This is a genomic window from Streptomyces sp. NPDC001532 (genome assembly GCF_040298625.1).
GTDB lineage: Bacteria > Actinomycetota > Actinomycetes > Streptomycetales > Streptomycetaceae > Streptomyces.
Map to the genome: position 1 here is coordinate 1 of NZ_JBEPAL010000002.1, position 55,970 is coordinate 55,970.

Below are 55,970 nucleotides of genomic sequence, written 5' to 3' on the forward strand. Positions count from 1 at the left end.
GGCGGCGTGCGGCGCGATCTTCGCCTCGGCCAGGGAGCGGACGGCGTCGCGGAGCATGTCGTGCTCCTCGGACGGGCGGTACAGGTCGAAATCAGCCGATCCGGCCAAGGTCTCTCACGCTCCAAGGACGCTAACTACCGTTAAGTAACACAAATTTTAAGGGTCGGCCCACAGCAGGGATACGTGAGCTTGGCGACAGGGGGATGCCAGGGGGAAAGGTGCCCGCCGGGCAGCCCGACTATGCTCGGGCGCGCATCACTGCCGTACGCCCCAGGAGTACCCATGGCCCTCAAGATCACCGTGATCGGCACCGGCTATCTCGGCGCCACCCACGCCGCGGCCATGGCCGAGCTCGGGTTCGAGGTGCTGGGACTGGACGTCGTCCCCGAGAAGATCGAGATGCTGCGGCGCGGCGAGACCCCCATGTACGAGCCGGGCCTCGACGAGCTGCTGCGCAAGCACGTCGCCGGCATCGAGGGCGCCACCGGGCGGCTGCGCTTCACCACGGACTGGGCCGAGGTCGGCGCCTTCGGCGATGTGCACTTCGTCTGTGTGAACACGCCGCAGCGGCACGGCGAGTACGCCTGCGACATGTCCTACGTCGACTCCGCCTTCGCCTCGCTCGCCCCGCACCTGACCGGTCCCGCCCTGGTCGTCGGCAAGTCCACGGTGCCCGTCGGCTCCGCCGACCGCCTCGCCGCCTACCTCGCCGAGCACGCGCCGGCCGGCGGTGACGCCGAGCTGGCGTGGAACCCGGAGTTCCTGCGCGAGGGCTTCGCCGTCGACGACACCCTGCACCCCGACCGGATCGTGGTCGGCGTGCGCAGCGACCGGGCGGAGAAGCTGCTGCGCGAGGTGTACGCCACGCCGGTCTCCGAGGGCACGCCGTTCGTGGTCACCGACTTTCCGACCGCCGAGCTGGTGAAGACCTCCGCGAACTCCTTCCTCGCCACCAAGATCTCCTTCATCAACGCCATGGCGGAGGTCTGCGAGGCCGCCGGCGGCGATGTCGCCAAGCTGGCCGAGGCGATCGGCCACGACGACCGGATCGGCCGCAAGTTCCTGCGCGCGGGCATCGGCTTCGGCGGCGGCTGCCTGCCGAAGGACATCCGGGCGTTCATGGCGCGCGCCGGCGAACTGGGCGCCGACCAGGCGCTGACCTTCCTGCGCGAGATCGACTCGATCAACATGCGCCAGCGCGGTCAGATGGTGGAGCTGGCCCGGCAGGCGCTGGGCGGCGGGCCGTTCCTGGGCAAGCGGGTCGCGGTGCTCGGCGCGACCTTCAAGCCGGACTCGGACGACGTACGGGACTCGCCCGCGCTGAACGTGGCCGGGCAGATCCACCTCCAGGGCGGCCAGGTGACGGTGTACGACCCGAAGGGCATGGAGAACGCCCGCCGGATCTTCCCGACCCTCGGCTACGCCGACTCCGCCGTGGAGGCGGTGCGCGGCGCGGACGTCGTCCTGCATCTGACCGAGTGGCGGGAGTTCCGCGAGCTGGACCCGGAAGCCCTCGGCGAGGTGGCGACCGCCCGGCTCATCCTGGACGGGCGCAACGCCCTCGACCCGGAGCTGTGGCGGCGGGCGGGCTGGACGTACCGGGCGATGGGCCGCCCCACCGCGTAACCCTCACGACTCACCGGCGACGCCGGTTCGGCCGAGGCTCAGTCGGCCGAACCGGCGTCTTCGTGCATTCTGCCGCACCCCGCGCCCCGGCGGCCGGTGAACCGTCGGTGAATCAGGCCCCCTTCGCCCGGTACCGCCGCATCTTCGCCCGGGCCCCGCACACCGACATCGAGCACCAGCGGCCGCGGCCGGCCGGGCTGCGGTCGTAGTACGCCCAGTGGCACTCGGGCAGCAGGCAGGCCTTCAGCCGGTCCCAGGTGCCCTCGGCGAGCGCCTGGGCCACGGCCGCGGCGATCCGGGAGAGCAGCGGGCCGTCGTCGAGGGGCGCGAGGCGCGCGGAGCCGTCCCGGTCGTCGACGGCGACGTACAGCGGCGCCCGCGCCAGCAGCTCGCCCAGCGGGGTGACGGGGCGGTGCGGGGGGTGGCCGGCGTGGGCCAGGCAGGTGGCGCGCAGCGACTCGCGCAGCTCGCGTACGGCGTCCAGGTCCTCGTCCGTGATCCCGAGCCGTTCCCGGGTCGGAGCCGCGTCCAGGTCGTCCCGCCCGGATTCCAGGTCGACGGTGTTCACCAGGGCCTCGACCAGTGCCAGACCGCCGGGCGCGGCCTGTCTCTCACTCATGCTCGCGACGTTACCCGCTGGACGGGTGCATGCGGTAACCGTTACCGCTAGGCTGGCGCTACCGGTAACTCTCGACGAGGAGGAGGCCATGGCTCTCGCGAAACTGGGCGTCGTCGTCCTGGACTGTCCCGACCCGCGCGCACTCGCCGGTTTCTACGCCGACGTGCTGGGCGGCACCGTGGAGGCGGACGGCGACGGGGAGTGGGTCGACCTGAAGGTGCCCGGCGGACAGGACCTGGCGTTCCAGGCCGCCGCCGGATTCGTCCCGCCGAAGTGGCCCGCCCCGGACGCCTCGCAGCAGTTCCACCTGGACCTGGTCGTGCCGGACCTGGACGCGGCCGAGCAGGGCGTGCTGGCGCTCGGCGCCACCGTGCTGGACGCTGCGGACCGCTCGCGCGGCTGGCGTGTGTACGCCGACCCCGCTGGGCACCCGTTCTGCCTCTGTGCCTGCTGAGCCGCCGATCCCGGAGGTGCCCATGGTCCCCGCGGCCCGTTTCCGTTCCGTCGTCGTCGACTGCCCCGACCCGCGCGCTCTCGCCCGGTTCTACGCCGAGATCGTCGGCGGTGAGCCCGAGAGCACCGACCCCGACTGGGTGGTGCTCCAGGTGCCCGGCGGCCCGCGGCTGGCCTTCCAGTCGGCGCCCGGGCTGCGTCCGCCGGAGTGGCCGCGCGCCGACCGCAACGCACAGCAGTTCCATCTCGACCTCGACGCCGGATCCACCTGGGAGGAGATCGACGCGGCCGAGAAGCGGGTGCTGGCCCTCGGCGCGACCGTGCTGGACGCGGAGGACTCCGAGTCGAAGGACTTCCGGGTCTACGCCGACCCGGCGGGGCACCCGTTCTGCCTGTGCCGGATCGAGCACTCCTGAGCGGACATCTCCGAGCGGGACGTCCCGGGCGCGCCGGAGCCGGTGCCCGGGGTGTCCCGCTCAGCCGTCCAGATCCTCGATCCGGGCCGTCGACGGGTCCCGGCGTTCCTGCGCGGTCTTGGCCGTGAAGTCCGCGCGGCGCAGTACCCGCTGGATGTTCCCCCAGGTCAGCAGGGCCAGATCGGTCTCGCTCCAGCCGCGCCGCAGCAGCTCGGCGATCAGATGCGGGTAGCAGGAGGCGTCGCTCAGCTCCTGGGGATGCGCGCAGCCGGCGTCGTAGGTGCCGGAGAGGCCGACCGACTCGGGACCGGCCAGGGTGCGGACGTGGTCGAGGTGGTCGGCGACGCTGCGGACCGTCGGGCCGGTCTGCTCGGCGGTCAGCGGCACCATGCACAGGCCCTTGGCGGCGCCCAGCTCGACGAGCAGTTCGTCGGGGAGGTTGGCGGGATGCGGGCGCAGGGCGCGGGCGGCGGAGCGGGTGGCGAGGACGGGCGCGCGGGAGGTGTCGAGGACGCGGCGGACGGTCGCCTCTGAGGCACCGGAGAGGTCGGCGAGCACACCGAGCCGGTTCATCTCGCGGACCACCTCGTCGCCGAACCGGGTCAGCCCGGCCTCGCCGGCCCAGGAGGTGCCCGCGAGGGTGAGCACCCGCACCCCGAGGCCGTGCAGGACGCGCAGCAGGCCGAGGGAGTCGTCGAGGGCGACGGCGGTGGCCGGGCCGAGCAGCACAGCGGCGCGGCCGCAGTTGCGGGCGTCGATGACCTGTCCGGCGGTGCGGGCGAGCCGCAGACTCCCCGGGTGGCCGGCGACCACGGTGCGCACCAGGTCGATCTGTTCCAGCGTGGCGGCCACGGCCCGGTCGGCGGCCAGGCCCTCGGGCAGGTGCAGGGAGCAGAACAGCGCCCCCACATGGCCCTGCCGCAGCCGTGGCACATCGGTGTCGACGGCGTTCTCGCCGAGCTCCAGGTCGTACCAGGGCAGATGGCGCAGCGCCCACGGCAGCCCGCTGTAGCCGTCCGCGACGGGGTGCGCGCTCAGCAGGGCGTGGGCGCGCTCCAGCGGGGCCGCGTCGGGGTCGGTCTCGTACGGCTCGGGCGGGAAGGGTGCGCCCAGCGGCAGGTCGGCGAGCTCGCCGAGCTCGGGGTCGGTATGCAGGTCGTCCTGGAGTTCGGCCATGACGGGCTCCGTACGTGCGCGGCGATCGTCGTACGGCCACCGTCGCACGCCTGCGCGGCACTGACCCGGTGAACGGCGCGTTCGGGGGTCCCCCGCCCGGCTCAGGCGCCCTTGGCCGCCTCGATCACCTCGTCCAGGGTCTCCCGGGAGCGCAGCAGGTCGGCGATGGTCCTGTCGATGCGGGCCCGTTCCGCGGTGAGGTCGGCGACCAGGCGGGGCGTGGCGATCGCGGAGGGGCCGCCGTCGGTGTCCCGCATACAGGGCAGCAGCTGGGCGATCCGGGCGCTGTTGAGGCCGGCCGCGAACAGCTCCTGGATACGGATGACGCGGTCCACGGCCGCCTCCGGGTAGTCGCGGTGGCCGCCGGGCGTCCGGTCGGCCCGCAGCAGGCCCTGGGCCTCGTAGTAGCGCAGCGACCGTTCGCTCACACCGGTGAGCCGGGCCAGTTCGCCGATCCGCATGCCGTCTCCGTCCCTCGCCGGGCTTGATCCTGACATCTGTGGCAGGTTCCAGCGTACGGTCATGACGCGGAGTCGGGCGGACCTACCCGGCGCTCGCGGACGCCCCGTCCAGCGACTCGATGGTGGCGTTGGACGGCGCTCGGGTGGCCTGATGGTTGCGTGCCACGTCCTCGGCCGCGCCCAGCACCCGGACCGCGTTCTGCCAGGTCAGCTTGGCGAGGTCGGCCTTCGACCAGCCGCGGTCGAGCAGCTCGGCGATGAGGTTGGGGTAGCCGGAGACGTCGTCGAGGCCGTCGGGGGTGAAGGCGGTGCCGTCGTAGTCGCCGCCGATGCCGAGGTGGTCGATCCCGGCGACCTCGCGCATGTGGTCGAGGTGGTCGGCGACCGTGGCGACGGTCGCGACGGGACGCGGGCGGCGCTCCTCGAAGGCGCGGTGCACCTTCATCGCCTCGGGCGTGGTGTCGAGGTGGTGGAAGCCGTGGGCGCGCATGTTCTCGTCGGCCGCGACCGTCCAGTCGACGGCGGCCTGGAGCACGAACTTCGGGACGAACGTCACCATCGCGACGCCGCCGTTGGCGGGCAGGCGCTCCAGCACGTCGTCGGGGATGTTGCGGGGGTGGTCGCAGACCGCGCGGGCGGAGGAGTGGGAGAAGATCACCGGCGCGGAGCTGGTGTCCAGCGCGTCCCGCATGGTGGTGGCGGCCACGTGGGAGAGGTCGACCAGCATGCCGAGGCGGTTCATCTCCCGGACCACCTCGCGGCCGAAGGCCGACAGACCGCCGACGCCCGGCTCGTCGGTCGCGGAGTCCGCCCAGTCCACGTTGTCGTTGTGGGTGAGCGTCATGTAGCGCACGCCGAGCGCGTACAGGCCGCGCAGGGTGCCGAGGGAGTTGGCGATGGAGTGACCGCCCTCCGCGCCCATCAGGGAGGCGATCCGGCCCTCGCCGCGCGCCGCCTCCAGGTCCGCCGCGGTCAGCGCGGGGCGCAGCGCGTCGGGGTGACGGTCGATCAGCTGCCGTACGCAGTCGATCTGTTCCAGGGTCGCGGAGACGGGGTCCGGCGAGTCCGCGCGGACGTACACCGACCAGTACTGCGCACCGACCCCGCCGGCCCGCAGCCGGGGGATGTCGGTGTGCAGGTGGTCACCCTGGTGGGCGGCGATGTCCCGGGCGTCGAGGTCGTAGCGGACCTGCTCGCGCAGCGCCCAGGGCAGGTCGTTGTGCCCGTCGACCACGGGGAACGCGCGCAGCAGTTCCCGGGCGTCCTCCAGCGACGTCATCGCCGCCCCCTTCTCTCGCGTACGAAGGCCTGGCCTACTTGCCGAACCCGAAGCCGCCCGCGCCGCCGTCGACCTTGGCGCGCAGCCGCTTGCCCTTCTCGGTGGCCTGGTCGTTGAGGTCCTGCTGGAACTCCCGCATCCGGCCGAGCAGCTCCTCGTCGTGCGCGGCGAGGATGCGGGCCGCGAGCAGACCGGCGTTGCGGGCGCCGGCCACGGAGACGGTGGCGACCGGGACCCCGGCGGGCATCTGCACGATCGACAGCAGCGAGTCCATGCCGTCGAGGTACTTCAGCGGCACCGGCACGCCGATCACCGGCAGCGGGGTGACGGAGGCGAGCATGCCGGGCAGGTGGGCGGCACCGCCCGCGCCCGCGATGATCACCTTGAGCCCGCGGTCAGCGGCCTGCTCGCCGTAGGCGACCATCTCGCGCGGCATCCGGTGCGCGGAGACGACGTCGACCTCGTAGGCGATCTCGAACTCGTCGAGGGCCTTCGCGGCGGCCTCCATGACGGGCCAGTCGGAGTCCGACCCCATGACGATGCCAACAACGGGGCTCATTCGGTGATCGTGCCTCTCAGATAGCCGGCAGCGTGACGGGCGCGCTCCAGCACGTCGTCCAGGTCGTCGCCGTAGGTGTTCACGTGACCGACCTTACGGCCGGGCTTCACGTCCTTGCCGTACATGTGGATCTTCAGCTGGGGGTCGCGGGCCATGCAGTGCAGGTACGCGGAGTACATGTCGGGATAGTCGCCGCCGAGGACGTTGACCATGACCGTCCACTTCGCGCGCGGGCGCGGGTCGCCCAGCGGCAGGTCCAGGACGGCCCGGACGTGGTTGGCGAACTGCGAGGTGATCGCGCCGTCCATCGACCAGTGGCCCGAGTTGTGCGGGCGCATCGCCAGCTCGTTGACGAGGATGCGGCCGTCGCGGGTCTGGAACAGCTCCACCGCGAGATGGCCGACGACGCCGAGTTCCTTGGCGATGGTCAGGGCCATCTCCTCGGCCTTGAGCGCCAGCGCCTCGTCGAGGTCGGGCGCCGGGGCGATGACCGTGTCGCACACGCCGTTCACCTGGCGGGACTCCACCACCGGGTAGGCGACGGCCTGGCCGTGCGGGGAGCGGACCACGTTGGCGGCCAGCTCACGGACGAAGTCGACCTTCTCCTCGGCGAGCACCGGCACCCCGGCGCGGAAGGGCTCGGCGGCCTCCTCGGCGGAGTCCACCACCCACACGCCCTTGCCGTCGTAGCCGCCGCGGACGGTCTTGAGGACGACCGGGAAGCCGTCCCCCTCCGCCGCGAACGCGACCACGTCCTGGGGATCACTCACGATCCGGTGCCGTGGGCACGGCACCCCGATCGCGTCGAGCTTGGCCCGCATCACGCCCTTGTCCTGGGCGTGCACCAGCGCCTCGGGTCCGGGGCGGACGGGAATGCCGTCCGCCTCCAGGGCCCGCAGGTGCTCGGTGGGCACATGCTCGTGATCGAAAGTGATCACATCGCACCCGCGCGCGAAGTCGCGCAGCGTGTCCAGGTCGCGGTAGTCGCCGATGACGACTTCGCTCACGACCTGCGCCGCGGAATCCTGAGGGGTGTCACTGAGAAGCTTGAACCTGATGCCCAGCGGGATGCCCGACTCGTGTGTCATACGAGCGAGCTGGCCCCCGCCGATCATGCCGACTACCGGGAACGTCACGCACCCAGGGTATCCGGCGCGCCAGGACGGCCGGTTTCCGCTCCCTGATCCGGCCGTCCGGGGTCCCTCGAGCGGGCTCTTGCCGAACCCTCAGCCCGTCCACAGGCGATCACGGAAGAGGGATGGTTAGCATGACTGGGTTGACGAAAACCGACGGACGGAGCCTTCACGACCATGGGACGTGACTCCTCGGGGCTCCCTGCGGCGCCCGCCAGCGCGCTGCGGCAACGGCTTCGCGCTCTGGGGCGCGAGGCGGCGAAGTTCGGCGCCGTGGGCGGTGCGGGACTGCTCGTCAATCTCCTCGTGTTCAACCTGGTACGGCATGTGACCGACCTCCAGGTGGTGCGGGCGAGCGTGATCGCGACCATCGTGGCGATCGCCTTCAACTACGTCGGCTTCCGCTACTTCACCTACGGCGACCGCGACAAGAGCGGCCGCACCCGTGAGATGACGCTGTTCCTGGCGTTCAGCGCGGTCGGCCTGGTCATCGAGAACGGTGTGCTCTACACGGCCACCTACGGTTTCGGCTGGGACACCCCGCTGCAGAGCAACATCTTCAAGTTCCTCGGCATCGGCGTGGCCACCCTGTTCCGCTTCTGGTCCTACCGGACCTGGGTCTTCCGGGCGCTGCCCGCCCGCCACGACATCGCCGACGCCGAGTCGTTCCTGGAGACCGAGCGGCCCCGGGACCGCGAACGGGCCCGGCAGCGCACCCGCGTCTGACCGCGGCCCTGGCCACGGCTCTCCCCACGGCGACGGCCGCTCAGCGGACCGTGCGCTCCGCGTCCTCCGGCTTGCGCACCGCCGTACGCGACAGGAAGAGGCCGAACACCGGCGGCTGCGCCTGAAGCATCTCCAGCCGGCCGCCGTCGGCCTCGGCGAGGTCGCGGGCGACGGCCAGGCCGATGCCCGTGGAGTTGCGGCCGCTGATCGCCCGCTCGAAGATCCGGGCGCCCAGTTCGGCCGGCACGCCGGGTCCCTCGTCGGTGACCTCGATGACCGCCTGGTTCCCGGTGACCCGGGTGCGCAGCGCGACCGTGCCGCCACCGTGCATCAGGGAGTTCTCGATCAGCGCCGCCAGCACCTGGGCGACCGCGCCCGGTGTGCCCACCGCCTCGAGATGCCGCTTGCCGGAGCTGACGACGGCGCGTCCGGCGCTGCGGTAGGCGGGCCGCCACTCGGCGAGCTGCTGCTGGATGACCTCGTCGAGGTCGAAGGTGACGGCGGAGCCGGTGCGCGGGTCGCGGGAGTTCGTCAGCAGGCGCTCCACCACGTCCGTCAGGCGTTCCACCTGGGTGAGCGCGATGGTCGCCTCCTCCTTCACCGTCTCCAGCTCGTCCGTGAGGGTGATCTCCTCCAGCCGCATCGACAGCGCGGTCAGCGGGGTGCGCAGCTGGTGGGAGGCGTCCGCGGCCAGCCGGCGCTCGGCGGTGAGCATCCGGGCGATGCGCTCGGCGGAGGCGTCCAGCACATCGGCCACCCGGTCCAGCTCCGGGACGCCGTACCGCTTGCGGCGGGGCCGCGGGTCGCCGGAGCCGAGGCGTTCGGCGGTCTCGGCGAGGTCGGTGAGCGGGGAGGCCAGCCGGTCGGCCTGGCGCAGTGCCAGCAGGGCCGCGGCGATCACCGCGAGCAGCGCCACCGCGCCGATGATCAGCAGGGTCCGGCCGACCTCCCGGGTGACCGCGGAGCGCGGCTCCTGGACGGTGACCGTCTCGCGCTCCTCGCCGGTGCGGGTGGCCTCGATGACATCGCCGTCCGGCTTCTCGCCGATCTCGATGGGCGCCTGGCCGGGGATGCGGATGACGGCGTACTGGTCGCCGCCGACCTGGTCGCCGAGCAGATCGGCGGAGATCTTCTCGGCGGCGAGGATCCGGCTGTCCACGATGCTGGCCAGCCGGACCGCCTCGGACTCCACGCGCTCCTTGGCGCTGTCGCTGATGGTCCGGGTCTCGACGATGACGAGGGAGACGCCGAACACGGCGATCACGACGAGCACCACGGCGAGCGTGGACTGGATCAGACGGCGGCGCATGTCCTACTTCCCAAGGCCCGAGGGGGCGGGCTCAGCTCTTCTCGAAGCGGAAGCCGACGCCGCGGACCGTCGCGATGAACCGCGGGTTGGCGGCGTCGTCGCCGAGCTTCTTGCGCAGCCAGGAGATGTGCATGTCGAGGGTCTTGGTCGACGACCACCAGGTGGTGTCCCAGACCTCGCGCATCAACTGGTCGCGGGTGACGACCCGGCCGGCGTCCCGCACCAGCACCCGCAGCAGATCGAACTCCTTGGCGGTGAGCTGGAGCTCCTCCTCGCCCATCCAGGCGCGGTGCGACTCGACGTCGATGCGCACGCCGTGGGTGGCGGGCGGCTGCTGGGGTTCGGCGGAGCCGCGCCGCAGCAGGGCCCGGACCCGGGCCAGCAGCTCGGCGAGCCGGAAGGGCTTGGTGACGTAGTCGTCGGCGCCCGCGTCCAGGCCGACCACGGTGTCCACCTCGTCGGCGCGGGCGGTCAGGATCAGGATGGGCACGGCGTGGCCCTCGGCGCGCAGCCGGCGGGCCACCTCCAGGCCGTCCATGCCGGGCAGGCCGAGGTCCAGCACGACCAGGTCGACCCCGCCCTGCATTCCGGCGTCCAGCGCGGTGGGTCCGTCCTCACGCACCTCGACCTCGTAACCCTCCCGGCGCAGTGCGCGCGCCAGTGGCTCCGAGATGGACGCGTCGTCCTCGGCGAGCAGTACACGGGTCATGGGCTGATGGTAGTCCGCCCGTGACAAGAGCCGGGGTGCGATGGGGGGCTTGGTTCTTACCTTCTCCTGACGCGGTTCTTACCTGCCCGGCCGCGTGGTACAGACCTATGTCTGTGGGGTGCGATCCTGGGAGGGACCTTCGAAAGAGGGTGTGCGGTTCCGTCGACACCTGTGATCCGCGTCTCAAGCCCTTCCATATCCGACAGTGTCCTGACGTATGGTGATTCAACGCCTGTAGTACGCGGGGACCTTCGGTGAGTGCTTTGACGCTGAAGGTCTCTTTTGTGTGCGGGTCGGCTGCGGCCGGCCTCGAAAGGAATGACCTGTGGCCGGGCCTTGTGCGCAGTGACGCGCGCAAGGCGTGGATCCCGGTGGACGCCGTCCACCGCTCCGTGATCCGGAGCGGACACCCCCGTGGGCGTGGGGGCGGATACGCGCGATCCCGCCGGTGCCGGCCGTCCCCCACCGGGCGCGCAACGCTCCGACCGCGCGTCCCGACCAGCAAGGAACGACCATGGCGTCCAGCCTGACGAAGGACTCGGTCCGTCCGGGCACCCCCGGTTCCGAGAAGACCTTCTTCGGCCACCCCCGCGGACTGGCCACTCTCTTCATGACCGAGATGTGGGAGCGTTTCTCCTACTACGGCATGAGGGCTCTGCTTCCCCTCTACCTGGTCGCCCCCGCGGGGCTCGGCCTGGATGCCGGCACGGCGATCGCCATCTACTCCGTCTACGTCTCGACGGTGTACCTGCTCGCCATGCCGGGCGGCTGGTTCGGTGACCGCGTCTGGGGTCCCCGCAGGACCGTCGCGATCGCCGGCTCGGTCATCATGGCCGGCCACCTGGTCCTGGCACTGCCCACCGCGGGCACCTTCTACTTCGGTCTGCTGCTGGTGGCCATCGGCTCCGGTCTGCTGAAGTCCAACATCTCGACCATGGTGGGCCACCTCTACGACGGCCCGAACGACCCGCGCCGCGACGGCGGCTTCACGGTCTTCTACATGGGCATCAACCTCGGTGCCTTCGCCGCGCCGCTGATCATCGGCACCGTCGGCCAGAAGGTCGACTGGCACCTGGGCTTCGCGCTGGCAGCGCTCGGCATGGCGCTGGGCCTGGTCCAGTTCCTGCTCGGCAGCCGCCACCTGTCCGACCGCTCCAGCGTCGTCCCGAAGCCGCTGAGCACCGAGGAGCGCAACTCCACGCTGCGCAAGGCCATGATCTGGATGCTGATCGCGGCCGTCTTCTACACGATCGTCGTCGCCACCGGCCACTACACCCTGAACTGGGTGATGGTCCCGCTGATGATCATCGGTCTGGTCGTCCCGGTCACCGTCCTCGCGCGGATCAAGCGCGACAAGGAGCTCACCGGCGTCGAGCAGTCCCGCGTCTCCGGCTACATCTGGTTCTTCGTCGCCGCCGCCGTCTTCTGGATGATCTACGACCAGGGCGGTTCGACCCTGTCGATCTTCGCGGACGAGCACGTCGACAACCACGTCCTCGGCTGGGAGTTCCCGGTCTCCTGGTTCCAGTCGGTCAACCCGGTCCTGGTGATGGCGCTGGCCCCGATCTTCGCCACCGTCTGGCTGGCCCTCGCCCGCAGCGGCAAGGAGCCGAGCACGATCGTCAAGTTCTCCGGCGGTCTGGTCCTGGTCGGCATCTCCTTCTTCGTCTTCCTGCTGCCGCTGGTGGCCGCCGACGGCGGTGTCGTCTCGCCGTGGTGGATCGTGCTGATCTACTTCTGCCAGACGGCCGGTGAGCTGATGCTCTCCCCGGTCGGCCTGTCGGTGACCACGAAGATGGCCCCGGCCAAGTACGCCTCGCAGATGATGGGTGTCTGGTTCCTCGCGGTCACCGCGGGCGACGCCGTCACCGGTCTGCTGTCGACCTACGGCGTCGACCTCAACAAGACCGGCGTGGTCGCCGCGGAGGCCGCCCTGGCGGTGCTCGCGGGTGTCGCGATCTGGATGTACCGCAAGAACGTCAAGCAGCTCATGGGCGACGTCCACTGACGCGGCCCCGGAGCCTCGTGAGGGCCACCGCATCCTCGGATGCGGTGGCCCTCCGGCTTTTCGCGGGTGCGACGGCACGACGGCCGTGACGCGGTACGACGGCACGACGGCCGTGACGCGGTACGACGGCACGACGGCCGTGACGCGGTACGACGGCACGACGGCCGTGACGCGGTACGACGAGGCGGTGACGCGGGCGCGGAAGCTGTTCCGTGGGAGCGCGGGGGTGGGGTGCCGAGGTCTCGTGGTGTCGGTGTGACGGCACATCACGGCCGTCGGGATACGCGCGGGCGCCGCGAGAAGGGCGCCTGGCGGGGTGTCAGGCGTGTGCGGGCACGCCCGTGGCTACGCCGGAGCGCCCAGCTCCGCCCAGACCTTCTTGCCGGCGACGCCCGGGGTGCGTACGACGCCCCAGTCCAGGCAGAGCCGCTGCACGATGAACATGCCGTGTCCGCCGGGCCGTCCCGCGCGGTGCGGGGTGCGGGGAGCGGGCTGGCCGGTGCCGCGGTCGGAGACCTCGACGCGGATCACCTTGTTGTCGCAGGCGATCCACATCTCGTCGGGACCCTCGGCGTGCAGACAGGCGTTGGTGACCAGCTCGGAGACGACGAGGAGCACATCCTCCGCCGCGGCCCGCTGATCCGCGGTCGCGGCGGGCAGCCAGCCCCACGCGTACAGCGCCTGACGGGCGAAATCCCGAGCCATCGGCACGACACCGGTCGCGCCGTCCAGACTCAGCCTGCGAACCTGACGTCCCTGCGGCGAGACGGGCGCGCCCCCCTCGGACGCCCCGGAAGCGCCGCTGGGCTCCGGGCCGCGGTCGCCCGGCGGGTAGGGCCGGGTGGTGCTCATCAGCGCTTCACCTCACCGATTCACCAGTTCACGATTCAAAAGTTCCTTACGAGCGCCGAACCAGAAGGTCTCCTGCCCGACCGGACCGGCGGGACACCCCCCACTTTTCGGCACGATGCGGGCACCCATGCCGGGCGCACCTCAGCCGGCGTCCTTCCCGCTGGTGAGGGCCGCGTCCAGGGTGTCGTGGACGGTGAAGACCGCCTCGGCCCCGGTGATCTCGAAGACGCGCGCCACCACGGGCTGCATCGCGGCCAGGTGGACGGCACCGCCGGCGGCTTCCGCCTTCAGCCGGGCGCCGAGGAGGACGTTCAGACCGGTGGAGTCGCAGAACTCCAGGCGTGAGCAGTCCACCACCAGTCGGCTGAGGCCCTTGGCGAGGCATTCCTCAAGTGGCTCGCGCAACAGATCGGCGGTGTGGTGATCGAGCTCACCCGCCGGGGTCACGACGGCACTAGAGCCCGCTTCCCGCACCTCCACCAGAAGCCGGCCCGACTGTGCGCTGCCGACCGTCCCGTGGTCCATGCCGTCTCTCTCCCGAGGTCGTGGCTGCTGACTGTTCGCCCTCGAACACTACGCCTTCTCCGCGCCCTTCGACAGCCGAACTTCCAAGCAAAACGGACATTCTATCACAGATTGCACTTGCGGACAGTTCGGGGAACCGGATAGGGCTAGTAAGGACACGTACCCGACACGGCCGGCTTTGGAGGCGCCGCACACCGCAGTGCACGTACTGGCTTCGGCAGCCATATGCCGAGAACGATGGAGGACATCATGTCACCCCGGCTCGACGCCTCGCATACCCACGTGGCGACGTCGACACCCCTTCCGGAACATCTGGATCCCATCGCAACCGACGGCGTCCCCGCTGACGCCCTCACCGGACTCCCGGAGATCCCCCCGTTCGACGAAGTGGCCCCCGAGGACGCCAGGGCCCTGTCCAAGACCCTCTTCGCGCGACTGGAGTCGCTGGAGGAAGGGACGCACGAGTACTCGTACGTCCGCAACACGCTCGTCGAACTCAACCTCGCGCTGGTCAAGTTCGCCGCGTCCCGGTTCCGCTCGCGCAGCGAGCCGATGGAGGACATCGTCCAGGTCGGCACGATCGGTCTGATCAAGGCGATCGACCGCTTCGAGCTCAGCCGCGGCGTCGAGTTCCCCACCTTCGCGATGCCGACCATCATCGGCGAGATCAAGCGCTTCTTCCGCGACACCTCGTGGTCCGTGCGGGTGCCGCGCAGGCTTCAGGAGCTGCGGCTCGACCTGGCCAAGGCCGGTGACGAGCTGGCCCAGCGCCTGGACCGCGCACCGACCGTCGCCGAACTGGCCGAACGGCTCGGCATCTCGCCCGAAGAGGTCGTCGAGGGCATGGCGGCGTCCAACGCCTACACCGCCTCCTCGCTGGACGCCCAGCCGGACGAGGACGACAGCGAGGGCGCGCTCGCGGACCGCATCGGCTACGAGGACCACGGGCTCGAAGGCATCGAGTACGTCGAGTCGCTGAAGCCGCTGATCGCCGAACTCGCGCCGCGCGACCGCAAGATCCTCTCGCTGCGCTTCGTCGCGGGTATGACCCAGTCGGAGATCGGCGAGGAGCTCGGCATCTCCCAGATGCATGTCTCGCGGCTGCTGTCGCGGACGCTGGGCAAGCTCCGCAAGGCGCTGACGATCGAGGAGTGACCGCCGGCCGGTGAGCCGGGGTCCCACACCCGGTTACCCGCGGAAACTCTTTCCCCGCCGGTCCCCTTCCTCCACTATGAGCCGTCATACCCGCCGGTAGCCACAACACCGGCGGGTCGGACGGCTGCGAGGAGGCGGGGGATGGCACGGGGCGACGCGGACGCCGAGGACGCCGGCGACAGACCCGGCGGCCACGCCGAGATGGCGGACGCGCGGCTCCAGCAGTTGCTGCGCACCGACTCCGTCACCGCGTACCCGGCGCTGCGCGAACTACGCGCCCGGCACGGGGAATCGGCCCTCGCCTACGCCCGGCTCTGCACGGCCGGCGAGTCGGCGGCCCGCCAACTGGCCGCGGAGGCCTTCACCGTCGTAGCCCGGGAGGCGGCCCGCGGCGCCGAACCCGCCATGCCGTGGCGGCACCGGCTGCTGCTGCTCACGGCCCGGCTGGCCGCGGAACGGGCCGCGGACGACCGCTCCGCCGGACTCGACCCCGGCCTGCTGCTGGTGCTCAACTCGACGGGCCCCGGCGGTCCGGTGCCGCCGCTGCTCGCCGCGTTCCGGTCCCTGCCGAGGAGTACGCAGGGCGTGCTCTGGTACGCCGTCGTCGAGCGGGAGGACGACGCGCGGACCGCGACCCTGCTCGGCGTCTCCCCGGGCGAGGTCACCCACGGCGCGGACGCGGCCCTCCAGGCGCTGGGCCGCGCCTGTCTGCGCGCCCGCCTCGCCGCCTCCGACGACCCGCAGTGCCGGCGCTTCGGACGGCTCATCGAGGAGTCGGTACGGACGTTCACGGGGCGTCGCAGTCCCGATCTGGACGCCCACCGCGCGGTGTGCCCGCACTGCGCCACCGCGTACGAGGAGTTGGCGGCCCTGCGCGACGCGCCGGCCACCGCGCTGGCGGAGGGCCTGCTGCCGTGGGCGGGGACGGCGTACGCGCTGTCCGGGCGCCACGGTGACGCCGTGCCGGAGCGTCCCGCCTGGCCGCCGTCCCGGCGGCGCTACGCGCTGGCCTCGGCAGCCCTCGGCGTGGCGCTGGCACCGCTGCTGGCCTTCCTGCTGACGCCGGGCGCCGACGACACCCGGAACGCGGCGAGCGCGGCGGGCACCGCCTCGCTCCCGGCCGCTCCGCCGCCGGTGACGGTCACCGCGACGGCGACCGTGTCGGCGACGGCCGCCACCGCGACGCCGTCGCCCAGCCGGAGTCCGCGGCCCACCCGCACCCCGGTCCCGGCGCCGGAACCGACCCGGAGCCCGGCCCCGAGCAGCACGCCGGAGACCGCCCGTCCGCCGGGCGGCGCCTACGCGCAGGTCGTGAACGCCGGCTCCGGGCTCTGCCTGGACATCCGCGACGGCGTCCTGGAGAAGGGCACGGACGTCGTCACGGCGCCATGCGCCGCCTTCGCCCGCACCCAGCTCTGGCGGGTCGACGCGGACCGGGGCGTGCTCCAGTCGGCCGCCGATCCGGACTACTGCCTGGACAGCCGGGGCTCGGTGGACCGGGGCGTGGGGATCTGGACGTGCTCCTCGGTCGCCGGGCGCAACGGCCGGAACCTGCTGTTCGCGGTCGACGGCGACGGCGTGCTCCGCCCCGGGATCGCCCCGGACCACGCGGTGACCCCGGCCGGCGGCGCCGGTCTGGCGCTGCGGCCCGAGGACGGGCGGACGGACCAGCGGTGGCGGGCCGGTTCCGGCCCGCGTTCCGGTTCCTGACCGCTCAGACCACGCGGGTGCCGCGCCGCCAGACGCCGCTGACCAGCGGGACGCCCGGCCGGTAGGCCAGGTGCACATGGCTCGGCGCGTCCAGCAGCGTCAGGTCGGCGTACGCGCCCGGGACGAGGCGGCCGACGTCGGTGCGGCGCAGGGCCCGCGCGCCGCCCGCGGTGGCCGCCCACACCGCCTCGTCGGGGGTCATCCCCATGTCCCGCACCGCGAGCGCGACGCAGAACGGCATGGACGAGGTGAACGACGAGCCCGGGTTGCAGTCAGTGGACAGCGCGACGGTGACGCCCGCGTCCAGCAGCCGGCGGGCGTCGGGCCACTGGGCGCGGGTGGAGAACTCGGCGCCGGGCAGCAGCGTGGCGACGGTGTCGCCGTGCGCGAGCGCGTCGACGTCCGCGTCGGTCAGATGGGTGCAGTGGTCGGCGCTGGCGGCGTCCAGTTCGACCGCCAGCTGCACGCCGGGGCCGTGGGAGAGCTGGTTGGCGTGGACGCGCGGGTGCAGGCCCTTCGCCTTGCCGGCGGTGAGGATCGCGCGGGCCTGGTCGCCGTCGAAGGCGCCCTTCTCGCAGAAGACGTCGATCCAGCGGGCGTGCGGGGCGCAGGCGTCCAGCATCTCGCCGGTCACGAGGGCGACGTAGGCGGCCGGGTCGTCGGCGAAGTCCGGGGAGACGATGTGGGCGCCGAGGTAGGTGACCTCGTCGGTGTGGGCGGCGGCGATGCGCAGGGCGCGGGCCTCGTCCTCGACGGTCAGTCCGTAGCCGGACTTGGTCTCGAAGGTGGTGGTGCCCTGGCGCAGCGCCTCGGCGAGGTAGCGGGTGAGGTTGCGTTCGAGGTCCGCGTCGCTCGCCGCCCGGGTGGCCGCGACCGTGGTGCGGATGCCGCCGGCGCTGTAGGGCCGCCCCGACATCCGGGCGTTGAACTCCTCGGTCCGGTCGCCCGCGAAGACCAGGTGGGAGTGGGAGTCGACGAAGCCGGGGAGGACCGCCCGGCCACCGGCGTCGACCCGATTGTCAGTGGCGGGTGCTTTGCTTCGGTCACCGGTCCACGCGACGCGGTCGCCCTCGATGACGACGGCCGCGTCCTGGATCAGTCCGAGGGGGGAATTGTCACCGAGGGAGGGGTCGTTGGTGACCAAGGCGGCGATGTTGGTGATGAGCGTGCTCGCGCTGCTCGCGGAGTGGGCGGGGCTGTCGGTCGTCGCGTTGCTCATGGCGTCCTTGCTGGCCTGGTCGGCGGTGGGGTGGGGTTCGGGGGCGGAGGCGGGCCGCCGGGAGGGGCGGCCCGGGGTCATCCGCGCAGGGCTGCGACGGCGTCCGCGAGGGCCTTGGGCACATCGGGTACGAGGCGGTGGACCCCGTCCCGTACGACGTGCCGGCCGGCCACGACCGTATGCGACACGTCCGCTGCCGACGCGGCGAATACCGCGGTCTCGGCCCCCAGCCGCGGAAGCGGCCCTGCCGTCCTGACCGAGTCGAGCGCGATCGTCGTGAAGTCGGCGCGCGCGCCCGGCTCCAGGGTGCCCGCGTCGTCCCAGCCGAGGGCCGCGTGACCGTCGGCGGAGGCCGCGCGCAGCAGGGCCGCCGCCGTCCAGTGGCCTCGGGTGCGGGTGCGCAGCCGCTCGTTCAGCTCCATCGCGCGGGCCTCTTCGAGCAGGTCGATCACGGCGTGGCTGTCGGAGCCCAGGCAGAGCGGTGAGCCCTCGTTCTGGAGGGCGACGGCCGGGCCGATGCCGTCGGCGAGGTCCCGCTCGGTGGTCGGGCACATGCAGGTGCCGGTGCCGCTGCCGCCGATCAGGGAGATGTCCTCGGCGGTGAGGTGGGTGTTGTGGACGCCGGTGGTGCGCGGTCCGAGGACGCCGTGCAGGGCGAGGAGCTGGGTCGGGGTGCACCCGTGGGTCTCCTGGCAGGCGTCGTTCTCGGCGGTCTGCTCGGAGAGGTGGACGTGCAGCGGTGCCCCGCGCTCCTCGGCCCAGCGCGCCACGGTCGCCAACTGGTCGGCGGGCACCGCCCGTACGGAGTGGATCGCCGCCCCGATCCGCGCGTGGTCCCGTTCCTGGAGAAGTGCGCAGCGTGCGGCCCAGGCGTCCGCGTCGCCGTCGGAGAAGCGGAGCTGGTGGGAGGTGGGCGGCCGGCCGAAGCCGGAGGACAGGTAGGCGGTGTCGAGGAGGGTGATGCGGATGCCGGCCTCGGCGGCGGCCTCGATCAGGGCCTCGCCCATGGCGTTGGGGTCGGCGTAGGGGGTGCCGGCGGGGGCGTGGTGCACGTAGTGGAACTCGCCGACGGCCGTGATGCCGGCCAGGGCCATCTCGGCGTACACCGCGCGGGCGAGGGCGTGGTAGCTGTCGGGCGTGAGCCGGTCGGCGACGGCGTACATGACCTCGCGCCAGGTCCAGAAGGTGCCGGAGCCGACCTGGACGGTGGAGCGCAGGGCGCGGTGGAAGGCGTGGCTGTGGGCGTTGGCCAGGCCGGGGAGGGTGAGGCCGCGCAGCACCTCGGCGCCGGGCGGCGGGGCGGGGGTCTCCGTGCGGACGGCGGTGATCCGGCCGTCGGTGACGTCCAGGGCCACGCCCGGCTCGACGTGGGTGCCGAGCCAGACGTGTTCCAGCCAGTACGTCCGGGTCCGCTGCGTGGGGGTCACGTGCAGGCCAGTCCTTCCAGTACGTCGGCGAGGGCGAGCACTCCGGCGACGCAGTCGTCCTCGGCCGCGAACTCGGCCGGGGAGTGCGAGACGCCGGTGGGGTTGCGCACGAACAGCATGGCGGTCGGGATGCTGCCGGAGAGGATTCCGGCGTCGTGTCCGGCTCCGGTGCCGAGGACGGGGACCTTGAGGTCGGTCTCCTTGCCCAGGATGCGGGCGAGTTCGTCGCGCAGGGCGTGGTCGAACTCGACGACCGGTGTGAAGGACTCGCGGACCACGTCCAGTTCGACGCCGTGCGCGGCGGCGTACTCGCGGGCGGCCCGCTCGACACCGTCCACCACGGTGTCGAGGCCGGCCTGGTCGGCGGCGCGGGAGTCGAGCCAGCCGCGCACCAGGGAGGGGATCGCGTTGACGCCGTTGGGCTCCACGGAAATCTTCCCGAAGGTGGCGACGGCGCCGGCGAGCCGTGCCTCGCGCCGGGCGGCCAGCACGGTCTCGGCGTACGGCAGCATCGGGTCGCGGCGGTCGGTGAGCCGGGTGGTGCCGGCGTGGTTGGCCTCGCCGCGGAAGTCGAACCGCCAGCGGCCGTGCGGCCAGATGGCGCTGGCGATGCCGACCCGGTCCCCGGACAGGTCCAGGGCGCGGCCCTGTTCGACGTGCAGTTCGACGAAGGCGCCGATGCGGGCCAGCCGCTCGGGGTCGGGGCCGAGGGCGTCGGGGTCGTGGCCGGCGGCCTCCATGGCGCGCGGCAGGGTGATGCCGTCGCCGTCGGTCAGCCGGTGCGCCTGCTCGACGGTGAGCGCTCCGGCGGTGAGGCGGGAGCCGACGCAGGCGAGGCCGAAGCGGGCGCCTTCCTCGTCGCCGAAGTTGACGACGGCGAGCGGCTTGGTGAGGGTCACCGCGCGGGCGCGCAGTTCGTCGAGGGCGGCGAAGGAGGACACGACGCCGAGCGGTCCGTCGAAGGCGCCGCCGTCGGGCACGGAGTCGAGGTGCGATCCGGTGACGACGGCGTCCCCGGCGGCGGGGTCGCCGAGCCAGGCCCACTGGTTGCCGTTGCGGTCCACCTCGTAGACGAGCCCGCGGGTCTCGGCCTGGGCCCGGAACCAGGCCCGGCAGTCGGCGTCGGCGGGTGTCCAGGCGTGCCGGCGGTAGCCGCCGGAGGCGGAGCTGCGGCCGATCGGCAGCAGCTCCGCCCACATGCTGTGGAACGTCACGCGTCGTCACCCTCACGCATGGGCACCCGTACTCCGCGCTCGTCGGCGACGGACTCCGCGATGTCGTAGCCGGCGTCGACGTGCCGGATGACGCCCATGCCGGGGTCGTTGGTCAGCACGCGGCGGATCTTCTCGCCGGCGAGCGGGGTGCCGTCGGCGACGGTGACCTGGCCGGCGTGGATGGAGCGGCCCATGCCGACTCCGCCGCCGTGGTGCAGGGAGACCCAGGACGCGCCGGAGGCCACGTTGACCATGGCGTTCAGCAGCGGCCAGTCGGCGATCGCGTCGGAGCCGTCGAGCATGGCCTCGGTCTCGCGGTACGGCGAGGCGACGGAGCCGCAGTCGAGGTGGTCGCGGCCGATGACGACCGGCGCGGACAGCTCGCCGCTCGCCACCATGTCGTTGAACCGCTCGCCGGCCTTGTCCCGCTCGCCGTAGCCGAGCCAGCAGATCCGGGCGGGCAGGCCCTGGAAGTGGACGCGCTCGCCGGCCATCTTGATCCAGCGGGCCAGGGACTCGTTCTCGGGGAACAGGTCGAGGATCGCCCGGTCGGTGCGGGCGATGTCGGCCGGGTCGCCGGAGAGCGCGGCCCACCGGAAGGGGCCCTTGCCCTCGCAGAAGAGCGGGCGGATGTAGGCGGGGACGAAGCCGGGGAAGGCGAACGCCCGGTCGTACCCGGCGAGCTGGGCCTCGCCGCGGATGGAGTTGCCGTAGTCGAACACCTCGGCGCCGGCGTCCTGGAAGCCGACCATGGCCTCGACGTGCCGGGCCATGGACTCGCGGGCGCGGGTGGTGAAGCCGGCCGGGTCCTTGGCGGCGTACGACGCCATGTCGTCGAAGTCCACGCCGGTCGGCAGGTAGGCCAGCGGGTCGTGGGCGGAGGTCTGGTCGGTGACGATGTCGATGGGCGCGCCCATGGCGAGCAGCTGCGGGACGAGGTCGGCCGCGTTGCCGAGCACGCCGATGGAGAGCGGGCGGCGGGCGTCGCGGGCCTCGACGGCGAGCCGGAGGGCGTGGTCGAGGGAGTCGGCCCTGACGTCGAGGTAGCGGTGCTCGATGCGGCGGTCGATGGCGCGCGGGTCGCAGTCGACGCACAGGGCGACGCCGTCGTTCATGGTCACGGCGAGCGGCTGGGCGCCGCCCATGCCGCCGAGGCCGGCGGTGAGGGTGATCGTCCCGGCGAGGGTGCCGCCGAACTTCTTCGCGGCGACCGCGGCGAAGGTCTCGTAGGTGCCCTGGAGGATGCCCTGGGTGCCGATGTAGATCCAGGAGCCGGCGGTCATCTGGCCGTACATGGTCAGGCCGAGCTGCTCCAGGCGGCGGAACTCCTCCCAGTTGGCCCAGTCGCCGACGAGGTTGGAGTTGGCGATGAGCACGCGCGGTGCCCATTCGTGGGTCTGCATGACGCCGACGGGGCGGCCGGACTGGACCAGCATGGTCTCGTCCTGCTTCAGCCCCTGGAGCGTGCGCACCATCGCGTCGAAGGAGCGCCAGTCGCGGGCGGCCTTGCCGGTGCCGCCGTAGACGACGAGTTTGTCGGGGTGCTCGGCGACCTCGGGGTCGAGGTTGTTCTGGAGCATGCGCAGGGCGGCTTCCTGCTGCCATCCCAGGGCGCTCAGTTCCGTGCCGCGCGGTGCTCGGACGGGGCGGGGTCCTGACATGGCATGCCTCCTGACGCTGACGTTTCTGCGGTTATTCACATCCTGGACTTCTGAATAGAACTAGTCAATACGCCGGGAGGCCAGCGCGCTCGCGCCGCGGGTGTTTGGCTGGATGCGGGGCCCGGCGCAGGGCCGGGCGACGGTGTGACGGGGGATGCCGTGATCGACGGAAGTGACGACAGGGCCCAGCAGGACGGCGTCCGGCGGGCCGCCCGCCGTGACGAGGCGGTCCGCGCGGCCGTGGAGCAGGGCCTGCTGGGGCCCGCCGCGCCGATCGTCGGGCTGCTCGACGTCACCGGGATCCGGGAGGCGGCGGCCGGGCTGCGGGCGGCGTTCGACGCGGTGGTGGCACCCGGCACCCCGGTGCTGCACGCCTTCGCGGTGAAGGCGACCCCGCTGGTGCCCGTGCTGCGGCTGCTGCGCGCGGAGGGGATCGGCGCGGAGGTGGCGAGCCCCGGTGAGCTGGCGCTGGCCCGGGCGGCCGGTGTGCCCCCGGAGCGCACGGTGCTGGACTCCCCCGCCAAGACCCCGGCGGAGCTGCGGGAGGCGCTGGCGCTGGGTATCGCCGTGAACGCCGACAACCCGCAGGAGCTGGGCCGCCTCGATGTCCTGATGCGGTCGGCGCCCAGCCGCTCACCGCTGGGCCTGCGGGTGAATCCGCAGGTGGGCGGCGGTTCCATCGAGGCGCTGTCGACGGCGACCAGCACCTCGAAGTTCGGCGTGGCGCTGCGCGACGAGGGGGCGCGCGCCTGGGTGATCGAGGCGTACGCCGCCCGGCCGTGGCTCACCCGGCTGCACGCCCACACCGGCTCGCAGGGCATCCCGCTGTCGCTGATGGCCCGGGGCGTCGCCGAGACCCACGCGCTCGCCGAGGAGATCAACCGGCGGATCGGGCGCCACCAGATCGACACCATCGACATCGGCGGCGGCCTGCCGGTGAACTTCGCCGCGGAGGCGGCCACCCCGACCTACGCGCAGTACGCGCGGCTGCTGCGGGAGGCGGTCCCGGCCCTCTTCGACGGCCGCTACGGACTGGTCACCGAGTTCGGCCGCTCCCTGCTCGCCAAGCACGGCACGGTGGTGGCGCGGGTCGAGTACACCAAGTCGGCGGGCGGGCGCCCGGTGGCGGTCACGCACGCGGGCGTGCAGGTGGCCACCCGCACGGTCTACGCCCCGTCCGCCTGGCCGCTGCGGATCGCCGCCTACGACGCGAAGGGCCGGCCGAAGACGGGCCAGGAGACGGTGCAGGACATCGCGGGCCCGGCCTGCTTCGCCGGTGACCTGCTCGCCGAGGCGCGCACCCTGCCGCTGCTGGAACCCGGGGACCACGCGGCGGCCCTGGACACCGGCGCGTACTACTTCGCGCACCACTACGCCTACAACTCGCTGGCCCGCCCCGGCATCTACGGCTTCCTGCCGGACGGCGCCGGTGGCGTGGCCTTCGCGACCGTCCGCGAACCGCAGACGGTACGGGAGATCGTGGCCGAGTCCGGAGGGGCGCACGCCGACGCGCTCACCACTTTGCGCACCCCCGAACGCCGTTGACGTACGCGGACGGAGCCGCTGTTCAACTGTCTTGAACATGTGGTCAGTTGACCCACCCTAGTACGCCGGACGCACGTTCCAACGGAAAATGCCAGAACCCTCACCCGCCATCCACACAGAGCGTAGCTTCGGCGTCACTCAGCCGAACGCCAGGCGGGAGGGGAGCCACTGTGCCCGGAATCGACGAGTGCTTGCTGGAAGCGATGCGGTTGCCCGGTGCGCGGGGAGCCGCGCTGGTGGACTGGACGAGCGGACTGGCGCTCGGCGTCGTCGGGGAGTTCCCCGGTGGCGACGCCGAGGCGGCCGCCGCCGAAGCCGCGGAGCTGGCCCGGCTGGCTGCGGAACACCGGACGTTCGCGCCGCTCGACAGCCCAGGTGAGGCCGATCCGCCGGTCGAGGACCTGCTGGTCGGCAACCGCGACTCGTACCACGTGCTGTGGTTCGTGCCGACGTCGTTCGACAGCACGGTCTTCCTGCACGTGTGGCTCGGCCGCGCGGACGGCAACCTCGCCCTGGCCCGCATCCGGCTCGGCGAGCTGGCCGGACGGCTGGTCCTGGTATGACCGCCGTCCGCACCACTCCGCCGCCCCCGCTGCCGGTCCGGGACAGAGCGGAGGCCGCCCTCCGGGAGCGCACGGCCGCCGGGCTGTCGCCGATGCTGTCCCGGCTGGCCGCCGAACGGGCCACCGGGATGCTGGTCCGCGAACGCGGCACGCTGCACCTCGCCGAGGGCCGCGTGGTGCACGCCGAGAGCCCGGCCGCGCCCGGTCTCGACGTGCTCCTGACGGCCCACGGCACCCTGGACGCCGCCTCCTGGCGGGACGCCGTGGACCGTGCCGGAGGACGGCAGGACGCCGGACGCCTGCTGGTCGACCGTGGCCGGCTCGCCGCCGGCGCGCTGGAACTGTGCCACCTGGGCGCGCTGTTCGACGCGGCGTACTTCGCGCTCGCCCCGAGCAGCGCCCCGGGCCGGTTCCGCTACGGCGCCCCCCGCCCGCCGGCCGTGTTCGACCCGGTGCCGGTGGCCGAGGTCGAGCGGGCCACCCTGCGCCGCCGGGAACTGCTGCACCGCATCTGGCCCGACCCGCACATCGACACCGCCCCGCTCACCCGGCCGGACCCCGCCGCCGCCCCGGACCTCGAGGACCCTCCGGACCACCGGACCCCCGCGGCCCGACCGGCACGCGCGGTCCTCCCGCCCCGGCAGCAGGCGGTGCTGGCCCTGGTGGACGGCGTCCGCACGGCCGCGGACATCGCCCGCGAGCTGGGCCGGCCCGGCTTCCACACCCTGGTGGACATCCGCCGCCTGGCAGCCGCCGGCCAGGTGGCCGCGCGTCCGCCGCTCGCCGCGGACACCCCGCCCTGGACACCCCCCGCCGGGGTGGCCCCGCCGCCCCCGCCGCCCGCCGCCACACCCGCGGTGCCGCCCCCGGGAGCAGCCCCGTCACTCGCCCCGGGCTGCTTTCCGCCCGAGGTCACCGATCCCGACATCACCCTGCTGAAGAGGCTCAGGGATGCGCTGGAGGCCCTTTGAACGGCATCGAACACACGCCGAGAGGAGAGAACCGATGGCGGCCGAGCCCGACATCCTCGACGAACTGCACCGGCTGAGGGCGCGTATGCCCCAGCTGACCGGGGCCGTGGCCGCCAGCGTGGACGGTCTCGTCCTCGCCCATGACACCCCCGGTGTCGAACCCGAAGGCCTCGCGGCGCTCACCGCGGCCGCGCTCGGCGTCGCAATGCGCCTGACGGACGCCACCGGCCGGGGCGGGCTGCGCGAGCTGCTGGTCCGTGGCGACCAGGGCTATGTGGCGACGTACGCGGCGGGTCGTGCCGCCGTGCTGACGCTGCTCGCGCAGGACCGGGTGAACGTCGGCCGCCTCCACCTGGAGGGCCGCCGGGCCGGTGCGCGGATCGGGGAGCTGGTCGACGCCGAGCTCGCCGCGCGCGCCCGGGCCGTCGGCGGCCCGGTGGCCGAGGCCGAACCGGCCCCGGCCACCGCCATGCCCGTCAGGGTCCCGCGCACACCACGCACCACCACCGACATGCGCACCACCAACGTGCGCACCACCACCGAAAGTTGAGAGGACACGCCACCATGGCCAACACCGAGACCGCCCTCAAGGAAGCTCTCGCCTCCATCGAGGGCGCCACGGGGGTCGCACTCGTCGACTACACCAGCGGCATGGCGCTGGGCACGCTGGGCGGCAGCAAGACCTTCGATCTGAACGTCGCCGCGGCGGGCAATACGGACGTGGTGCGCGCCAAGATGCGCACCATGGAACACCTCGGCCTCAAGAGCGAGATCGAGGACATCCTGATCACCCTGAGCGACCAGTTCCACCTGATCCGGCTGCTCAAGGGCCGCGGCGGCAACGGGCTGTTCCTCTACCTCGCCCTCGACTCCAAGCGGGCCAATCTGGCGATGGCCCGCCACCAGCTGAGGAAGATCGAGGAGGACCTGGAGGTCTGACGGTCAGACCAGTGCCGCGGTGCGGCGGCGCGCCCCGCCCGGGGCCGCGTCGCCGGCCGCGATGCCGGTGCTGCGGTAGCCCTTGACCACCTTGCCGGCCGGACGTCCGCCGTCCGCGGCGAGCCAGTCCACCCGCACCCACAGCAGTCCTTCCTCCGCCCGCTCGCGGCGGCCGAGCCACGCCGCCTTCAGCCGCAGTCCCGCCCCGCACCCGGCGAGCAGCAGACCGCCCGCCACCGGCACGGCGAAGTTGGCGCCCAGCGCGGCGAGGAAGCCGAGCAGCAGCCACCAGCGGTGGCCGCGCCGCCAGGCGCGGACCGTCACGGCCCGGTCCTGGAGGATGTCGTACTTCCCGGCCCGCGCGGCGCCCCGGGTGAGCGCCATGTAGCGCCGGCGCCGGGCCCGGGCCACGGCGGCGGCCCCGAGGACGAACAGCGCGGCCCCCGCGTACACCCCGATCCTGCGGCCCGTCAGCCCCGGGATGAGCAGACCGATCCCGGCGGCGCAGGCCCCCAGCCACCACAGCGGTGCGGCGCCCGCGCGTACGACGACGGCCACCCGAGCCAGTCCCTGACCTCCACGTGCCACGTTCCGCCTCCTCGTCGTTCGGCACAGTGCTGTCGGCCGGGCACGGTAGCGGCAGAACCTGAGACGAGTCTGAGAAACGCCGACCGGTCAGAGAAAGAACCGACCGGTCCGCGAGGAACCGGCGGGTCCGAGAAGAGCCGGCGGGTCCCGCTGCACGGCGCGCCCTACTCCACGAACAGCCCCCGCGCCGCCGCCCGCGTGTCGAACTCCTCCAGCCGTGCCTGGGCCTCCGGCAGGTCGTCGCACATCGCCTCCAGCAGGACCCGCCCGATCAGCATCGGCGCGCAGGCGGTGTCGAAGGCGAGTCCGGTGCCGACCGCGGCGGGCAGCAGCAGATCGGAGACCTTGGCGACGGGAGCGAAGGCGGAGTCGGCGACCGTCACCACGGTCAGGCCCGCCTCCCTGGCGTAGCCGAGGGTGTCCACCACCTCGCGCGGATGGCGGGGCAGCGCGAAGCAGAGCAGGGCGCTCGCGCCGGCCCGGACCGCCCCGTCGATCCGGTCGTGGATCATCGTGCCGCCCTCGTTGAGCAGCCGTACGTCCGGATGCACCTTGGCCGCGAAGTAGGCGAAGCCGTGCGCCTGGGCGGCGGCCGCGCGCAGCCCGAGCACGGGCAGCGGGCGGCTGGCGGCGAGGACGCGGCCGGCGCGCTGCACCGGACGCGGGTCGGCGAGCGCCTCGGCGAGGTGCCGCAGGTTCTCGATCTCGGCCTCGACGGCCTGCTGGTACTCGTTGAACGCGCCGCCGCCGGCCGGCTGCTCGGCGGGCGCGACCTCGCGCAGGTGGCGGCGCAGCGCCGGGTAGCCGTCGAAGCCGAGGGCGACGGCGAAGCGGGTCACGGACGGCTGGCTGACCCCGGCCAGTTCGGCGAGCTCCACGCTGGAGAGGAACGGCACGTCGGCGGCCCGGCGCACCATGCTGTGCGCGATCCGCCGCTGGGTCGGCGTGAGCCGGTGCCCCTCGAAGAGCGCCTGCAGGCGTGCGGCAGGGCTGTCGGTCGGGCTCATGCCGTGCTCCCCCTCCGGAGACTGTCGGTGCGAGGACCGCGCTATTCAGGTAACGAGAACTCTGCATGCTGCTATGCAGCCGGGCAACAGGGGGGCTAGCCCCAGTGCGGGGCCGGGCACCGCTTCCTACCGTGGGACGCATGACCGGAATGGACGGGCGGGACACCGACCTGAAGAAGGAGCTCGACGCCACCCTGCACGCGCGCAGGGACCTGGGCGAGGAGTACGAGCCGGCCCTGGTCGAATCCTTCCTGGAGAAGGTCGACCAGCGCATCGACGACGCGGTCGAGCGCCGGGTGCGCCGGCAGGTGGCCGAGCAGCAACTGGCGGCGGCGCGGGGGTCCCGGTCGCCGAGCGCCACGGACTCCTGGGGCGAGCGCTTCGGCTTCGGCATCGTCTCGCTGGTCCTGGCGATCCCGCTGTCCGGCATCGGCGGCGGCGTCGCGGGCCTGCCGGGTCTGATCGCCGCCTGGGTGGGCATCGTCGGCGTCAACGCCGTGCAGGCCGCCCGCACCACCCCGGGTCTGTTCCGCCGGCACGGGAGCAAGGACGCCGGGTCCGACTGGGAGGACTGAGCCCGCGCGGCGGCGGGACACGAGGCGCGGAGAGCTGTGCGCGGGGACCGCCGCACCCCCGTTGCCGGGGGGCGGGACGACGGCGGTCCCCGCGAGGGACGCGGGCCGGGTCAGGCCGGGCGCGTCCGTGGCGTCCATGGAGGTCCGGGAGCCGCTCCGGAGGTCCTTGACGCCGCTTGGTGCCGGCCCGGGTGGGGAGCCGCTCCCGCCCTGCCGACACCCCTTACTCTGCCTGTCCCGTGTTAAGCGGGTGCTGCGCGGACGTGACACGCGCGTACCACTTCCGCGAAGCCGACACCCCCTCAAGTCACCGCAAGTTCGCCGCCGGCACCGGCGGTTCACCGCAGCTTTGCCGCTACTTCGCTCCCTTGGCGAGGAAGGCCAGCAGGTCCTGCCGGCTGACCACACCGGTCGGCTTGCCCTCCACGAGGACGATCGCCGCGTCCGCCGAACCGAGCACCGACATCAGGTCGCCGACCGGCTCGCCCGAACCGACCTGCGGCAGCGGGGCGGACATGTGCTTCTCCAGCGGGTCCTCCAGCGAGGCCCGCTTGGCGAACAGCGCGTCCAGCAGCTCGCGTTCGACGATGGAGCCGACGACCTCGGCGGCCATCACGTCCGGGTGGCCGGCGCCGGGCTTCACGACCGGCATCTGCGAGACGCCGTACTCGCGCAGCACCTCGATGGCCTGGCCCACCGTCTCGTCGGGGTGCATGTGGACCAGGGACGGGATGGCGCCGTGCTCCTTGTCCTCCAGCACGTCGGCGACGCGCGCGCTCGGGCCGGCGTCCTCCAGGAAGCCGTAGTCGGCCATCCACTCGTCGTTGAAGATCTTGCTCAGGTAGCCGCGGCCGCTGTCCGGCAGCAGGACGACCACCACGTCGTCCTCGGTCAGCCGCTCGGCGACCCGCAGCGCGGCCACGACCGCCATGCCGCAGGAGCCGCCGACCAGCAGGCCCTCCTCCTTGGCGAGGCGGCGGGTCATCTGGAAGGAGTCCTTGTCGGAGACGGCGACGATCTCGTCGGCGATCTCCTGGTCGTAGGCGCTCGGCCAGAAGTCCTCGCCGACGCCCTCGACGAGGTACGGCCGGCCGGAGCCGCCGGAGTAGACCGAGCCCTCGGGGTCGGCGCCGATCACCTGCACCCGGCCCTCGCTGGCCTCCTTCAGATAGCGGCCGGTGCCGGAGATGGTGCCGCCGGTGCCGACGCCCGCCACGAAGTGGGTGATCCGGCCCTCCGTCTGCTCCCACAGCTCGGGGCCGGTGGAGTGGTAGTGGGAGAGCGGGTTGTGCGGGTTGGAGTACTGGTCCGGCTTCCAGGCGCCCGGCGTCTCACGGACCAGCCGGTCGGAGACGTTGTAGTAGGAGTCCGGGTGCTCGGGGTCGACCGCGGTCGGGCACACGACCACCTCGGCCCCGTACGCGCGCAGCACGTTGATCTTGTCCGTGGACACCTTGTCCGGGCAGACGAAGATGCACTTGTAGCCCTTCTGCTGGGCCACGATCGCCAGGCCGACGCCGGTGTTGCCGCTGGTCGGCTCGACGATCGTGCCGCCGGGCTTCAGCTCGCCGCTCTGCTCGGCCGCCTCGATCATGCGCAGGGCGATGCGGTCCTTCACGGAGCCGCCCGGGTTGAAGTACTCCACCTTGGCGAGGACGGTCGCCCTGAGCCCTTTGGTCACGCTGTTGAGCCGCACCAGCGGGGTGTTGCCGACGAGGCTGATCATCGAGTCGTGGAACTGCACCGTTGTCTCCGGTTGCTGCAAAAGATGTGGTCGTGGTGCCGCCAGCCTAGGCCCTGTGGCCGGACCCGGGCCGGTCGTTCACTCGCAGTTGCGATTGGCGGACGGCCGGTACGGGGCAAGGAGTGGATGTACGGCTACGAGGAGGTGGCGGCGACGCATGACCAGCATGTCGAGGGCGCGGGTGGCCCGGCGTATCGCGGCCGGGGCGGCTTACGGCGGGGGTGGCATCGGCCTGGCCGGCGCGGCGATGGTGGGGCTGCTGCTGGCCGAGGCGCAGCTGGCCCGGCGCCAGGTGCTGTCGAACGGCTCCTCGCCGTACGTACCGAAGGCGGACGGACTGTACGGCGGCGGGTACGCCGTCCCGGGCGAGGAACCCCTGCGGCTGACCCTGCTGGGCGACTCCACCGCCGCCGGACAGGGCGTCCACCGGTCGGGCCAGACCCCGGGCGCGCTGCTGGCGTCGGGGCTGTCGGCGGTCGCGGAGCGGCCGGTGATACTGCGCAACGTGGCGATGCCGGGCGCGATGTCCGACGACCTCGACCGGCAGGTGGCGCTGGCCCTGGCCGGTCCGGGTCCGGCCCCGGACGTCTGCGTGATCATGGTCGGCGCGAACGACGTCACCAACCGGATGCCGCCGACCCGCTCGGTACGCCATCTGGCGGGGGCGGTGCGGCGGCTGCGCACCGCCGGCGCCGAGGTGGTCGTGGGCACCTGTCCCGACCTCGGCACGATCGAGCCGGTGCAGCAGCCGCTGCGCTGGCTGGCCCGCCGGGTCTCGCGGCAGCTGGCGGCCGCGCAGACCATCGGCGTGATCGAGCAGGGCGGTCGTACGGTCTCGCTGGGCGATCTGCTGGGCCCGGAGTTCGCGGCGCATCCGCGCGAGCTGTTCGGCCCGGACAGCTACCACCCGTCGGCGGAGGGGTACGCGACGGCCGCGATGGCGGTGCTGCCGACGGTCTGCGCCACCCTGGGCCTGTGGCCGGCCGAGGAGGAGCGTCCGGACGTCTCGCGCCGCGAGGGCTTCCTGCCGGTGGCCCGCGCCGCGGCGGAGGCGGCCTCCGAGGCGGGTACGGAGGTCACGGCGGCGATGCCGACCGGACCGCGCGGGCCGTGGGCGCTGCTGAAGCGGCGGCGCAGGCGGCGGGTGCCGGAGGTGGAGCCGGACCCGACCAACAGCCAAGCAAGCGCTTAGAAAGTTGCGGCCCATGTCACACCGCGTACCCCGTGACCGCGCGCATACGTACGGGTAACTTCCCAACCAGCCCTGCCCACACCCGTACGCCAATGGAGCCGTGATGCCCGAAGCCGTGATCGTCTCAGCCGCCCGCTCCCCCATCGGCCGCGCCTTCAAGGGCTCCCTCAAGGACCTGCGCCCCGACGACCTCACCGCCACGATCATCCAGGCCGCCCTCGCCAAGGTCCCCGAGTTGGACCCGAAGGACATCGACGACCTGATGCTCGGCTGCGGTCTGCCCGGCGGCGAGCAGGGCCACAACCTCGGCCGGATCGTCGCCGTGCAGATGGGCATGGACCACCTGCCGGGCTGCACCGTCACCCGCTACTGCTCCTCCTCCCTCCAGACCTCCCGCATGGCGCTGCACGCCATCAAGGCCGGCGAGGGCGACGTCTTCATCTCCGCGGGCGTCGAGATGGTCAGCCGCAGCGTCAAGGGCACCTCCGACGGCATGCCCGACACCCAGAACCCGCTCTTCGCCGACGCCGTGGCCCGTACCGCCGCCGTGGCCGAGTCCGAGGGCGCGAGCTGGCACGACCCGCGCGAGGACGGCCTGCTCCCCGACCCGTACATCGCCATGGGCCAGACCGCCGAGAACCTGGCCCGCTCCTGGGGCCTGAGCCGCCAGGAGATGGACGAGTTCGGCGTCCGCTCGCAGAACCTCGCCGAGGAGGCCATCAAGAACGGCTTCTGGGAGCGCGAGATCACCCCGGTCACGCTGCCCGACGGCACCGTCGTCTCGAAGGACGACGGCCCGCGCGCCGGCGTCACCCTGGACGCCGTCTCCGGCCTGAAGCCGGTCTTCCGCCCCGACGGCATGGTCACCGCCGGCAACTGCTGCCCGCTCAACGACGGCGCCGCGGCCCTCGTCATCATGTCCGACACCAAGGCCCGCGAGCTGGGTCTCACCCCGCTCGCCCGGATCGTCTCCACCGGCGTCTCCGGCCTCTCCCCCGAGATCATGGGCTACGGCCCGGTCGAGGCGTCCCGCCGGGCCCTGGCCCTGGCCGGCCTCACCATCGACGACATCGACCTCGTCGAGATCAACGAGGCCTTCGCCGCCCAGGTGATCCCCTCCTACCGCGACCTCGGCATCCCGCTGGAGAAGCTGAACGTCAACGGCGGCGCGATCGCCGTCGGCCACCCCTTCGGCATGACCGGCGCCCGCATCACCGGCACCCTGATCAACTCCCTCCAGTGGCACGACAAGCAGTTCGGCCTGGAGACCATGTGCGTCGGCGGCGGCCAGGGCATGGCGATGGTCATCGAGCGCCTGAGCTGACCCACCCCTGGGTGACCGCCGAGGCACCCACCGTCACCTGACGGCCCAGAACCCGAGAACCGCCCGGGTTCTGGGCCGTTTTGTGATCCAATCTCCCTCAGGATGTGACCTATCTCCCTCGGCACAGGGAACTTCCCAGGTCAGAGCCGCACCACCGGAAACCCCAGGCCCAAAGTCCTGCCCGTTTCGTGACGTTACGCACTGACAGCTGGTTAGTTCACCCATCAAGCTGATGTAGGAAGTCGGGGGTCGACTTTGAACCGGGAGTACGTCAGTGAGCGCCATGCCGATCGCCTTGCTGGTCACCACGGCCGCCACGGGCGCCGTGGGAGTCGCCGTCCTGCGCACCCTTGTGCAGCTGCGCCGTCAGGTCGCGGCCCTGCGCACCGAGATCATCGAGGCGCGCACCGCCCGCGCCCATGTCCCCGCCGCGCGCACCACCGCCGACACGGATGAGATACGGGCCGCCGTGGCCGAGGCGCTGGCCGAGGAGCGGGAGCGGGAGCTGGCCGAGGCCCGCGCCTTCTGGGCGGCCCAGGAGGCCCGTGACGTCTCCGACGCGCCGTCCCTGCTCTCCTTCGGCGACAGCGACCTGTTCCTGCCGCGTCAGGCCGACTTCGTGGGCCTGGAGCCGGTGACGGAGGCCGACGAGTTCGCCGGGGACTCCCCCGAACTGGCCGCCGCCCGCCGCCGCCACCCCTCCCATCCGGACTTCGTGCCGGTGTCGTCACCGGTCGTCAACGACCACGAACGCACCGTCGCGACCCTGGAGGAGCTGGCCGCCGCCCGTACCGAACTCACCGACGTCCGTCCGGGCCCGCTGGGCACCCTCGACGTCTACGTCTTCGCCGACGGCACGACCTTGTGCATGACCCCGGGCCACCGCGAGACCGCGGAACGCCTGGCCGCCGCCCTCACCGCCGGCCAGAGCCCGGTGCTCCTCGGCGGGTCCGGCATCTCGGGCGCGTACACCCTCACCTTCGAGTGCGGGGAAGAGAACGTCTACATCCTGGCGGACCGGGTCATAGCCAGCCTGTAGCGGGCCGCGCGGGGTCCCGGCTCAGACCCCCGCCCGCTTCTGCGCCTCCTGCACCAGCCGCACGGCTTCGGCGACGTCGGCCTCGTCGCGCACCACCACCGCCAGGTCACGCGAGGCCACACTCACCTGGTCCGCCGCCGCGAACATGCCCGCGTCCGGCATCACCCGCGGCTCCGCCTCCGGTCTCTCCAGCACCTGCGCCCACCGGGCCAGCTCACGGGCCAGCCCCAGCGCCTCCGCGGCGGCTCCGCGCTGCAACCGGCTCTGCGGCGCGGCCCTCAGACGATCGGCGAAGTGATCCACCGCTTGGGTCAAAGGTGTCGTATCAACCACGCCGCGACCTTACGCCCCGTACCCGCACTGTTGCCAACGGGCGAACGCTCAGGCACGGTGACCTGAAGGACCGGCTTACATCCCCTTGCCATGGAGGCGCCGATGTCCCAAGTCTTCTCGGAGGAGACCCACCGCAACCTGCTCGCCCGCATCCCCCATTGCACCGGTCGTGAAGTGGCCGACTGGCTGCGCACCGTAGAAGAAGGCCCCGCGCTCCGCTTCGACGAGAAGGTCAGCTGGCTGCGCCACGAGTACGACCTGGCGTACGGCCACGCCAAAGCGATCATCCACGAGTACGACCTGAGGAGGGCCGCGCGCAGGTTCTGAGCGCGCACACCGCGCCGGAGTGAGCGACGAGAACCGGACACGACACGACGAAGGGCCCCGGGATGACCCGGGGCCCTTCGCCTGTGTCACTGTCCGCCGGCTACGGCTCAGTCGTCGCCGGAGAAGATGGCGACCAGGCGCAGCATCTCGATGTAGATCCAGACGAGCGTCATGGTCAGACCGAACGCGGCCAGCCAGGACTCCTCACGCGGCGCGCCGTAGGCGATGCCGTCCTCGATCTGCTTGAAGTCGAGGGTGAGGAAGAAGGCGCCGAGCACGATCGCGATGATGCCGACGATCGCACCGAGCGGGCCCATGCTGCGCAGTCCGCCGTCCTCGGCGACACCGAAGACGACCAGCAGCAGGTTGACCGCCATGACCAGGACGAACGCCAGGGCGATCGCCATGCCGATGCGGGCGTAGCGCGCGGTGACGCGGACCCAGCCGGCCTTGTAGATCAGCAGCGTGGCGGCGGTGACCGCCATGGTGCCGAGCACGGCCTGGAAGGGCGCGCCGGACCAGGCGCTGTTGTACATCTCGCTGATCACGCCGAGGAAGACACCCTCGAACGCGGCGTACGCCAGGATCAGCGCGGGGGACGCGGTGCGCTTGAAGGACTGGACCATCGCCAGGACGAAGGCGACGAGCGCGGCGCCGATGGCCAGGCCGTAGCTGGTCGACGAGACCGGCAGCAGGGCCCAGGCCAGCACGGCGCCGACGACGACGGTGCCGAGCGTCATGGCCGAGCGCATGACGACGTCGTCCATCGTCATCCGGTTGCCGGTGGCGACCGGGGCCTGCGGGGCGCCGTACTGCGCGTCCTGCTGGGCGTAAGGGTTCTGCGCGTACGGGTTGCCGGCGCCGGGCTGGGCGTAGGGGTTGCCCGTAGCGTACGGGTTGCCCTGCGTTCCTACCGCTGCGCCCCCGGCCTGCGGCGCGGTGTTGAAGCCCGCGTAGCCGTTGTCGCGGCTGAACCCCCGTCGCGAGAAGACCGGGTTGCTGCTCCTCATTTCACTCCTCCATGGCCACCTTGCGCAGCCTTGGCTCAAGAGTAATAGACAGGCAAAGGATTGACCCTAGTGCTTGGGGAGGATCTTTCCCCCCACGTGCTGCGCAACACGCTACGCGGCCGGGTGATTCCCGGCACGGGAGGAACCGAACCGTGGCCCCCTGGTGACGATCTTGTCACCGAGGGGGCCGAGCGGTGAAGACTTCGATGCACTGTGCACGCAATTCGAAGGCGTCGGAGTGCCCGGAACCGGACTCGAACCGGTACGCCCGCGAGGGGCAGCGAGGTTTAAGCTCGCCGTGTCTGCATTCCACCATCCGGGCAGGCCATGGGCTCCGCGTCGAGGTCCCGAGCCTATCGGGGCGCATCCCCCGAACAGCGGAACTACGGACCGATGTTGTCTTATTTTATTGACGTCTGAGGGTGCATCAGCACTCGGAACACGCCATCCGCACTTGCCACCAGCCTTGCGTGCGGTGCACGCCCGTGTACGCGGAATGACGGAATTTCACCGCCCGAACAAGGGCACTCCACCTGTTCTTGACGAAGATCACCCGTGCGGGCCATCCGGGCGTTCTTCCGAAGATCACCCGAAGATCACCCGAGGCTCACCCTCGGGGTCGCCCGTCATCCCCAGGTATGACATGGCCCCGCCCGGTCCGACCGGAGTCTGCCCCCGGAACCGGAACAGCGGCTGACTACACGGCGCCGTACGGACGAAACGATGAATCACGTCCTCGCATCCCCGTCCGACAGGAGCCCGACCCGTGACCACGACTCCCCTCGCCGACCGGACCACCGCGGTGGCCGCCCGCGCCACGGAGCTGTCGAAGATCTACGGACAGGGCGAGACCCGGGTGGTCGCCCTCGACCGCGTCTCCGTCGAGTTCCGGCAGGCCGAGTTCACCGCGATCATGGGCCCCTCCGGGTCCGGCAAGTCCACCTTGATGCACTGCGTGGCCGGACTGGACACCTTCTCCTCCGGCTCGGTGCGCATCGGCGACACCGAGCTGGGCTCGCTCAAGGACAAGCAGCTCACCAAGTTGCGCCGGGACAAGATCGGCTTCATCTTCCAGGCGTTCAACCTGCTGCCGACGCTGACCGCGCTGGAGAACATCACGCTCCCCATGGACATCGCGGGCCGCAAGCCGGACAAGCAGTGGCTGGACACGGTGATCCAGATGGTCGGCCTGTCCGACCGGCTCGGCCACCGCCCCTCCCAGCTCTCCGGCGGCCAGCAGCAGCGCGTCGCGGTCGCCCGGGCGCTCGCCTCCAAGCCGGACATCATCTTCGGCGACGAACCGACCGGCAACCTCGACTCCCGCTCCGGCGCCGAGGTGCTCGGCTTCCTGCGCAACTCGGTGCGCGAACTGGGCCAGACGGTGGTGATGGTGACCCACGACCCGGTGGCGGCGGCCTACGCGGACCGGGTGGTGTTCCTGGCCGACGGCCGGATCGTGGACGAGGTGCACGGGCCGACGGCGGAGTCGGTGCTGGACCGCATGCGGCGTCTTCCCGGGGGGAACCCCCGGACCCCCGAGTCCGACGGCAAGGGCCGCACCAGCTGACCCATCCGACGCCGGCCCCCGCCCTCACCCTGGACTGAGAAGAAACCATGTTCCGTACCGCCTTGCGCAACGTACTCGCGCACAAGGCCCGGCTCCTGATGACCGTGCTCGCCGTGATGCTCGGCGTGGCCTTCGTGTCGGGGACCCTGGTCTTCACCAACACCATCTCCGAGGCCTACCAGAAGAGCTCGGCCAAGGGCTTCGACCGGGTCGACGTGGCCGTGGAGCCCGAGACCCAGAAGGACCGCGGCGACACCCTCGGCACCACCCCCGAGCTGACGCAGGCGCTGCTCGACCGGAGCGCCCGGGTGCCCGGCGCCGCCTCCGCCATCGGCGTGGTCGGCGGCTTCACCGCCCTCGCCGACCAGGACGGCAAGCTGGTCGGCGGCGGCTTCCAGTCGCAGGGCGGCAACTACTGGGGCACGGACGACCCGCGCTACCCGCTCGTCGAGGGCCACGCGCCGAAGGGCCGCGGCGAGGTCCTGATCGACTCCGAGACCGCCGAACGCACCGGCTACCGCGTCGGCGACACCGTGCGGCTGTCCATCGACGGCCCGGTGCTGTCCCCGAGGATCACCGGCGTCTTCACCACCGACGACGGCAACGTCGCCGCCGGCGGCAGCCTCACCCTGTTCGACACGGCGACCGCGCAGCGGCTGTTCGGCAAGCCGGGCACGTACGACCAGATCGACGTCGAGGCGAAGGCCGGCGTCACCCAGGAGGCGCTCAAGGCCGAACTGGACAAGGCCCTCCCCGCCGACCTCGTGCACACCACCACCGGGCAGCGGCTCGCCGACGACCAGGCCGAGCTGATCGCCTCCTCGATGAGCGGGCTCAAGCAGGGCCTGCTGGTCTTCGCCGGCATCGCGCTGTTCGTCGGCACCTTCATCATCGCCAACACCTTCACCATGCTGGTCGCCCAGCGCACCAAGGAACTGGCGCTGCTGCGCGCGGTCGGCGCCTCCCGCCGCCAGGTCACCCGGTCGGTGCTGATCGAGGCGTTCTTCGTCGGCGTGGTCGCCGCGGTGACCGGCCTGGTCGCGGGCATCGGCATCGGCGCGGGCCTGCGCTCCCTGCTGGGCTCGCTCGGCGAGACGGTGCCGGACGGGCCGCTGGTGATCTCCCCCGACACGATCGTCGCCGCGCTCGCGGTCGGTGTCCTGGTCACCATGCTGGCCGCCTGGCTGCCCGGCCGGCGGGCGGCGAAGATCCCGCCGGTGGCGGCGATGAGCAGCCTGCACGCCACGGCGACGGTGAAGTCGCTGGTGCTGCGCAACACCCTCGGCGCGCTGTTCGCCGCCGCGGGCGTCGCCGTCGTCCTCGCGGCGACCACCATGGGAGGCTCGGACGGGCAGGCGCCGATGGGCCTGGGCGCCGTCCTGCTGATCATCGGGGTGTTCGTGCTGACCCCGCTGCTGTCCCGGCCGCTGATCGCGGCCGCGGCGCCGGTGCTGCGCGTCTTCGGGGTGTCGGGCAAGCTGGCCCGCCAGAACTCGGTGCGCAATCCGCGCCGTACCGCCGCCACCGCCTCCGCCCTGATGATCGGCCTGACCCTGATCACCGGGATGACGGTGATGGCGGGCAGCCTGCAGAAGTCGATCGACCGGATGGCCTCGGACGCGATCCGCGCGGACTACGTCGTCTCCATGGCGAACGGCAACACGCTCTCCCCGGACGTCGACCGCGAGCTGCGCGCCACCGAGGGCGTCACGGCCACCAGCCCGCTGCGCAACGCGCCCGCCCGGATCGACGGCGAGACCGAGTACCTGACCGGCGTCACCGGCGCCACCATCGGCGAGCTGACCGAACTGCCGGTCGACAGCGGTGCCTTCGAGGTCGGTGGCGACCGGGTGGTCGTGGACGACGACACCGCGACGGCGCACGGCTGGCAGACGGGTTCCTCGTTCACGGCGTCGTTCGAGGACGGCGAGAAGGAGCGGCTGACCGTCGCCGGTGTCTACCAGGACAACGAGATGATCCGCGGCATCATGCTCGACCTGTCCACCCTCGCCCCGCACCAGAGCGACCCGGCCGACATGCAGGTCATGGTGCGGACCGCGGACGGCGCGTCCGCCGCGACGAAGGACCGGCTGGAGAAGGCCCTGGGCTCCAACCCGGCCGTCAGGGTCCAGGACAAGGAGGACATCTCCGAGGAGATCGCGAGCATGTTCACCCTGATGCTGAACATGCTGTACGGCCTGCTGGCCATGGCGGTGATCGTGGCCGTCCTCGGTGTCATCAACACCCTGGCCATGTCGGTGTTCGAACGCTCCCAGGAGATCGGCATGCTCCGCGCGATCGGCCTGGACCGCAAGGGCATCAAGCGGATGGTCCGCCTGGAGTCGCTGGTCATCTCGCTCTTCGGCGGGGTGCTCGGCATCGGTCTGGGCGTGTTCTTCGGCTGGGCGGCCGGGGAGCTGCTGGCGAGCAGCATGGCGACGTACGAACTCGTCCTGCCCTGGACCCGGATGGCGGTGTTCCTGCTGCTGGCGGCCACGGTGGGCGTGCTGGCGGCGCTGTGGCCCGCGCGCCGCGCGGCCCGGCTGAACATGCTGGCCGCGATCAAGTCGGAGTGACCTAGCCACCGCCGAAGGCCCCGCTTCCCGGACGAGGAAGCGGGGCCTTCGCCGTTCAGGCGTTCCAGGTACGAGCGCGCAGCGGCATGCCGGAGTCACCGGACTCCGGGGTGCGGACGGCGAGGACCTGGTTGACCCCGATGCGGTTGTGCTCGAAGGCCAGTGCCGAGGCGGCCATGTACAGCCGCCAGACGCGGGCGCGGCCCGGGCTGGTCAGCCGCACGGCCCGTTCCCAGCCGTCCTCCAGGTTGCTGACCCAGCGGCGCAGGGTGAGCGCGTAGTGCTCGCGGATCGACTCCACGTCGCGCACCTCGAACCCGGCGCGCTCCAGCTGGGTCACCGTGGTGCCGACGGGCGCCAGTTCACCGTCGGGGAAGACGTAGGCGTCGATGAACTCGTCGACGTCGTACGCCGTCTCGTCGCGCTGCGGCCGACGGGCGATCTGGTGGTTGAGCAGCCGCCCGCCCGGCTTGAGCAGGGCGTTCAGCGTGCGGGCGTACTCCAGGTACCGCTCGGACCCCACGTGTTCGGCCATGCCGATGGAGGAGATCGCGTCGTAGGGGCCGTCGCTGACGTCCCGGTAGTCCTGCACCCGGATCTCCACCCGGTCGGTCAGCCCCTCCTCGGCGACGCGCTTGCGGGCGTAGGCGGCCTGCTCCTGCGACAGGGTGATGCCGACGACGCTCACGCCGTGCTCACGGGCCGCGTGGATGGCCATGGAGCCCCAGCCGCAGCCGACGTCGAGCAGCCGTCCGCCCGGTTCGAGGCCGAGCTTGCGGGAGACCAGCTCCAACTTGTCGCGCTGGGCGTCCTCCAGGGTTCCGCCGGCCTCCTCGGGGGCCTCCCAGTAGGCGCACGAGTAGACCATCGACGGGCCGAGGACGAGTTCGTAGAAGTCGTTGCCGACGTCGTAGTGGTGGCTGATGGCGCGTCTGTCGCTGTGCCGGGTGTGCAGATGCCGTCTGCGGCGCACCTCCTCGCCGGGCGGTGCGGGGGGCAGCGCGGGCCCTCCCATCCGCAGCAGGCCGCGCACTCCGGCCCGCACCTCGGGGTCGCGCAGCGACTGCGCGAGCGTACGGGCGTCCTCGCCGCGTTCCCAGACGAGCCCCGCGATCGCGTCGAGGGCCGCGTACAGATCCCCGTCGATGTCCAGGTCCCCGGCGACCCACGCCCGGGCCAGCCCCAGTTCCCCCGGCTTCCACAACAGCCTGCGCACGGCCCGGCGGTTGCGCACCACCAGCACCGGCGTACCGGGCGGCCCCGCCTGCGAGCCGTCCCAGGCGCGGATACGAACCGGCAGCGGCGTACCCAGCACCTGTTCGATGAGCCCCTTCAGCCGCGACGCGGCGTCGGTCATGGCGCACACCTCCGTGACAGCGATCCCGGAAAGTCCGACACCACGTAAACACCCCCACCCCGCCCCCGCAGTCCCCCACACGCGTCACGGCTGAGCAAAACCCCTGAGCGATGCACAGCCGCATACGGCCACCTAGCCAGGACGCCCCGCTACGCCGAGGGCGGCATGGTGAACCGGCCCGAGACCCCGGACCCGGACTCACATCCCAGCAAGCCGGAGAGCCCACGGCTGGCTTCGTGCACGATACGGAGGTTGTCCTCCGTGGCCGCGTCCGACGGCTCCGCCACTTCGTACCTGCTGCGGACGTCTCCCCTGATCAAAACGGCCGTGGACGCGTCACCGAACACGCCGCCGACGCACCGGAAGTACAGCACCCCCGCCTTGGCCCCGGCCAGAGCCATTTCTCCCATACGATACTTTTTATAGCCGGAGTCCCCCTTGCCCTCCTCCGGGAGATCTTGGGCGAGGGAGTACGCCACCTTCACCGAATCAAGCCCGGACGTTCCTCGATACGCCCCGCACAGCCGGGAGTCAGTACCGGTCTTGCCGAGCTGATACTGGGAGACCAGGTCGTCGACGGTCCGCGCCGGCTCCCCGAGGAAAACATCCGAGTCGGACGCCGGAATACCAGCGATCCGCCTCATGGCCGCTTTGGCTTCGACGGACAGAAACTCCTCGCACGACGGCCCTGACGAGCTGGGCGTCACCGAGCTTCCAGCATCTGACCCGCCACCCTGGCAACCGATGGCGGCCAGCGCCACGACGAGTGCGGCCGACCCGGCTCTCAGTCCTGCGCCAAACCTAAGCCTGCGGAAGAACACCACGCTGGTTCTCTCGATTGGTCCCCTTCGTATAACCGGAGTTTGCGGCCTCTTCCAGATCCTGACCGAAGCGGTCATGGTCTCGCGAGATGCCGTGCGCCGCGAGGAACTTGTCCATCGGGGACTCGGCGGCCGTCTGTCCCACTGCATAGATCTCCGCCTTCTGTTCCTGGATCGTGCTTCCGCTCTCCAGCTGATGGGTCTGCGCACTGTCATCGATCACGTTTGCGATCTGCTGTGTGATGGCTCCTTGCCCCGCGTCCATGAACACAGGAATGAGAGTGCCCGCCACCCCGACAGCGGCCACAGGAGGAAGAAAGGCCGCCCCACCGGCGATCGCCACGCCGGCACCGAACTTGATCCAGCCAGTCTTCTCTTCCAGGCTCTTGTTGTAGGCCTCGTCCTTCGCGACCCCCTCTGCGGCGACCTGGTCCGCCCTGGACTGGTCCAGGAACCCTTGGATCTCCGCGCCGGTGCGCACGATCTCCCGCGCGGCCGGCTGATCGATGCGCCCTCCCTGGGCCTGTGCTTCCAGCGCGGTGGTGGCGTAGATCTGCTGAGCCGTGGAGATCTCCGCGTAGGCGTCGGGATGCTGTCCGACGGAACTCAGGAATCTGATCGAGTTGTCGATCCCGAAGACCGCGTGGCCCGTACCGGTCGGCGCGAACAGGCTGTCCGGCCTGTTGTCGTTCAGTCCCCAGTTGAGATCGTCGATATAACCGGCTCCCATTCGACCAAGGCTGTCGGCGAGAGGTTCCTTCACGTTCTCCGGGTCACCATAGGCCGCCACGACCTTCTCCATGATGGCCGCCGTGGTCTCGTCGCGCACGAGTCTCGGAGTCGGGTCGTCGTAGGCGTGCCCCAGTGTCGCCGCTTCCAAGGCATGTCCGAGCGCGTCCGGACCGAAGCCACGCGCTTTCTCCGCGCCTTCGCTTCCAGGCTGGAAAGGGCTGTCCGGCGGCCACACGAAGTCCTTCTTGGTCAGCTCTTCGAAGTACGAGTAGCCGAGAGTGTCGCGCCGGTTGACAGTGCCGTCCTCGTTGTAGACGGTGGGGGTCATCTCCGGGTCAAAAAACTTCTTCGCCGCGTCGGGACTGTGGCCGAGCGCTTCCAGCACGCTGGTCAGTGGGTCATAGCCGGCGCCTGATTTCCCGGACGGGTTGAAACCCCAGTCCGCGTCCCCCGCCGACGTGGGTTTGTTCTCGACGAACCGGTACGGATCCTTCTGATGCAGTTGGACGATGTGCTCGGCGATCGGGTTGAGGAACCGAGCGTCGTAGTCACCGTACCGGAGCAGGCCACCGAGGATCTGATAGCCGAATGGGTGGGACATTCCCCCGGGATAGAGCTTGATCTCCGCCGAGCCCAGTTTGCGGAACTCCGTGGCCCAGGAGGCAGGCAGGTGAGACTTGTTGTCGGGATCCGTCGCCGAGGCCAGCGCGAGGCCCATATGTCTCTGCAACTGCTGCGTCAGGAGGAGCCTCGCCTTGTCGTCGCCCTCAGTGCCGTTCAACGCCATACGGCCGTAGAACTCCAGGGCCTCCTGAGGGCCGCCCAGCAACGAGTAGAAACGGGTGGAGAAGTCCGCGTCTCGCGCGTTGTGGCGCAGGAGGGAATTCAGCTCCGTCAGCTGCTCGTCGGACATCTCCGGCCCAAGCCTGGCGAGCTCCGCGGCGCGTTCGGCCTGTGCCTCGTCGAGTGAGCCGTACGAGCTGTGTCCGGCGTTGTGGGCGGAGTCGCCGTGACTCTTGGCCAGGGCGCGGGCCACGGACGCGTCGATCTCGCTCGCGTGAGCAAGGATCCGGTTGATGCGGTCCTCCAGCTCCCTCCGGGCATCGAGCTGCTCCTGGGTGCGGTCGTCGCTGTCGCCGCGGATGTGCGGGTAGAAGCAGCGGACCTCGCCTGAGCCGATGGTCTCGACCCGGAGGCCCAGTTCCACCGCGTCCACCCGGACGGCCGTCACGATCTGCTTCTGCAGCGAGACGAGGTCGGTATGCGCGTCATCCAGAATTCGATGAATGCTGCGCGCCTCCGTGTGGAGATCGGCGACTTCCTTCGCGGTCTCGGCGACGAACGCTCGGGACACCGTGGCGTTCATTCCCGCCCAGCGGGCCGCCTCCGACTTCGCCACCATGCCCGTCCTCGCGTTGTCCGCGAGCTTCTTCAGTTGGCTGACGGCCTTCCTCCAGTCGGAGACGGCCGTACCGAGGATGCCCAGGTCGACATCGAGCAGATCCGTGTAGGTGATCGCCACTGGTCCGCCCTACTTGAAGTACTTGCTCAGTTCCGACACCGTCAGCTCCCCGCCGCCGACGGCGGCCGCCTGGGTGCCGATCCTGGCGTCGTCCGCCGCGTGCAGCTTCCTACTGTGGTCCAAATGGTTGGAGATGTGGGCGCATGCTTGAAGAACGGATTTCACCTGGGACGTCCAGATCTCCTCGGTCCGCGCCAGACCGGCCCCCATCCCGAACCCATGGGCCGTCAGCGAGCTCGCCGCCCGCGTCGTGGATCCTTCGCCGCCCTTGTCCACGCCCGCCCCCGCGATGTCTGCCGCTGTCCGCAACTCGTCCCAGAGGATGTAGGCCTCGTGCCCCACCGCACCCAGGTCGTCCTGGTGGGCCACCAGGTCAGCCGAGTTGGCACGAACGCCCCCTTGGTCCGCCGGGTACTGATTGAGCCGCATCCCCGTGGCGTCGTCTCCCCTCGCCTGGGTCTTCAGCCGGTCCCACTCGTCCCACGCCATGCGTGGTCCTCCCCGTCTCTGCTCAGCCGTCCCCGGGGGACCGTGAACGCCCGACCACGATGTGGCAATGATCGGCGTCACGATATCCAACTCTGTGTAACCAACCGGTCGAATCATGCCACCCACGCGAAAGCACAGCCGCACTGGCCAGCTCGCGTCCGCCGTGGCGTTCAGCGGTTCCGGACAGCCGAAAGGGCCGCCCGCACCACGGATGGCGGGCGGCCCTTTCGGGGGCGTGCTCAGAGGTGACCGGGGGTCAGGAGGCCTTGGCCTTCTCCTCGGTCTTCACGGCGGGCGCCGCGGGGGCCGGGGCCGGCTTGGCGGCCTCGTAGAACTCCTCGCGCGGGGACTCCAGCGCGCCGAGGGCGACGACCTCGCGCTTGAGGAACATGCCGAGGGTCCAGTCGGCGAAGACGCGGATCTTGCGGTTCCACGTCGGCATCGCCAGGCCGTGGTAGCCACGGTGCATGTACCAGGCGAGACGTCCCTTGAGCTTGATCTTCATCTTGCCCATGACGATCATCGCGACGCCCTTGTGCAGGCCGAGGCCCGCGACCGCGCCCTTGTTGGCGTGGCTGTACTCCTTCTGCGGGAAGCCCCGCATGCCGGACACCACGTTGTCGCCGAGGACCTTGGCCTGGCGCAGCGCGTGCTGGGCGTTCGGCGGGCACCAGGCGTTCTCGTTGCCCGCCTTGCGGCCGACGAGGTCCGGCACCTGGGCGTTGTCGCCCGCGGCCCAGATGTAGTCGGTGCCCTGCACCTGGAGGGTGGCGGCTGTGTCGACGTGACCGCGCGGGCCCAGCGGGAGGCCGTAGCGGGCCAGGACCGGGTTCGGCTTGACGCCGGCGGTCCAGACGATGGTGTTGGAGTCGACCTCGAGGCCGTTCTTCAGCACGACGTGGCCGTCGACGCAGGAGTCCATCGAGGTGGAGAGGTAGATCTCCACGCCGCGGCTCTCCAGGTGCTCCTTGCCGTACTGGCCGAGCTTGGGGCCGACCTCGGGAAGGATCTTGTCGGCGGCGTCGACGAGGATGAAGCGCATGTCCTCACGGGACACGTTCTTGTAGTACTTGGCCGCGTCGCGGGCCAGGTCCTCGACCTCGCCGATGGTCTCGGCGCCGGCGAAGCCACCACCGATGAAGACGAAGGTGAGCGCCTTGCGGCGGATCTCCTCGTCGGTGGTGGAGTCGGCCTTGTCCAGTTGCTCCAGCACGTGGTTGCGCAGGCCGATGGCCTCCTCGATGCCCTTCATGCCGATGCCCTGTTCGGCGAGGCCGGGGATCGGGAAGGTGCGGGAGACCGCGCCGAGCGCGATGACCAGGTAGTCGAAGGGCAGCTCGTACGCCTCGCCGACCAGCGGGGCGATCGTGGCGACCTTGCGGTCCTGGTCGATGGTGGTGACCCGGCCGGTGAGGACCTCCGCCTTGGGGAGCACGCGTCGCAGCGGGACGACGACGTGTCGCGGGGAGATGTTGCCGGCGGCGGTTTCGGGGAGGAAGGGCTGGTAGGTCATGTACGACCGGGGGTCGACGACCGTGACGGTCGCCTCGCCGTAGCGCATCTTCTTGAGAATGCGCCGAGCTGCGTACAGGCCTACGTACCCACCGCCTACTACGAGGATCCTGGGACGCTCCGTGGTGCTCATGCCATCGAGTATCCACCCGCTCGGAGGGGGGTGCTCGTGCGCCCCTTCACAAGCTCCGACAGGGCCTGTGCTATCCTGCGCGGCCCGCGTGACCCAGATCATGATGCGGCGAGGGAACCACTGTGCATGGCGGGCCGTTGTCAATGCCGCGTGAGCTGCTCCTCTGGCTCGTCTCACCCCTTGGACCAGTCCTCGCCGGCCCTCCTCGAGGACCCCGTCGCACCGATCCCCGGAGCGGGCCGACCGCGCCGGTGAGCCCCCGCAACGGCCCAGTGGGCCCCTTTCACCCTCCGGCAGGACTGAATTCCTTGTGAAGAACTTCACGAAGTTTTCCGACGTGGTGTCACCGGACGGGTCGATGGCTTGCTCAAACGTTGACCGATTCGCTCAACGGAGGCCCTGACCAGTGGCGATCGCCGCCCGGCGGTGACCCCGGACCGCCCTCGGCGAACCGGCGGCCTGGCGCCCGAGAGCGCCGCCGACACCCGTCGGCGGCGCTCGTCCGGCTTCTCGGGCCGGGCACGCCCTACGGGAGCGGTCCGGACTCGTCGGGGTCGTCGGCCGGCCGGGCGTCGCCCTCGATGCGCTCCTTGCGGACGCGCCCGCGGACGGTCTCCTGCTCGGTCTCCTCCTCGGCGGTCAGGCGGACCCGCTCCACCGGCACGGCCTCGGTCTCCACCACCGGCCGCTCCTCGTGCAGCACCACCTCGTGCTCCGCCTCGCTGATCTCCGGCCCGGACATCGCCGCGTCGCGGTTCTCGTCGGTGATCGGCTCCCGCTCGACGCGTACTTCCTCGTGCCGCACCGGGACCGTGCGCTCCACCTCTTCGGTGACGACGTACTTGCGCAGCCGCGCGCGCCCGGCCTCCCGGCGCTCCACGCCCACGTGCATCCGCTCCTCGGAGCGGGTCATGGCGTCGTCCTCGACGGTCCGGTCCCGCAGCTCCTCGCCTGCCGCACCGATGCCCGCGGTACCCATGGCCCCCTGGCCCATGTCGGACCCCAGGCCCGCTCCGGAGCCCTGGCGCGTCCCGGTCCCCTCCTGCGCCCAGCCGCCCTCGCCGGGCTGGTTGGCGCGCGCCCAGGAGTCGTCCCAGTCCATGCCGTAGTACTCGTAGAGCTCGTGCTCCTCGGTCTCCGACAGATGGCCGCCGGCGTCGACGTCCACGTGCGGCGCGTCCTTGACCTTGCTCTTGGAGAACGGGACCTCCATGTGGTCGCCCACGACCGAGGCGTCACGGATCGGCACGAAGGTCTCGCTGGTGCCGAACAGGCCCGTCTTCACGGAGACCCACTCGGGGCTCCCGGTGACGTCGTCGAGGTAGACGTGCTTGGCCTCGCCGATCTTCTTGCCGCCCTCGTCGAGGACCGCGTGGTCCAGGACGGCCGGGATCTGCTCTCTGGTGATCATGGCTTGTTCCACCCTTCTCTCGGCAGGACTCCCAGGGGGCGGGTCACCGTCACGACAGGGGGTGAAACAAGCCATTGGCGACAAACTGCGCATTCTTTCCATGAACGGACTTCCCGCGCTTCAGTGCGCTCCCGTCACGCCACCGACCACGCGATGCCGTCGAGGATGTCGTGCTCGCTCACCACGACCTCCTCGGCGCCGATCCGCTCCATGATCGCCAGCAGTACGAGGGCGCCGGCGGCGATCACGTCGACCCGTCCGGGATGCATGGACGGTACGGCGGCCCGCTCGGCGTGGGTGGAGCGCAGCAGCCAGTCGGTGATCTCGCGGACCTTGTCGTGGGAGATCCGGGAGTGGTGGATGGCCGCGGAGTCGTACTCCGGCAGCTCCTGCGCGATCGCCGACACGGTCGTCACCGACCCGGCGAGGCCCACCAGCGTGTGCGCCTCGCGCAGCGGCACGGTCCGCTCGGCGAGGTCGAGGGCGGCCTCGATGTCGGCGCGCATCGCCGCGATCTGCTCCGCGGTCGGCGGGTCGGTCACGGCACCCTCGTGCACGAGGTGCCGCTCGGTCATGCGGACGCAGCCGACGTCGACCGAACGCGCGGCCCGCACCCGCCCGTCGCCGACGACGAACTCGGTGGAGCCGCCGCCGATGTCGACGACCAGGTAGGGCGTGGTGAGGTCGGTGCGGCCCTTGAGTTCCTTGGTGGCGCCGGTGAAGGAGAACTCCGCCTCCTGGTCCCCGCTGATCACCTCGGGCTCCACGCCCAGGATGTCCAGCACGCCGCGGACGAAGTCGTCGCGGTTCTCGGCGTCGCGGGAGGCGGAGGTGGCCACGAAGCGCAGCCGCTGGGCGCCGTGCTCCTTGATGACGGCGGCGTACTCGCGGCAGGCCGCGAAGGTCCGCTCCAGCGCCTCGGGGGCCAGCCGCCCGGTGCGGTCGACACCCTGGCCGAGCCGCACGATCGTCATACGGCGGTCCAGCTCGACGAGTTCACCGGTGGCCGGGTCGCAGTCGGCGACCAGCAGGCGGATGGAGTTCGTGCCGCAGTCCACGGCGGCGACCCGGGTCACTGCGCGTCCCCCTCCGCCTCGGAGACCTCGGAGACCTCGGAGACCTCGGAGACCGCGGAGGCCGCGGAGTCCGCGTCGGGCAGGGTCACGCACGCGCCCTTGCGCCACCACTCCGGCAGCATGGCCAGGGCCTCGTCGCCGAGCGGGTTCACCCCGGGTCCTGCGGCCAGCGAGTGGGCCACCAGGACGTGCAGGCACTTCACGCGGTCCGGCATGCCGCCGGCGCTCGGGAAGCCCGCCAGCACCTCGATCTCGTCCCGGCGCCGGATGTAGTCCTCGTGCGCGGCGCGGTAGGCGGCGGCCAGCTCCGGGTCGCTCTCCAGCCGGGCCGTCATCTCCTTCATCACGCCGTTGGCCTCCAGCGTGCCGATCGCCGAGGAGGCCTTAGGGCACGTCAGGTAGTACAGCGTCGGGAAGGGCGTGCCGTCGGGCAGCCGCGGGGCCGTCTCCACGACGTCCGGCTGCCCGCAGGGGCAGCGGTGCGCGATCGCGCGCAGCCCGCGGGGCGGACGGCCCAGCTGCTGCTTGAAGGCCTCGACGTCCGCGTCGGTGGGCTCGGTGCGCGGGGTGGGCGGCGGGGGCGTTTGCATGCCTGTCTTTCTGTTTCCGTTCAACTGTCCGAGGCGTCGGCCTTGTCGACGCCGTCCCAGACGTTCGAGTACCAGGGGCGGTCGGCGCCGCCCGTGTCGGTGCGGGACTGCTTCACCGCGTTCGGATCGATCACGACGTACCCGGTCTCGCCGGGCATGACGTAGTGCAGTCGCCGGCGGATCTGCTGCTCGGCGTAGGCGTCGTCCTGCCATCGCGCCTTGGCGTCGCGCAGCTGTTCGACGCGCTCCCGGGCCTGGCGCTGCTCGCGCTCCAGGTCGGCGATCTCGGCGCGCTGGGCGACGTACTGCCTTATCGGGTAGGCGAGCGCCACCACCAGCGAGCAGACCACCAGCGCGAGCAGCGCGGCCCGGCCGGTCAGCCGGGAGCGGCGGGCCTGCCGCCGGGTCTGCGAGCGGTAGACGCGGGCGGCGGTCTGCTCGCCGATCAGTCTGATCCTGGTCGCGGTGGAGAACCGGTCCCGGTCCTTCACGGCCATCGTCCCGCCTCCCCGTTCGCCGGCGCGTGTACGTGCGTACGTCCCCGCACACGGTACGGGACCGAGTACGGGGACGTACGTACGACTGGCTGAGCTTTAGCCCTGCCGGGGATCAGCCCTTGAAGCGCGGGAAGGCGCTGCGGCCGGCGTACACCGCGGCGTCGTCGAGGATCTCCTCGATGCGCAGCAGCTGGTTGTACTTGGCGACACGCTCGGAGCGGGCCGGGGCGCCGGTCTTGATCTGGCCGCAGTTGGTGGCGACGGCCAGGTCGGCGATGGTGACGTCCTCGGTCTCGCCGGAGCGGTGCGACATCATGCACTTGAAGCCGTTGCGCTGGGCCAGCTCGACCGCGTCCAGGGTCTCGGTGAGCGAACCGATCTGGTTCACCTTCACCAGCAGGGCGTTGGCGGCGCCGTCCTCGATACCGCGGGCCAGGCGCTCCGGGTTGGTGACGAACAGGTCGTCACCGACGAGCTGGACCTTGTCACCGAGCTTGTCGGTGATGGTCTTCCAGCCGTCCCAGTCGTCCTCGAACAGCGGGTCCTCGATGGAGACCAGCGGGTACGCCTCGACCAGTTCGGCGTAGTACTCCGTCATCTCGGCGGCGGAGCGCTCCTTGCCCTCGAAGACGTAGGAGCCGTCCTTGTAGAACTCGGACGCGGCCACGTCCAGCGCGAGCGCGATCTGCTCGCCCGGGGTGTAGCCGGCCTCCTTGATGGCCTCCAGGATCAGGTCCAGGGCCTCGCGGTTGGAGCCCAGGTTCGGGGCGAAGCCGCCCTCGTCGCCGAGGCCGGTGGCCAGACCCTTGCTCTTCAGGACCTTCTTGAGGGTGTGGTAGACCTCGGTGCCCCAGCGCAGCGCCTCGGAGAAGGACTCCGCGCCGATCGGCGCGATCATGAACTCCTGGATGTCCACGTTGGAGTCGGCGTGCGAGCCGCCGTTCAGGATGTTCATCATCGGCACCGGCAGCAGGTGCGCGTTCGGGCCGCCCAGGTAACGGAACAGCGGCAGGTCGCTGGCCTCGGAGGCGGCGTGGGCGACGGCCAGGGAGACGCCGAGGATGGCGTTGGCGCCGAGCGAGCCCTTGTTGTCGGTGGCGTCCAGGTCGAACATGGCCTGGTCGATCAGGCGCTGCTCGGTGGCGTCGTAGCCGACCAGCTCCGGGCCGATCTGCTCGATGACGGCCAGGACGGCCTTCTCGACACCCTTGCCCTGGTAGCGGTTGGGGTCGCCGTCACGGAGCTCGATGGCCTCGAAGGCGCCCGTGGAGGCACCGGACGGAACGGCGGCACGACCCGTGCTGCCGTCGTCGAGGCCGACCTCGACCTCGACCGTGGGGTTGCCTCGGGAGTCCAGGATTTCCCGGGCTACGACGACGTCGATGGACGGCACGAGCATCTCCTTCTTCAATGTGACGCGGTGGGCAGGCCGCGGGTGTGGCTCTGCGAGACGAGCCTAACCGGCTCCGGGCGATCGGCCAGCCGACCGACCACCCCGTGGACGGAACCGAGAGTAAATTGTTTCCGAACGGAACAAAGACGGTTTCGCAAAACCCACGGCAGAAAGAGCGAACCCCGCCCCGGTGCGTACGGGGGAACGCGCACCGGGGCGGGGAGTCTGCGGGCCTCTCCTGGCGGAGGTGCCGCCGCTGCCTACTTGAGGTGCAGCTGCTGGCCCGGGTAGATGACGTCGGCGTCGTCGACGATGTCCTTGTTCAGGTCGAACAGCTTCTGCCAGCCGCCCGCGACGTCGTGCTCCTCGGCGATCGAGCTGAGGGTGTCGCCCTTGACCACCTTGTACTCGCCGTCGCCCTTCTCGACCTTCTTGCCGGTCGGGGTGGTGACGGTCTTCTCGGCGGCCGGACGCTCGGCGGAGCGGGAGGCGCTCTGCTCCTCGGTCTCGCGCTCGGTGGTGGCGGTGTCACCGGCCGAGGAGGAAGGGGTGGAGGAGGAGGCGCTGCCGCCACCGTACGGGGTGTTCGACAGGCCGGTGCCGCAGACCGGCCAGGCGCCCTTGCCCTGGCCCGCGAGGACCTTCTCGGCGACGGTGATCTGCTGCTCCTTGGAGGCCTGGTCGGCCGTGGCGGCGTACTGCGTGCCGCCGTACGCGGCCCAGGTGGAGGCGGAGAACTGCAGACCGCCGTAGTAGCCGTTGCCGGTGTTGATGGACCAGTTGCCGCCGGACTCGCACTGGGCGACGGCGTCCCACTCGGAGGCGGTGGCGGCGGAGGCGTTGCCGGCGGCCATCAGCGGGGCGGCGACGGCGGCACCGGTCACACCGGCGATGGCGATGGCGCGGGTGGCCTTGGACGGACGGCGGTGCTTGCCCTTGGCGGAAAACAGCATCGATCGATCCCCTCACCGACGCCTGCGAGGTGAGCTGTCGGGTTCGGGCCGGTTGAGTTGCCCGGCCGCAGTCTCTTGCGAGCTGCGGCTTCACCCCAAGCCGGCTCCGGCAGCGAACTGCCGGGACCGGCACTTACCTTGGGTCCCCCGCTCCTGCCTACGGCGCTTGACGCGACGACTGTTCCCGGACGGCCGCTGGCAGGATTCGGCGTTGCGGCAGCCGGGGCTCGCGGTGACGAGCGGCCTTGACCGTAGACACGCGATCCGCGGAATTTCAAAGACGATCAGGGCTTCTGAGACCTATATCTCACCGCTGCCAATTCGGACATTAAGCCCGAACCGTGACGCGAACTCCAGCTACTTTTCGCCCGGTTCGACCCCTACTTCAAGGGTCTGACCGGGAACGATGAGGTCGGGGTCGTCGCCGACGGTGTCCTTGTTCTCGGTGTAGAGCGCGGACCATCCGCCCTGGAGGTCAAGGGAGTCGGCGATGCCCCAGAGGCTGTCGCCGGCGCGGACCGTGTAGGAGCCGTCGGCCGCGTCACGCGCGGCGGTGGTGTCCCGCGAGGCGTGCCGGCCGGAGGAGTCGGCCGTACGGCTGTCCGCGGCCTCCTCGTCGGCGCTGTCGCCGCGGTGGCGGCCGGAGCCGGTGGAGCCGGATTCGACGGCGTCCGAAGAGAGGTCGTTCTGGCCGGACTTGTCCGACTCGTCGTTCTTGGTGGTGGCGGTGAGGGAGCTGTCACCCTCCTGGGAGTCGCCGCTCCCGTCCTTGCCGGAACCTTCCGCCTCACCGTCCGAGCCGGACCCCGAGGACGGGGACGACGACGCGGAACCGGAGGATCCGGAATCACCGGAGGCGTCCGAGCCGCCGGAGGTACCGGACTTACCGGAACCTTCAGAGCTTTCCGCCTTACCGGTGCTTCCGGTCGAAACGGAGGAGTCGGACAAGCCGGACTCGGGCTTCGAGGAGGCGTCCGGGGTCGCCGAGGCGCCCGACGCCGCGTCAGCCGCGAGGCCGGTGTCGACGCCCGCCGGTGCGGAGTCGTCGTCCAGGCCGCCGAGCAGGCCGCAGGTGGGCCAGGCGCCGACACCCTGGTCGGCGAGGATCCTCTCGGCGACGGCTATCTGCTGCGAACGGCTGGCCACGTCGGGGCTCTCGGCGTAGTCCAGGCCGCCGTACTCCACCCAGTTGTCCTGGGAGATCTGCAGACCGCCGTAGTAACCGTTGCCGTTGTCGGCGCTCCAGGAGCCACCGCTCTCGCACTCCGCGACCCTGTCCCACGTCACACCGGTGGCGGCGCTCGCGCCGGTCGCGCCGAGGAGCGGGATGGCGATGGCGGATCCAGTCACTCCGGCCGCGACGATGAGGGCCGGAGCCTGACGGGGGCGACGGTGACGACCGTTCCCGGAGAGCATGCGGGGACCTTTCGCGAGACAGCGGTGACGGCGCGGCGGAGATCTTGTGACGCTCGCCGCGCTGATGGGTGAACGTATAGGCAGACGATCACTTGTCACAAGTTAATGCCGCGTAGATCACGTGAAGATCACAGAGGTGAGGGAGTGTCATGTTTGCGGTCGTGACGTGCAGTCGTCATGGCCGGGGTGTGAACTCCACCGGCAGCGTGCGCAGTCCGCGCATGATGAGACCGCCGCGCCAGCGCAGCTCCGCCGGATCCGCGGCGAGGCGGAGATCCGGCAGCCGGGTGAGCAGCGTGGCGAGCGCGGTCTGGCCCTCCAGACGGGCCAGCGGGGCGCCCAGGCAGTAGTGGATGCCGTGCCCGTACCCCAGGTGCTGGTTGTCGCGGCGGGCGAGGTCCAGGGTGTCGGGGTCGGTGAAACGGGCGGGGTCGCGGTCGGCCGCGGCCAGCACGACCAGGACCGGGTCGCCGGGGGCGATGTCCTGGCCGGCGAGGGTGAGCGGCTGGGTGGCGAAGCGCCAGGTGGCCAGCTCCACCGGGCCGTCGTAGCGCAGCAGCTCCTCGACTCCGGTCTCCAGCAGACCGCGGTCACCGGCCGCGAGGGAGGACTGGAGGCGGGCGCGCTGCTCGGGGTGGGTGAGCAGGGCGTAGGTGCCGTTGCCGATGAGATTGACCGTGGTCTCGAAGCCGGCGAACAGCAGGATGAACGCCATCGCCGCGGCCTCGTTCTCGGTCAGGTGCTCGCCGTGGTCCGAGGCGCGGATGAGAGCGGAGATCAGGTCTTCACCGGCGGCGGGTTCGGCGGGCAGCGCCTCGCGTTTGCGGTGGATGAGGTCGGCGAGGTAGCCGCGCATCTTCTTCACCGAGCGGGCGACACCGCCGCGCGGCCCGCCGCCGTGGCGGATCATCATGCCCGCCCAGTCCCGGAAGTCGTCCTGGTCCTCGCGCGGGACGCCGAGCATGTCGCAGATGGCGTAGATGGGCAGCGGGAACGCGAACTCGTGGATGAGGTCGGCGGAGCCGTCGCCTGCGAACCGGTCGATGAGCTGGTCGGTGAGCTGCTGCACACGCGGGGCGAACTCCGCGACCCGCCGGGGCGTGAACGCCTTCGAGACCAGCCGGCGCAGCCGGGTGTGGTCCGGCGGGTCGATGTTGAGCAGATGCGTCATCAGCTCCGCCTTGCGCTCCCCCGGAATGCCCGTCTTGCCCTTGGCGTGCGCGGGCTCGTCGTGGTGCGCGGGGTTCTTCGACAACCGCTGGTCGGCCAGCGCCTGCTTGGCATCCGCGTACCGCGTGACCAGCCAGGCCTCGACCCCGCTGGGCAGCCGCGTCCGATGCACGGGGGCGTGCTCACGGAGCCAGGCGTAGGCGGGGTAGGGGTCGGTGGCGAATTCCCAGGTGAAGAGGGCGGGGGCTGTGGGGGTGGGGGTGGGGGTGGGTGCGGGTGCGGGTGCGGACTTGGGCTCGGGCTGGTGCTGGGGGTCCGGCTGGTGCTGGGGGTCGGGCTGGTGCTTGGGTTCCGGCTGGTGCTCGGGGTCGGGTTCCGGCTGGTGCTCGGGGTCGGGTTCCGGCTCGGGTTCCGGCTCGGGCTTGGGCTGGTGCTCGGGGTCGGGTGCGGCTTCGTGGGGGGCCGGGGGCTGCTGGTCGGTCACGTCGTCGACCGTATCCGGAGGCGGGCGGGTGCGTCGGCCGCCGGAGAGGCGCTGCGGTTTCACCCGGAATCTCCATGAAGAGCCGCCTCTTTGACTTCGCGTTTCCTCACCTCCCTACATTCCGCCCGTGGACCCCGATCTGCTCAGGACCAGCTTCGCCGTCGTCGAGCGACGGGCCGAGTTCGCGGTGAAGTACTTCTACGCCCACCTCTTCCACCATCACCCCGACCTCCGCGCCCTCTTCCCGGTCGACTTCCCCGAGGACATGCGGCGCCAGCGCGACCGTCTGTTCGCCGCGCTGACCCGGGTCGTGGCACGGCTGGACGACCCGGAGCTGCCCGAGTACCTGCGCGCGCTCGGCCGGGACCACCGCAAGTACCTGGCGCGGCCCGAGCACTACGCCGCCGTCGGGGAGAGCCTCCTCGCCGCCTTCGCCACGGTCTCCGGGGCCGCCTGGACCCGGGAGACGGAGAAGGCCTGGCAGGAGGCGTACGCGGGCATCGCCGACCACATGCTCCAGGGCGCGCGCGAGGCTCGTGGCGCGGGCCGGCCTCCCTGGTGGGACGCCGAGGTCGTACGTCATGTCCGGCACGGTGACGACCTCGCGCTCCTCACCCTCCGCCCCTCCCACCCCCTCCCCTACCTCCCCGGTCAGTACGTCACCGTCAACACCCCACGGCTGCCGGGCATCTGGCGCCCCTACTCCCTGGCGAACGCACCCCGCCCCGACCACACCGTCGACCTCCACGTCAGCCTGGTACCGGGAGGCCTGCTGTCCACGGTGCTGGTGAACGGCGTGCGCGAGGGAGACGTGCTGCGGATCGGGGCGGCGGGCGGGGACACGGTGCTGCGGGGGACGTGGCCGCGGTTATCCGGA

At 71.5% G+C, this 55,970-nt stretch carries 52 protein-coding genes, 1 tRNA gene and 1 riboswitch (1 of these 54 running past the window's edge); of the genes, 20 read left to right on the forward strand and 33 right to left on the reverse strand.

What is annotated here, in order from left to right; all coding sequences use genetic code 11:
- Positions 1-282 precede the first annotated feature (282 nt).
- Positions 283-1,626: a UDP-glucose dehydrogenase family protein gene (locus ABT232_RS02630; RefSeq protein WP_351834843.1), complete on the forward strand. Its 1,344-nt coding sequence runs from the start codon at positions 283-285 to the stop codon at positions 1,624-1,626.
- A 112-nt stretch (positions 1,627-1,738) separates the two neighbouring features.
- On the opposite strand, the gene ABT232_RS02635 is transcribed toward ABT232_RS02630, so the two are convergent.
- Positions 1,739-2,245 (reverse strand): CGNR zinc finger domain-containing protein, encoded by a 507-nt coding sequence (locus ABT232_RS02635; RefSeq protein WP_351834845.1) that lies wholly within the window; start codon positions 2,243-2,245, stop codon positions 1,739-1,741.
- 88 nt (positions 2,246-2,333) lie between these two features.
- On the opposite strand from ABT232_RS02635, the gene ABT232_RS02640 reads away from it, so the two are divergent.
- A complete protein-coding gene (locus ABT232_RS02640; RefSeq protein WP_351834848.1) occupies positions 2,334-2,699 on the forward strand; it encodes a VOC family protein in 366 nt (121 codons plus the stop codon).
- Between the two features lie 22 nt (positions 2,700-2,721).
- Entirely contained in the window at positions 2,722-3,114 is a 393-nt protein-coding gene (locus ABT232_RS02645) for a VOC family protein (protein WP_351834851.1), read from the forward strand.
- Between the two features lie 60 nt (positions 3,115-3,174).
- Here ABT232_RS02645 and ABT232_RS02650 read toward each other — a convergent pair whose 3' ends face one another.
- The 5 genes from ABT232_RS02650 to ABT232_RS02670 form a co-directional block, all read right to left on the reverse strand.
- A complete protein-coding gene (locus ABT232_RS02650) occupies positions 3,175-4,290 on the reverse strand; it encodes a dipeptidase (protein ID WP_351834854.1) in 1,116 nt (371 codons plus the stop codon).
- A gap of 101 nt (positions 4,291-4,391) precedes the next feature.
- A complete protein-coding gene (locus tag ABT232_RS02655) occupies positions 4,392-4,751 on the reverse strand; it encodes a MerR family transcriptional regulator (RefSeq protein ID WP_351834856.1) in 360 nt (119 codons plus the stop codon).
- 82 nt (positions 4,752-4,833) lie between these two features.
- Positions 4,834-6,030, reverse strand: coding sequence for a dipeptidase (locus ABT232_RS02660; protein WP_351834859.1), 1,197 nt, complete (start codon positions 6,028-6,030; stop codon positions 4,834-4,836).
- Between the two features lie 34 nt (positions 6,031-6,064).
- Complete coding sequence (purE, locus tag ABT232_RS02665) at positions 6,065-6,589, reverse strand: 5-(carboxyamino)imidazole ribonucleotide mutase (protein ID WP_351834862.1); 525 nt, start codon at positions 6,587-6,589, stop codon at positions 6,065-6,067.
- Positions 6,586-7,725 carry a 5-(carboxyamino)imidazole ribonucleotide synthase gene (locus ABT232_RS02670; RefSeq protein ID WP_351834864.1) on the reverse strand — a complete coding sequence of 380 codons (1,140 nt, stop codon included), beginning with the start codon at positions 7,723-7,725 and terminating at the stop codon, positions 6,586-6,588. Before ABT232_RS02670 ends, purE begins: the two co-directional genes overlap by 4 nt.
- A 174-nt stretch (positions 7,726-7,899) precedes the next feature.
- On the opposite strand from ABT232_RS02670, the gene ABT232_RS02675 reads away from it, so the two are divergent.
- The gene (locus ABT232_RS02675) at positions 7,900-8,448 is read left to right on the forward strand and encodes a GtrA family protein (protein ID WP_351834867.1); all 549 of its coding nucleotides are present in this window, start codon (positions 7,900-7,902) and stop codon (positions 8,446-8,448) included.
- Between the two features lie 40 nt (positions 8,449-8,488).
- On the opposite strand, the gene ABT232_RS02680 is transcribed toward ABT232_RS02675, so the two are convergent.
- Both ABT232_RS02680 and ABT232_RS02685 read right to left on the reverse strand, forming a co-directional pair.
- Positions 8,489-9,757 (reverse strand): sensor histidine kinase, encoded by a 1,269-nt coding sequence (locus ABT232_RS02680; protein ID WP_351834869.1) that lies wholly within the window; start codon positions 9,755-9,757, stop codon positions 8,489-8,491.
- Positions 9,758-9,788: 31 nt separating this feature from the next.
- Positions 9,789-10,466, reverse strand: coding sequence for a response regulator transcription factor (locus tag ABT232_RS02685; protein ID WP_351834872.1), 678 nt, complete (start codon positions 10,464-10,466; stop codon positions 9,789-9,791).
- Positions 10,467-10,980: 514 nt separating this feature from the next.
- Between ABT232_RS02685 and ABT232_RS02690 the strand changes: the two genes are divergently transcribed.
- Positions 10,981-12,474, forward strand: coding sequence for a peptide MFS transporter (locus ABT232_RS02690; RefSeq protein WP_351834875.1), 1,494 nt, complete (start codon positions 10,981-10,983; stop codon positions 12,472-12,474).
- A gap of 345 nt (positions 12,475-12,819) precedes the next feature.
- Here the strand turns inward: ABT232_RS02690 and ABT232_RS02695 are convergent, their stop codons facing one another.
- Positions 12,820-13,326: an ATP-binding protein gene (locus tag ABT232_RS02695; protein WP_351834877.1), complete on the reverse strand. Its 507-nt coding sequence runs from the start codon at positions 13,324-13,326 to the stop codon at positions 12,820-12,822.
- A gap of 141 nt (positions 13,327-13,467) precedes the next feature.
- On the reverse strand, positions 13,468-13,851 hold the full coding sequence (locus tag ABT232_RS02700) for an STAS domain-containing protein (protein WP_351834879.1): 384 nt from the start codon (positions 13,849-13,851) through the stop codon (positions 13,468-13,470).
- Between the two features lie 237 nt (positions 13,852-14,088).
- Here ABT232_RS02700 and ABT232_RS02705 point away from each other — a divergent pair, with 237 nt between their 5' ends.
- Entirely contained in the window at positions 14,089-15,006 is a 918-nt protein-coding gene (locus tag ABT232_RS02705; protein ID WP_351834882.1) for an RNA polymerase sigma factor SigF, read from the forward strand.
- Between the two features lie 141 nt (positions 15,007-15,147).
- Positions 15,148-16,716 (forward strand): ricin-type beta-trefoil lectin domain protein, encoded by a 1,569-nt coding sequence (locus tag ABT232_RS02710; RefSeq protein ID WP_351834884.1) that lies wholly within the window; start codon positions 15,148-15,150, stop codon positions 16,714-16,716.
- A gap of 4 nt (positions 16,717-16,720) precedes the next feature.
- On the opposite strand, the gene hutI is transcribed toward ABT232_RS02710, so the two are convergent.
- From hutI to hutU, 4 genes are read right to left on the reverse strand one after another with little or no spacing between them, the layout of a single operon-like run.
- Complete coding sequence (gene hutI, locus ABT232_RS02715) at positions 16,721-18,016, reverse strand: imidazolonepropionase (protein ID WP_351834886.1); 1,296 nt, start codon at positions 18,014-18,016, stop codon at positions 16,721-16,723.
- On the reverse strand, positions 18,013-19,362 hold the full coding sequence (locus tag ABT232_RS02720; RefSeq protein WP_351834888.1) for a formimidoylglutamate deiminase: 1,350 nt from the start codon (positions 19,360-19,362) through the stop codon (positions 18,013-18,015). Before ABT232_RS02720 ends, hutI begins: the two co-directional genes overlap by 4 nt.
- Positions 19,359-20,576, reverse strand: coding sequence for an allantoate amidohydrolase (locus ABT232_RS02725; RefSeq protein ID WP_351834891.1), 1,218 nt, complete (start codon positions 20,574-20,576; stop codon positions 19,359-19,361). Before ABT232_RS02725 ends, ABT232_RS02720 begins: the two co-directional genes overlap by 4 nt.
- On the reverse strand, positions 20,573-22,237 hold the full coding sequence (gene hutU, locus ABT232_RS02730) for a urocanate hydratase (RefSeq protein ID WP_351834893.1): 1,665 nt from the start codon (positions 22,235-22,237) through the stop codon (positions 20,573-20,575). The genes ABT232_RS02725 and hutU overlap by 4 nt, the downstream gene beginning before the upstream one ends.
- A gap of 159 nt (positions 22,238-22,396) precedes the next feature.
- On the opposite strand from hutU, the gene ABT232_RS02735 reads away from it, so the two are divergent.
- The 5 genes from ABT232_RS02735 (at position 22,397) to ABT232_RS02755 (ending at position 26,255) form a co-directional block, all read left to right on the forward strand.
- On the forward strand, positions 22,397-23,782 hold the full coding sequence (locus ABT232_RS02735; RefSeq protein ID WP_351834896.1) for a type III PLP-dependent enzyme domain-containing protein: 1,386 nt from the start codon (positions 22,397-22,399) through the stop codon (positions 23,780-23,782).
- 170 nt (positions 23,783-23,952) lie between these two features.
- Positions 23,953-24,345, forward strand: a complete 393-nt coding sequence (locus tag ABT232_RS02740; RefSeq protein WP_351834898.1) for a hypothetical protein — start codon at positions 23,953-23,955, stop codon at positions 24,343-24,345.
- Positions 24,342-25,316, forward strand: a complete 975-nt coding sequence (locus tag ABT232_RS02745; RefSeq protein ID WP_351834901.1) for a transcriptional regulator — start codon at positions 24,342-24,344, stop codon at positions 25,314-25,316. The genes ABT232_RS02740 and ABT232_RS02745 overlap by 4 nt, the downstream gene beginning before the upstream one ends.
- Before the next feature lie 34 nt (positions 25,317-25,350).
- Positions 25,351-25,866 carry a roadblock/LC7 domain-containing protein gene (locus tag ABT232_RS02750; RefSeq protein WP_351834904.1) on the forward strand — a complete coding sequence of 172 codons (516 nt, stop codon included), beginning with the start codon at positions 25,351-25,353 and terminating at the stop codon, positions 25,864-25,866.
- 14 nt (positions 25,867-25,880) lie between these two features.
- Positions 25,881-26,255, forward strand: a complete 375-nt coding sequence (locus ABT232_RS02755; RefSeq protein WP_351834906.1) for a roadblock/LC7 domain-containing protein — start codon at positions 25,881-25,883, stop codon at positions 26,253-26,255.
- A 3-nt stretch (positions 26,256-26,258) separates the two neighbouring features.
- On the opposite strand, the gene ABT232_RS02760 is transcribed toward ABT232_RS02755, so the two are convergent.
- Together ABT232_RS02760 and ABT232_RS02765 are read right to left on the reverse strand one after the other, a co-directional pair.
- Complete coding sequence (locus ABT232_RS02760) at positions 26,259-26,843, reverse strand: hypothetical protein (protein WP_351834908.1); 585 nt, start codon at positions 26,841-26,843, stop codon at positions 26,259-26,261.
- Positions 26,844-27,007: 164 nt separating this feature from the next.
- A complete protein-coding gene (locus tag ABT232_RS02765) occupies positions 27,008-27,850 on the reverse strand; it encodes a MurR/RpiR family transcriptional regulator (protein ID WP_351834911.1) in 843 nt (280 codons plus the stop codon).
- 149 nt (positions 27,851-27,999) lie between these two features.
- Here ABT232_RS02765 and ABT232_RS02770 point away from each other — a divergent pair, with 149 nt between their 5' ends.
- Positions 28,000-28,425 carry a hypothetical protein gene (locus tag ABT232_RS02770; RefSeq protein ID WP_351835633.1) on the forward strand — a complete coding sequence of 142 codons (426 nt, stop codon included), beginning with the start codon at positions 28,000-28,002 and terminating at the stop codon, positions 28,423-28,425.
- A gap of 355 nt (positions 28,426-28,780) precedes the next feature.
- Here ABT232_RS02770 and ABT232_RS02775 read toward each other — a convergent pair whose 3' ends face one another.
- Positions 28,781-30,169 (reverse strand): cystathionine beta-synthase, encoded by a 1,389-nt coding sequence (locus ABT232_RS02775; protein WP_351834912.1) that lies wholly within the window; start codon positions 30,167-30,169, stop codon positions 28,781-28,783.
- Positions 30,170-30,326: 157 nt separating this feature from the next.
- Here ABT232_RS02775 and ABT232_RS02780 point away from each other — a divergent pair, with 157 nt between their 5' ends.
- The 3 genes from ABT232_RS02780 (at position 30,327) to ABT232_RS02790 (ending at position 33,724) form a co-directional block, all read left to right on the forward strand.
- A complete protein-coding gene (locus ABT232_RS02780; protein WP_351834914.1) occupies positions 30,327-31,361 on the forward strand; it encodes an SGNH/GDSL hydrolase family protein in 1,035 nt (344 codons plus the stop codon).
- 103 nt (positions 31,362-31,464) lie between these two features.
- On the forward strand, positions 31,465-32,685 hold the full coding sequence (locus ABT232_RS02785; RefSeq protein WP_351834915.1) for an acetyl-CoA C-acetyltransferase: 1,221 nt from the start codon (positions 31,465-31,467) through the stop codon (positions 32,683-32,685).
- 283 nt (positions 32,686-32,968) lie between these two features.
- A complete protein-coding gene (locus ABT232_RS02790) occupies positions 32,969-33,724 on the forward strand; it encodes a hypothetical protein (protein WP_351834917.1) in 756 nt (251 codons plus the stop codon).
- A gap of 21 nt (positions 33,725-33,745) precedes the next feature.
- On the opposite strand, the gene ABT232_RS02795 is transcribed toward ABT232_RS02790, so the two are convergent.
- A complete protein-coding gene (locus tag ABT232_RS02795; RefSeq protein ID WP_351834920.1) occupies positions 33,746-34,057 on the reverse strand; it encodes a hypothetical protein in 312 nt (103 codons plus the stop codon).
- A gap of 102 nt (positions 34,058-34,159) precedes the next feature.
- Between ABT232_RS02795 and ABT232_RS02800 the strand changes: the two genes are divergently transcribed.
- Positions 34,160-34,384, forward strand: a complete 225-nt coding sequence (locus ABT232_RS02800) for a DUF4287 domain-containing protein (RefSeq protein ID WP_351834921.1) — start codon at positions 34,160-34,162, stop codon at positions 34,382-34,384.
- A gap of 107 nt (positions 34,385-34,491) precedes the next feature.
- On the opposite strand, the gene ABT232_RS02805 is transcribed toward ABT232_RS02800, so the two are convergent.
- Both ABT232_RS02805 and ABT232_RS02810 read right to left on the reverse strand, forming a co-directional pair.
- A complete protein-coding gene (locus tag ABT232_RS02805; RefSeq protein ID WP_351834922.1) occupies positions 34,492-35,394 on the reverse strand; it encodes a Bax inhibitor-1/YccA family protein in 903 nt (300 codons plus the stop codon).
- Between the two features lie 239 nt (positions 35,395-35,633).
- A tRNA-Leu gene (locus ABT232_RS02810) sits at positions 35,634-35,716 on the reverse strand.
- 444 nt (positions 35,717-36,160) lie between these two features.
- Between ABT232_RS02810 and ABT232_RS02815 the strand changes: the two genes are divergently transcribed.
- Together ABT232_RS02815 and ABT232_RS02820 are read left to right on the forward strand one after the other, a co-directional pair.
- A complete protein-coding gene (locus ABT232_RS02815) occupies positions 36,161-36,961 on the forward strand; it encodes an ABC transporter ATP-binding protein (RefSeq protein WP_351834924.1) in 801 nt (266 codons plus the stop codon).
- Between the two features lie 47 nt (positions 36,962-37,008).
- On the forward strand, positions 37,009-39,537 hold the full coding sequence (locus ABT232_RS02820) for an ABC transporter permease (RefSeq protein ID WP_351834927.1): 2,529 nt from the start codon (positions 37,009-37,011) through the stop codon (positions 39,535-39,537).
- Between the two features lie 55 nt (positions 39,538-39,592).
- On the opposite strand, the gene ABT232_RS02825 is transcribed toward ABT232_RS02820, so the two are convergent.
- The 13 genes from ABT232_RS02825 to ABT232_RS02885 all read right to left on the reverse strand — a co-directional run bounded on the left by ABT232_RS02825 (position 39,593) and on the right by ABT232_RS02885 (position 55,093).
- On the reverse strand, positions 39,593-40,894 hold the full coding sequence (locus ABT232_RS02825) for a class I SAM-dependent methyltransferase (RefSeq protein WP_351834930.1): 1,302 nt from the start codon (positions 40,892-40,894) through the stop codon (positions 39,593-39,595).
- A gap of 149 nt (positions 40,895-41,043) precedes the next feature.
- On the reverse strand, positions 41,044-41,718 hold the full coding sequence (locus tag ABT232_RS02830; RefSeq protein ID WP_351834933.1) for a hypothetical protein: 675 nt from the start codon (positions 41,716-41,718) through the stop codon (positions 41,044-41,046).
- The gene (locus ABT232_RS02835) at positions 41,696-43,969 is read right to left on the reverse strand and encodes a DUF6571 family protein (protein WP_351834935.1); all 2,274 of its coding nucleotides are present in this window, start codon (positions 43,967-43,969) and stop codon (positions 41,696-41,698) included. Before ABT232_RS02835 ends, ABT232_RS02830 begins: the two co-directional genes overlap by 23 nt.
- 9 nt (positions 43,970-43,978) lie before the next feature.
- Entirely contained in the window at positions 43,979-44,458 is a 480-nt protein-coding gene (locus ABT232_RS02840; RefSeq protein ID WP_351834937.1) for a hypothetical protein, read from the reverse strand.
- Positions 44,459-44,714: 256 nt separating this feature from the next.
- Positions 44,715-46,103: an NAD(P)/FAD-dependent oxidoreductase gene (locus ABT232_RS02845; RefSeq protein WP_351834940.1), complete on the reverse strand. Its 1,389-nt coding sequence runs from the start codon at positions 46,101-46,103 to the stop codon at positions 44,715-44,717.
- A 526-nt stretch (positions 46,104-46,629) separates the two neighbouring features.
- Complete coding sequence (locus ABT232_RS02850) at positions 46,630-47,514, reverse strand: DUF2382 domain-containing protein (protein ID WP_351834942.1); 885 nt, start codon at positions 47,512-47,514, stop codon at positions 46,630-46,632.
- A 134-nt stretch (positions 47,515-47,648) separates the two neighbouring features.
- A complete protein-coding gene (locus ABT232_RS02855) occupies positions 47,649-48,590 on the reverse strand; it encodes a Ppx/GppA phosphatase family protein (RefSeq protein WP_351834944.1) in 942 nt (313 codons plus the stop codon).
- On the reverse strand, positions 48,587-49,180 hold the full coding sequence (locus ABT232_RS02860; protein WP_351834947.1) for a DUF501 domain-containing protein: 594 nt from the start codon (positions 49,178-49,180) through the stop codon (positions 48,587-48,589). Before ABT232_RS02860 ends, ABT232_RS02855 begins: the two co-directional genes overlap by 4 nt.
- Before the next feature lie 20 nt (positions 49,181-49,200).
- Complete coding sequence (locus ABT232_RS02865) at positions 49,201-49,677, reverse strand: FtsB family cell division protein (protein WP_351834949.1); 477 nt, start codon at positions 49,675-49,677, stop codon at positions 49,201-49,203.
- 112 nt (positions 49,678-49,789) lie between these two features.
- On the reverse strand, positions 49,790-51,070 hold the full coding sequence (gene eno / locus ABT232_RS02870) for a phosphopyruvate hydratase (protein ID WP_351834952.1): 1,281 nt from the start codon (positions 51,068-51,070) through the stop codon (positions 49,790-49,792).
- 260 nt (positions 51,071-51,330) lie between these two features.
- The gene (locus ABT232_RS02875; RefSeq protein ID WP_351834955.1) at positions 51,331-52,023 is read right to left on the reverse strand and encodes a transglycosylase family protein; all 693 of its coding nucleotides are present in this window, start codon (positions 52,021-52,023) and stop codon (positions 51,331-51,333) included.
- A 4-nt stretch (positions 52,024-52,027) separates the two neighbouring features.
- A riboswitch (cyclic di-AMP (ydaO/yuaA leader) is annotated at positions 52,028-52,198 on the reverse strand.
- Positions 52,199-52,380: 182 nt separating this feature from the next.
- Complete coding sequence (locus ABT232_RS02880) at positions 52,381-53,439, reverse strand: transglycosylase family protein (protein ID WP_351834958.1); 1,059 nt, start codon at positions 53,437-53,439, stop codon at positions 52,381-52,383.
- 175 nt (positions 53,440-53,614) lie between these two features.
- A complete protein-coding gene (locus ABT232_RS02885) occupies positions 53,615-55,093 on the reverse strand; it encodes a cytochrome P450 family protein (protein WP_351834961.1) in 1,479 nt (492 codons plus the stop codon).
- Between the two features lie 127 nt (positions 55,094-55,220).
- Here ABT232_RS02885 and ABT232_RS02890 point away from each other — a divergent pair, with 127 nt between their 5' ends.
- Positions 55,221-55,970, forward strand: the start of a protein-coding gene (locus ABT232_RS02890) for a globin domain-containing protein (RefSeq protein ID WP_351834963.1). 813 nt of this gene lie beyond the right edge of the window; 750 of the gene's 1,563 nt are visible here — the first part of the coding sequence; it begins with the start codon at positions 55,221-55,223; its stop codon lies off the right edge, out of view.

Excerpts from the sequence above, each read along its gene's own strand:
- ABT232_RS02875 (WP_351834955.1), bottom strand. The coding sequence starts at position 52,023 with ATGCTGTTTTCCGCCAAGGGCAAGCACCGCCGTCCGTCCAAGGCCACC.
- ABT232_RS02700 (WP_351834879.1), bottom strand. The coding sequence starts at position 13,851 with ATGGACCACGGGACGGTCGGCAGCGCACAGTCGGGCCGGCTTCTGGTG.
- ABT232_RS02630 (WP_351834843.1), top strand. The coding sequence starts at position 283 with ATGGCCCTCAAGATCACCGTGATCGGCACCGGCTATCTCGGCGCCACC.
- ABT232_RS02850 (WP_351834942.1), bottom strand. The coding sequence starts at position 47,514 with ATGATCACCAGAGAGCAGATCCCGGCCGTCCTGGACCACGCGGTCCTC.
- ABT232_RS02825 (WP_351834930.1), bottom strand. The coding sequence starts at position 40,894 with ATGACCGACGCCGCGTCGCGGCTGAAGGGGCTCATCGAACAGGTGCTG.
- ABT232_RS02880 (WP_351834958.1), bottom strand. The coding sequence starts at position 53,439 with ATGCTCTCCGGGAACGGTCGTCACCGTCGCCCCCGTCAGGCTCCGGCC.
- ABT232_RS02660 (WP_351834859.1), bottom strand. The coding sequence starts at position 6,030 with ATGACGTCGCTGGAGGACGCCCGGGAACTGCTGCGCGCGTTCCCCGTG.
- ABT232_RS02705 (WP_351834882.1), top strand. The coding sequence starts at position 14,089 with ATGGAGGACATCATGTCACCCCGGCTCGACGCCTCGCATACCCACGTG.
- ABT232_RS02765 (WP_351834911.1), bottom strand. The coding sequence starts at position 27,850 with ATGAGCCCGACCGACAGCCCTGCCGCACGCCTGCAGGCGCTCTTCGAG.
- ABT232_RS02745 (WP_351834901.1), top strand. The coding sequence starts at position 24,342 with ATGACCGCCGTCCGCACCACTCCGCCGCCCCCGCTGCCGGTCCGGGAC.
- ABT232_RS02840 (WP_351834937.1), bottom strand. The coding sequence starts at position 44,458 with ATGGCGTGGGACGAGTGGGACCGGCTGAAGACCCAGGCGAGGGGAGAC.
- ABT232_RS02780 (WP_351834914.1), top strand. The coding sequence starts at position 30,327 with ATGACCAGCATGTCGAGGGCGCGGGTGGCCCGGCGTATCGCGGCCGGG.
- ABT232_RS02690 (WP_351834875.1), top strand. The coding sequence starts at position 10,981 with ATGGCGTCCAGCCTGACGAAGGACTCGGTCCGTCCGGGCACCCCCGGT.
- hutU (WP_351834893.1), bottom strand. The coding sequence starts at position 22,237 with ATGTCAGGACCCCGCCCCGTCCGAGCACCGCGCGGCACGGAACTGAGC.
- ABT232_RS02685 (WP_351834872.1), bottom strand. The coding sequence starts at position 10,466 with ATGACCCGTGTACTGCTCGCCGAGGACGACGCGTCCATCTCGGAGCCA.
- ABT232_RS02770 (WP_351835633.1), top strand. The coding sequence starts at position 28,000 with ATGGACGGGCGGGACACCGACCTGAAGAAGGAGCTCGACGCCACCCTG.
- ABT232_RS02640 (WP_351834848.1), top strand. The coding sequence starts at position 2,334 with ATGGCTCTCGCGAAACTGGGCGTCGTCGTCCTGGACTGTCCCGACCCG.
- ABT232_RS02820 (WP_351834927.1), top strand. The coding sequence starts at position 37,009 with ATGTTCCGTACCGCCTTGCGCAACGTACTCGCGCACAAGGCCCGGCTC.
- ABT232_RS02790 (WP_351834917.1), top strand. The coding sequence starts at position 32,969 with ATGCCGATCGCCTTGCTGGTCACCACGGCCGCCACGGGCGCCGTGGGA.
- ABT232_RS02865 (WP_351834949.1), bottom strand. The coding sequence starts at position 49,677 with ATGGCCGTGAAGGACCGGGACCGGTTCTCCACCGCGACCAGGATCAGA.
- ABT232_RS02675 (WP_351834867.1), top strand. The coding sequence starts at position 7,900 with ATGGGACGTGACTCCTCGGGGCTCCCTGCGGCGCCCGCCAGCGCGCTG.
- ABT232_RS02650 (WP_351834854.1), bottom strand. The coding sequence starts at position 4,290 with ATGGCCGAACTCCAGGACGACCTGCATACCGACCCCGAGCTCGGCGAG.
- ABT232_RS02800 (WP_351834921.1), top strand. The coding sequence starts at position 34,160 with ATGTCCCAAGTCTTCTCGGAGGAGACCCACCGCAACCTGCTCGCCCGC.
- purE (WP_351834862.1), bottom strand. The coding sequence starts at position 6,589 with ATGAGCCCCGTTGTTGGCATCGTCATGGGGTCGGACTCCGACTGGCCC.
- ABT232_RS02845 (WP_351834940.1), bottom strand. The coding sequence starts at position 46,103 with ATGAGCACCACGGAGCGTCCCAGGATCCTCGTAGTAGGCGGTGGGTAC.
- ABT232_RS02755 (WP_351834906.1), top strand. The coding sequence starts at position 25,881 with ATGGCCAACACCGAGACCGCCCTCAAGGAAGCTCTCGCCTCCATCGAG.
- ABT232_RS02635 (WP_351834845.1), bottom strand. The coding sequence starts at position 2,245 with ATGAGTGAGAGACAGGCCGCGCCCGGCGGTCTGGCACTGGTCGAGGCC.
- ABT232_RS02860 (WP_351834947.1), bottom strand. The coding sequence starts at position 49,180 with ATGCAAACGCCCCCGCCGCCCACCCCGCGCACCGAGCCCACCGACGCG.
- ABT232_RS02645 (WP_351834851.1), top strand. The coding sequence starts at position 2,722 with ATGGTCCCCGCGGCCCGTTTCCGTTCCGTCGTCGTCGACTGCCCCGAC.
- ABT232_RS02785 (WP_351834915.1), top strand. The coding sequence starts at position 31,465 with ATGCCCGAAGCCGTGATCGTCTCAGCCGCCCGCTCCCCCATCGGCCGC.
- ABT232_RS02680 (WP_351834869.1), bottom strand. The coding sequence starts at position 9,757 with ATGCGCCGCCGTCTGATCCAGTCCACGCTCGCCGTGGTGCTCGTCGTG.
- ABT232_RS02750 (WP_351834904.1), top strand. The coding sequence starts at position 25,351 with ATGGCGGCCGAGCCCGACATCCTCGACGAACTGCACCGGCTGAGGGCG.
- ABT232_RS02655 (WP_351834856.1), bottom strand. The coding sequence starts at position 4,751 with ATGCGGATCGGCGAACTGGCCCGGCTCACCGGTGTGAGCGAACGGTCG.
- ABT232_RS02695 (WP_351834877.1), bottom strand. The coding sequence starts at position 13,326 with ATGAGCACCACCCGGCCCTACCCGCCGGGCGACCGCGGCCCGGAGCCC.
- hutI (WP_351834886.1), bottom strand. The coding sequence starts at position 18,016 with ATGACCCCGGGCCGCCCCTCCCGGCGGCCCGCCTCCGCCCCCGAACCC.
- ABT232_RS02710 (WP_351834884.1), top strand. The coding sequence starts at position 15,148 with ATGGCACGGGGCGACGCGGACGCCGAGGACGCCGGCGACAGACCCGGC.
- ABT232_RS02805 (WP_351834922.1), bottom strand. The coding sequence starts at position 35,394 with ATGAGGAGCAGCAACCCGGTCTTCTCGCGACGGGGGTTCAGCCGCGAC.